Source organism: Pseudoscardovia radai (genome assembly GCF_002259605.1).
Classification (GTDB): Bacteria; Actinomycetota; Actinomycetes; order Actinomycetales; family Bifidobacteriaceae; genus Pseudoscardovia; species Pseudoscardovia radai.
The window spans coordinates 173,015-230,685 of the sequence record NZ_MWWR01000004.1 but is presented as its reverse complement, the minus strand read 5'-3'; the positions used below and the strand labels follow the sequence as shown (position 1 = coordinate 230,685).

At 65.1% G+C, this 57,671-nt stretch carries 44 protein-coding genes, 3 tRNA genes and 1 pseudogene (2 of these 48 running past the window's edge); 15 read left to right on the top strand and 33 right to left on the bottom strand.

The features are described 5' to 3' along the window. The 3 genes from PSRA_RS02980 to PSRA_RS02975 all read right to left on the bottom strand — a co-directional run. Positions 1-252: the beginning of a SpaA isopeptide-forming pilin-related protein gene (locus PSRA_RS02980; protein ID WP_158216302.1), read on the bottom strand. The gene continues 4,848 nt to the left of window position 1, outside the view; 252 of the gene's 5,100 nt are visible here — the first part of the coding sequence; it begins with the start codon at positions 250-252; its stop codon lies off the left edge, out of view. An 846-nt stretch (positions 253-1,098) separates the two neighbouring features. Further along, a complete protein-coding gene (locus PSRA_RS09330) occupies positions 1,099-1,260 on the bottom strand; it encodes a hypothetical protein (RefSeq protein WP_158216301.1) in 162 nt (53 codons plus the stop codon). Between the two features lie 4 nt (positions 1,261-1,264). Further along, positions 1,265-2,350 (bottom strand): zinc-dependent alcohol dehydrogenase family protein, encoded by a 1,086-nt coding sequence (locus PSRA_RS02975; protein ID WP_094660417.1) that lies wholly within the window; start codon positions 2,348-2,350, stop codon positions 1,265-1,267. A 270-nt stretch (positions 2,351-2,620) separates the two neighbouring features. Here PSRA_RS02975 and PSRA_RS02970 point away from each other — a divergent pair, with 270 nt between their 5' ends. Further along, positions 2,621-4,327 (top strand): alpha/beta hydrolase family protein, encoded by a 1,707-nt coding sequence (locus tag PSRA_RS02970; RefSeq protein WP_094660416.1) that lies wholly within the window; start codon positions 2,621-2,623, stop codon positions 4,325-4,327. Positions 4,328-5,160: 833 nt separating this feature from the next. On the opposite strand, the gene PSRA_RS02965 is transcribed toward PSRA_RS02970, so the two are convergent. Next, positions 5,161-5,243: transfer RNA gene (locus PSRA_RS02965), tRNA-Ser, on the bottom strand. 112 nt (positions 5,244-5,355) lie between these two features. After that, the gene (locus PSRA_RS02960; RefSeq protein ID WP_094660415.1) at positions 5,356-6,510 is read right to left on the bottom strand and encodes a diacylglycerol/lipid kinase family protein; all 1,155 of its coding nucleotides are present in this window, start codon (positions 6,508-6,510) and stop codon (positions 5,356-5,358) included. Between the two features lie 114 nt (positions 6,511-6,624). Between PSRA_RS02960 and serS the strand changes: the two genes are divergently transcribed. Then, on the top strand, positions 6,625-7,911 hold the full coding sequence (serS, locus tag PSRA_RS02955; RefSeq protein WP_094660414.1) for a serine--tRNA ligase: 1,287 nt from the start codon (positions 6,625-6,627) through the stop codon (positions 7,909-7,911). A 160-nt stretch (positions 7,912-8,071) separates the two neighbouring features. Here the strand turns inward: serS and ptsP are convergent, their stop codons facing one another. The 4 genes from ptsP to PSRA_RS02935 form a co-directional block, all read right to left on the bottom strand. Further along, the gene (gene ptsP, locus PSRA_RS02950) at positions 8,072-9,766 is read right to left on the bottom strand and encodes a phosphoenolpyruvate--protein phosphotransferase (RefSeq protein ID WP_094660413.1); all 1,695 of its coding nucleotides are present in this window, start codon (positions 9,764-9,766) and stop codon (positions 8,072-8,074) included. 14 nt (positions 9,767-9,780) lie between these two features. Next, positions 9,781-10,047 (bottom strand): HPr family phosphocarrier protein, encoded by a 267-nt coding sequence (locus PSRA_RS02945; protein ID WP_094660412.1) that lies wholly within the window; start codon positions 10,045-10,047, stop codon positions 9,781-9,783. A 195-nt stretch (positions 10,048-10,242) separates the two neighbouring features. Next, a complete protein-coding gene (locus tag PSRA_RS02940) occupies positions 10,243-11,091 on the bottom strand; it encodes a PRD domain-containing protein (protein ID WP_094660476.1) in 849 nt (282 codons plus the stop codon). 84 nt (positions 11,092-11,175) lie between these two features. Next, the gene (locus PSRA_RS02935; RefSeq protein WP_094660411.1) at positions 11,176-13,326 is read right to left on the bottom strand and encodes a glucose PTS transporter subunit IIA; all 2,151 of its coding nucleotides are present in this window, start codon (positions 13,324-13,326) and stop codon (positions 11,176-11,178) included. A 390-nt stretch (positions 13,327-13,716) separates the two neighbouring features. Here PSRA_RS02935 and pgm point away from each other — a divergent pair, with 390 nt between their 5' ends. After that, entirely contained in the window at positions 13,717-15,411 is a 1,695-nt protein-coding gene (gene pgm, locus PSRA_RS02930; RefSeq protein WP_094660410.1) for a phosphoglucomutase (alpha-D-glucose-1,6-bisphosphate-dependent), read from the top strand. A 598-nt stretch (positions 15,412-16,009) separates the two neighbouring features. On the opposite strand, the gene PSRA_RS02925 is transcribed toward pgm, so the two are convergent. Then, positions 16,010-18,043: an ABC-F family ATP-binding cassette domain-containing protein gene (locus PSRA_RS02925; protein ID WP_094660409.1), complete on the bottom strand. Its 2,034-nt coding sequence runs from the start codon at positions 18,041-18,043 to the stop codon at positions 16,010-16,012. A 177-nt stretch (positions 18,044-18,220) separates the two neighbouring features. Continuing rightward, positions 18,221-18,979 (bottom strand): type 1 glutamine amidotransferase, encoded by a 759-nt coding sequence (locus PSRA_RS02920; protein WP_094660408.1) that lies wholly within the window; start codon positions 18,977-18,979, stop codon positions 18,221-18,223. A gap of 246 nt (positions 18,980-19,225) precedes the next feature. Between PSRA_RS02920 and cysS the strand changes: the two genes are divergently transcribed. Continuing rightward, positions 19,226-20,890 (top strand): cysteine--tRNA ligase, encoded by a 1,665-nt coding sequence (gene cysS, locus PSRA_RS02915; RefSeq protein WP_094660407.1) that lies wholly within the window; start codon positions 19,226-19,228, stop codon positions 20,888-20,890. A gap of 146 nt (positions 20,891-21,036) precedes the next feature. Here the strand turns inward: cysS and PSRA_RS02910 are convergent, their stop codons facing one another. Next, positions 21,037-22,254, bottom strand: a complete 1,218-nt coding sequence (locus PSRA_RS02910; protein WP_143516309.1) for a hypothetical protein — start codon at positions 22,252-22,254, stop codon at positions 21,037-21,039. Positions 22,255-22,490: 236 nt separating this feature from the next. On the opposite strand from PSRA_RS02910, the gene ffh reads away from it, so the two are divergent. From ffh to rimM, 5 genes are all read left to right on the top strand, one after another. Continuing rightward, positions 22,491-24,107, top strand: a complete 1,617-nt coding sequence (ffh, locus tag PSRA_RS02905; RefSeq protein ID WP_094660405.1) for a signal recognition particle protein — start codon at positions 22,491-22,493, stop codon at positions 24,105-24,107. A 186-nt stretch (positions 24,108-24,293) separates the two neighbouring features. Further along, positions 24,294-25,865 (top strand): endonuclease/exonuclease/phosphatase family protein, encoded by a 1,572-nt coding sequence (locus PSRA_RS02900; RefSeq protein WP_094660404.1) that lies wholly within the window; start codon positions 24,294-24,296, stop codon positions 25,863-25,865. Positions 25,866-26,082: 217 nt separating this feature from the next. After that, positions 26,083-26,541: a 30S ribosomal protein S16 gene (rpsP, locus tag PSRA_RS02895; RefSeq protein ID WP_094660403.1), complete on the top strand. Its 459-nt coding sequence runs from the start codon at positions 26,083-26,085 to the stop codon at positions 26,539-26,541. 2 nt (positions 26,542-26,543) lie between these two features. Beyond that, a complete protein-coding gene (locus tag PSRA_RS02890) occupies positions 26,544-26,777 on the top strand; it encodes an RNA-binding protein (RefSeq protein WP_094660402.1) in 234 nt (77 codons plus the stop codon). A 430-nt stretch (positions 26,778-27,207) separates the two neighbouring features. Further along, positions 27,208-27,717 (top strand): ribosome maturation factor RimM, encoded by a 510-nt coding sequence (gene rimM / locus PSRA_RS02885; protein ID WP_094660475.1) that lies wholly within the window; start codon positions 27,208-27,210, stop codon positions 27,715-27,717. Positions 27,718-27,801: 84 nt separating this feature from the next. Here rimM and PSRA_RS02880 read toward each other — a convergent pair whose 3' ends face one another. Then, a complete protein-coding gene (locus PSRA_RS02880) occupies positions 27,802-28,638 on the bottom strand; it encodes a nitroreductase family protein (RefSeq protein ID WP_094660401.1) in 837 nt (278 codons plus the stop codon). 121 nt (positions 28,639-28,759) lie between these two features. Further along, a complete protein-coding gene (locus tag PSRA_RS02875) occupies positions 28,760-29,443 on the bottom strand; it encodes a VanZ family protein (RefSeq protein WP_158216300.1) in 684 nt (227 codons plus the stop codon). A gap of 133 nt (positions 29,444-29,576) precedes the next feature. On the opposite strand from PSRA_RS02875, the gene rsmD reads away from it, so the two are divergent. Beyond that, positions 29,577-30,236 carry a 16S rRNA (guanine(966)-N(2))-methyltransferase RsmD gene (gene rsmD / locus PSRA_RS02870; protein ID WP_275542330.1) on the top strand — a complete coding sequence of 220 codons (660 nt, stop codon included), beginning with the start codon at positions 29,577-29,579 and terminating at the stop codon, positions 30,234-30,236. Between the two features lie 5 nt (positions 30,237-30,241). Here rsmD and trmD read toward each other — a convergent pair whose 3' ends face one another. The 3 genes from trmD to PSRA_RS09110 all read right to left on the bottom strand — a co-directional run bounded on the left by trmD (position 30,242) and on the right by PSRA_RS09110 (position 34,998). Next, entirely contained in the window at positions 30,242-31,225 is a 984-nt protein-coding gene (gene trmD, locus PSRA_RS02865) for a tRNA (guanosine(37)-N1)-methyltransferase TrmD (protein WP_094660399.1), read from the bottom strand. 756 nt (positions 31,226-31,981) lie between these two features. Next, complete coding sequence (locus PSRA_RS02860) at positions 31,982-34,498, bottom strand: ATP-dependent DNA helicase RecG (protein WP_094660398.1); 2,517 nt, start codon at positions 34,496-34,498, stop codon at positions 31,982-31,984. Between the two features lie 290 nt (positions 34,499-34,788). Further along, positions 34,789-34,998: a hypothetical protein gene (locus PSRA_RS09110; protein WP_143516308.1), complete on the bottom strand. Its 210-nt coding sequence runs from the start codon at positions 34,996-34,998 to the stop codon at positions 34,789-34,791. Between the two features lie 78 nt (positions 34,999-35,076). On the opposite strand from PSRA_RS09110, the gene PSRA_RS02855 reads away from it, so the two are divergent. Together PSRA_RS02855 and PSRA_RS02850 are read left to right on the top strand one after the other, a co-directional pair. Next, entirely contained in the window at positions 35,077-35,553 is a 477-nt protein-coding gene (locus PSRA_RS02855) for a hypothetical protein (protein ID WP_094660397.1), read from the top strand. Between the two features lie 82 nt (positions 35,554-35,635). Next, positions 35,636-36,343 (top strand): VanZ family protein, encoded by a 708-nt coding sequence (locus tag PSRA_RS02850; protein WP_094660396.1) that lies wholly within the window; start codon positions 35,636-35,638, stop codon positions 36,341-36,343. Between the two features lie 499 nt (positions 36,344-36,842). Here the strand turns inward: PSRA_RS02850 and rpmB are convergent, their stop codons facing one another. Continuing rightward, positions 36,843-37,040, bottom strand: coding sequence for a 50S ribosomal protein L28 (gene rpmB / locus PSRA_RS02845; RefSeq protein WP_094660395.1), 198 nt, complete (start codon positions 37,038-37,040; stop codon positions 36,843-36,845). Between the two features lie 344 nt (positions 37,041-37,384). Between rpmB and PSRA_RS02840 the strand changes: the two genes are divergently transcribed. Next, positions 37,385-38,311: a mechanosensitive ion channel family protein gene (locus PSRA_RS02840; RefSeq protein WP_094660394.1), complete on the top strand. Its 927-nt coding sequence runs from the start codon at positions 37,385-37,387 to the stop codon at positions 38,309-38,311. Between the two features lie 530 nt (positions 38,312-38,841). Here the strand turns inward: PSRA_RS02840 and PSRA_RS02835 are convergent. From PSRA_RS02835 to PSRA_RS09325, 11 genes and pseudogenes are all read right to left on the bottom strand, one after another. Then, complete coding sequence (locus PSRA_RS02835; RefSeq protein ID WP_094660393.1) at positions 38,842-39,999, bottom strand: D-alanine--D-alanine ligase family protein; 1,158 nt, start codon at positions 39,997-39,999, stop codon at positions 38,842-38,844. 194 nt (positions 40,000-40,193) lie between these two features. After that, entirely contained in the window at positions 40,194-41,192 is a 999-nt protein-coding gene (locus PSRA_RS02830) for an NAD(P)H-dependent glycerol-3-phosphate dehydrogenase (RefSeq protein WP_094660392.1), read from the bottom strand. Between the two features lie 175 nt (positions 41,193-41,367). Further along, positions 41,368-42,243: pseudogene (locus PSRA_RS02825) on the bottom strand (lysophospholipid acyltransferase family protein); the annotation flags it as partial. A 225-nt stretch (positions 42,244-42,468) separates the two neighbouring features. Beyond that, positions 42,469-43,791 (bottom strand): UDP-N-acetylglucosamine 1-carboxyvinyltransferase, encoded by a 1,323-nt coding sequence (gene murA, locus PSRA_RS02820; protein WP_412155690.1) that lies wholly within the window; start codon positions 43,789-43,791, stop codon positions 42,469-42,471. A gap of 249 nt (positions 43,792-44,040) precedes the next feature. Beyond that, positions 44,041-45,192, bottom strand: a complete 1,152-nt coding sequence (locus PSRA_RS02815; RefSeq protein ID WP_094660389.1) for a tRNA-dihydrouridine synthase — start codon at positions 45,190-45,192, stop codon at positions 44,041-44,043. A gap of 113 nt (positions 45,193-45,305) precedes the next feature. Further along, positions 45,306-46,364, bottom strand: a complete 1,059-nt coding sequence (locus PSRA_RS02810; protein ID WP_094660388.1) for a MetQ/NlpA family ABC transporter substrate-binding protein — start codon at positions 46,362-46,364, stop codon at positions 45,306-45,308. 93 nt (positions 46,365-46,457) lie between these two features. After that, complete coding sequence (metK, locus tag PSRA_RS02805) at positions 46,458-47,741, bottom strand: methionine adenosyltransferase (protein WP_094660387.1); 1,284 nt, start codon at positions 47,739-47,741, stop codon at positions 46,458-46,460. A gap of 75 nt (positions 47,742-47,816) precedes the next feature. Then, the gene (locus PSRA_RS02800; protein ID WP_158216299.1) at positions 47,817-48,560 is read right to left on the bottom strand and encodes a class I SAM-dependent methyltransferase; all 744 of its coding nucleotides are present in this window, start codon (positions 48,558-48,560) and stop codon (positions 47,817-47,819) included. Between the two features lie 1,175 nt (positions 48,561-49,735). Continuing rightward, positions 49,736-50,419: a 3-isopropylmalate dehydratase small subunit gene (leuD, locus tag PSRA_RS02795; RefSeq protein WP_094660385.1), complete on the bottom strand. Its 684-nt coding sequence runs from the start codon at positions 50,417-50,419 to the stop codon at positions 49,736-49,738. A 71-nt stretch (positions 50,420-50,490) separates the two neighbouring features. Further along, positions 50,491-51,894 (bottom strand): 3-isopropylmalate dehydratase large subunit, encoded by a 1,404-nt coding sequence (gene leuC, locus PSRA_RS02790; protein WP_094660384.1) that lies wholly within the window; start codon positions 51,892-51,894, stop codon positions 50,491-50,493. A gap of 11 nt (positions 51,895-51,905) precedes the next feature. Then, complete coding sequence (locus PSRA_RS09325; protein ID WP_158216298.1) at positions 51,906-52,073, bottom strand: hypothetical protein; 168 nt, start codon at positions 52,071-52,073, stop codon at positions 51,906-51,908. Between the two features lie 47 nt (positions 52,074-52,120). Between PSRA_RS09325 and PSRA_RS02785 the strand changes: the two genes are divergently transcribed. After that, a complete protein-coding gene (locus PSRA_RS02785; RefSeq protein ID WP_094660383.1) occupies positions 52,121-52,891 on the top strand; it encodes an IclR family transcriptional regulator in 771 nt (256 codons plus the stop codon). A gap of 193 nt (positions 52,892-53,084) precedes the next feature. Here the strand turns inward: PSRA_RS02785 and PSRA_RS02780 are convergent, their stop codons facing one another. Next, positions 53,085-54,605 carry a metallophosphoesterase family protein gene (locus PSRA_RS02780; RefSeq protein ID WP_094660382.1) on the bottom strand — a complete coding sequence of 507 codons (1,521 nt, stop codon included), beginning with the start codon at positions 54,603-54,605 and terminating at the stop codon, positions 53,085-53,087. A gap of 230 nt (positions 54,606-54,835) precedes the next feature. Here PSRA_RS02780 and PSRA_RS02775 point away from each other — a divergent pair, with 230 nt between their 5' ends. Continuing rightward, on the top strand, positions 54,836-55,468 hold the full coding sequence (locus PSRA_RS02775) for a VanZ family protein (RefSeq protein WP_094660381.1): 633 nt from the start codon (positions 54,836-54,838) through the stop codon (positions 55,466-55,468). 1,005 nt (positions 55,469-56,473) lie between these two features. On the opposite strand, the gene PSRA_RS02770 is transcribed toward PSRA_RS02775, so the two are convergent. From PSRA_RS02770 to gltX, 3 genes are all read right to left on the bottom strand, one after another. Beyond that, positions 56,474-56,545: transfer RNA gene (locus tag PSRA_RS02770), tRNA-Gln, on the bottom strand. Between the two features lie 38 nt (positions 56,546-56,583). Continuing rightward, a tRNA-Glu gene (locus tag PSRA_RS02765) sits at positions 56,584-56,656 on the bottom strand. Between the two features lie 75 nt (positions 56,657-56,731). Beyond that, positions 56,732-57,671: the 3' portion of a glutamate--tRNA ligase gene (gene gltX, locus PSRA_RS02760; RefSeq protein ID WP_094660473.1), read on the bottom strand. 578 nt of this gene lie beyond the right edge of the window; 940 of the gene's 1,518 nt are visible here — the last part of the coding sequence; its start codon lies beyond the right edge, outside the window; the stop codon is at positions 56,732-56,734.

Here is a 57,671-nt window from a genome sequence, read left to right as displayed (position 1 = left end):
GTCGTCGGCGGTGATGTCGGCGCTACCGTCGCCATAGCTCACGTTCGTGGTGGGGTCGCACAGACCGGCGGTTCCGGTGTCGGCCGCGGTGGCGGTGCGATGGGAGTCGACGGCGCTGGTCAGCGGCAGGCACATGCAGATGGCGAGAAGAAAGCAGACGATGGTCCAAGCGTTGCGGCGGATCGTCGTCGCCGCGTGACGCGGGGCATCGGGCGTGGCAGGGCGTGCGGAATCGGCGCCATGATGCGTCACTCCGGACGGTCGGCCGGTTCCCGACCGAAGCTGGCCCTTCTGTGATGAACCTGGCCTGCGTATCCACGCCATGCCGTGCCCTCGCTCCCTCATGCCGCGGCGATTGCCACGGGTGTTCCTCCTGTGTAGCTGCGATTCATCGGAATGTCGAGGCAGCATGCCGCAGCGGCTTCCTGCGGCAAGTCCTTATGACAAGATGCGCACGACTGTCGCTGACAGACGCACCGACGCGGAACCCTCTTTCCTAGTTCCGAACATTTAAATGCGCATGCCTGCGGCAGCGCCTGTCATACAGCCACGGACATCGCGTCCCATATCCCGAATATCGTCACTTGTAGCAGCTATCTTAACAGTTTTCCTGAAAACGGCAAAGGAATCCGCCCCACCCGTTCCCCTACGCAACAATCGTCTTCACCATCGTGCCGAAACCCGCACCCCACGGAAGCTCGCACCTTTCGCACCACGACTCCCCGACCAATCTGCACCCCGCCCGCCCAACGGTGCCCCTCACTGGCACTGCAGCGACCAGCAAGACCCACCGTTGACGGGAGACAGAGTCACAAGCGCAGGCGCGGCGAGCTGACGCGGACGTCCTCTCTCAATAGGCGCCCCGCATCAAGAACAGTGGGATGGGTTTCGGATCAAAATCCACGATTCCGGGGCCAAAATCGTCGAAAAATGTCAGCAAACCGTACCACTGTTCGCGAATTCATACCACCGTTACGGGCGTTCATCGGGTCATGATCGAGCCTTGCCACGCAAAAGCCCCGGCGGCCTCCTTCGTCCGCCGGGGCATGTCCGTGACCGCGCAATGGCCGCGGACCGTTTCATTATGACAGATACCCGTCACCGGGCAGCGACGATGCCCATCGTGACCGTTCCCGCCGCCGCGGTCTCATGGTTCAGCCTGTGGCGGATCTCGCGCATCGTCGGGCTCAGCTGCGCATCGGTGAGGGCGTCGAGGTTCTCCTGGAGCTCGGCCATCTGCCCGATGGCGTACGTCGCCATGGCATCAGACCTCGGATACCGTGACGAGCGCCTTGACCACACGGCGCGCATCCATGTCGGCGTAGGCCTGCGGAACCTCGTCCAGCGTGTACGTCTTGGTGAAGACGCGGCCCGGATGGATGGCACCGGCGAGCACCTCGCGCAGCAGGCGCTGGCGCGCATAGGTGCGCACCGGCGCGGGGCCGCCCTTGATGCCGATGTTGCGGTAGAAGGTGCCTTCGGCCGGAATATCCACGCCATGCGGTAGGCCCACGCGGCCGATGACGGCACCCGGGCGTCCCACGCGCAGGGCGGTGCCGAAGGACTGGGCGGAGCCAACGCATTCGAGCACCGCGTCGGCGCCGGAGCCCGTGAGCTCCATGACGCGCTCGACGGCGGCGTCATCGCGTTCGGGCACGACGTCGGTGGCTCCGAAATCGCGGGCGATGGCCGCGCGGTCCTCATGACGGCTCATGGCGATGATGCGGGTGGCTCCCAGCAGCTTGGCGGACAGCACGCCGCACAGGCCCACCGCGCCATCGCCGAACACAACGGCGGTGCTACCGGGCTTGACCTCGGCGCTGACAGCCGCATGGTAGCCGGTGCCCATCACGTCGGAGAGGGTCAGCAGGTCGGCGAGCATCTCGTCGGTGAAATCCTTCGGGCTGGCCGGCGCACCGGGGATATCGCCCGCCGCGAGCGCCTCGGACACATTGACGATGGTTCCGTTGGCATGCGGAACGTGCAGGTATTCGCTCTGGCAGCCTTCGCCCTCGGCCGCGCCGAAGTAACCGCCGTTGAGGCAGCTGGATTCGAATCCGGCCTTGCACGCCGCGCATTCGCCGCAGCTGATGGGGAACGGGACGATGACGAAATCACCGGCCTTCGCCGCGGTCACGTCGGAGCCGACCTCGGTCACGACGCCGATGGACTCATGCCCGATGGGGGTTCCGGCGGTGTTCACGTCCTGGCCGCGGTAGGGCCACAAATCGGATCCGCACACGCAGGTGCGCACGACGCGGATGACGAGGTCGCCGGGATCCTTGACGGTGGGAACGGGGCGTTCCTCGACGCGGATGTCGCGCGGGCCGTAATAGATGGTGGATTTCATGGTGTCTCCTTTGCGTTGGATGTTTGCGTTGTCAGCTAGCGATTCCGCAGGCCTATGTTCTTGCCGGGAGCCGTCCCGATGCCTCAATCGTAAAAGTTCAAGCGCACTTGAAGTCAAGCCAGGACGCGCCGCGCGTTCACGCCTCTTGCATTGGAATCCGCGCCTTCTCCGGCGGCCTACACGTACGCCGCCTCTCCCCTACCACGCCGCCGCGAATAAGCGCGTAGCACAACCGCCGCCGTGTTCGGGCAGTGACGATACAGTAAGGGTATGCGCAAGAAGAAGGGCCTGCTGGCCACTGCCATCACGACCGTCATCCTGCTCGTGGCGTTCAGTCTGCTCGGATACGTCATCGCACCCCACTGGGTGCCGCAGGATTCCACGGCGACCATCGACCTGGGAAGCACCAGCACCGCCATCGCGTCGAACGACACCACGAACGACACCGTGGGCACCTATGACGTCACGGAGGCCACCGTCCCCATCAGCCTTGACGACGGCACCACCATCGACGCCATCGTGCGTATGCCCGTCGCCCGCGCCGGCGGACAGCGCCTCGCCGCCTCCGTTCCCGGCTGCATGCTCATCACCGGCGCCGGCCTGGGCAAGGCGACCGAGGTGTACGGCGACATCGCGTGGGGCATGGCCTCCGCCGGCGTGGCCACCATCGTGCCCGACAAGAACATGACCGATTACTCGTGGCAGCACCGCGATTACGTGAAGATGGCGCACGATTATGAGAAGACGCTCGACGTGCTCGAGGCCTGGCCCGGCGTCGATCCCGAGGGCGTGGGTCTGTACGCGGAATCCGAAGGCGCGTGGATCACGCCGATCATCGCCAGCGAGCGCAACGACGTGAGCTTCTCCATCATGACCTCGGCGCCCGTCTACACGCCGCGCCAGCAGATGACCTACGCCATCGACGACTACTTCCGCGTGCTCGACGTGCCGTTCCCGACGAACCAGATCACGAGCCGGATCACCACGCTCGAGATGTCGGGCATCGGGCCGAACTACGCCGATTTCGACGTCGCCCCGTACCTGGCCAGGCAGACGCAGCCCACGCTGTTCGTCTACGGCACGAACGACCTGTCGATGCCCACCATCCAGGCGCCCGAGCATGCGCGCCGGATCATGGCCGACAACGGCAACACGAATACGCTTGTGCGCTACTACCGCGGCGCCAACCACCAGATGCGAGTGGGCGACGCCAAGGCCAAGAAGGACCTGCCGCTGGCCGATAACTTCATCCAGGACATGGCCGATTTCGCGCAGGACGCGAAGATCTCGGAAACCCTCGGCTGGAGCACCCCCGACGTCGCCGGAAACGACACGCCGTGGCAGGCCACCGACGTCGACACCGACCAGCTCGTCTCCTCGGTCGGATCAGGCCTCGTCGGCTCTGTGCGCGGACTGCTTATTTTGCAGGGCGGCGCCATCGTGATGCAGCTGATCACGCTGCTCGGGCTCCCCGTGCTGCATTTCCTGCGCCGCCGCCGCATCCGCAAGGAGACCGCGCTCGCCCAGCTCGAGGCCAACTCCTCCCCCGACAGCGCCGCCACCGGCAATATCATCGTCAAGCACGAGATGCTCTCGCGCGAGGCGCGCCGCCGCCCCGGATTCGCCGAGGGAATGTCAGGCCGCCTGTGGGCGTGCGGCCTGGCGACGTTCCTCACCACACTTCTGTGGCTGGGTTACGTGGCGTACACCGCGTACAGCGTGTTCAAGCTGTCGACGAACCACACGCTGCTCGTGGTGTGGCAGGGCGCCGCGCGACTGCTCGTGGTGGTGTGCACCGCGGCCTTCGCCTCGCTGGTGGTGCATATGGTGCGCACGGAGATCGCGCATCGACGCAAGCCCCTCGACGAGCGCCCCTCCGTCAGCGGCGCGGGCCATATTGCGTGGACGGTGGTCTACTTCATCGGCGTCGTGTTCAGCTTCATCATGTTCATGTACTGGGGTCTGTTCCTCGTGTGACGCGGGGCGGCTCTCCACCCCCATCGTCTCCCCTCTCCCGCAACGGTGGCTCTTATTGGTCGTTATCGTGCCAGCGAGAGCCACCGTTGGCCAGCAGAACGAGCAATCGCAACGATTCCCCCGGCCACACTCCGTCTCGCTGGTCGATAACGTGCCAGTGAGAGGCACTGTCGGCCAAGCCATCGTTGAAAACAGGCCCCTCTCATCCCAACAGTCGGCCTCGCTGGTCGATCGTCTGCCAGCGAGAGGCACTGTTGGCCAAGCCATCGTTGGGAACACTCGCCCTTCCTCCCCAACAGTCGGCCTCGCCGGTCACCGCAGTGCCAGCGAGAGGCACTGTTGCCGAACGGAACAAGCAACCGCAACGATTCCCCCGGCCACACTCCGCCTCACTGGTCACTGACGTGCCAGCGAGAGGCACTGTTCACGATTCCATCGTTGAAAACACTGAGCCTTCTCCCCAACGGTCCGCCTCACTGGTCACCACAGTGCCAGCGAGAGACACTGTTGGGTGGTTTGTTGTTGGGAATGCTGGTCTTTTTCTATAAGGGTGGGTCTTGCTGGTACGTGACGTGCCAGCAAGGAGCACCGTTCCGGAATCCACAACACTGGTACGGCTTACGGACAGAAACACACGATTGGGAGGCCAAAATCGTCGAAAAATGTCCGAAAGCTATCACACTGTTACGGAAACGAGAACAATGTGATGGGTTACGGACACGATGACCGTGTCGCGCAACGACACCGACCGCGCCCCCAAACCACAACCGCGACAACACAGCGCTCGAACACAACACGAGGCCCCGGGAGGAATCCCGGGGCCTCGATCGCTGCGGACAGGGCGAGATTCGAACTCGCGGGGCTTACGCCCAACGGTTTTCAAGACCGTCTCCTTAGACCGCTCGGACACCTGTCCGTGCCGCAAGCACGCAGCACTCAACGATTATACACACGGCCCGCAGCGCACTCGCACCGTGCACACCGCACTCGCACCGTGCACGCCGCACCACGCACCGCGCACATGCACATCACCCCACGACCTCGGGCTTTTGCCCGGTCTCGCGAATCGGCTGGATCACGCCGGTCACGTCCCCCTCCGGCAGCTCGGGCACGCGCACAATCAGCGCCCGCGGATCGATGCCGAAGCGCAGATGCCGCGACTTGCCGATGATGTCGCCGTCCACCTGCACGGTCTGCGGCTTCTCGAGCTCAAGCGTGGCCTGGCGCCCCTCGAACTGCTCGATCGTGGAGTTGAAACTCAGCGGGCTCCCCTTTGCCTTCTTCACCACGGTCTGGTGCACCACATCGCCGAACAGGCTCATCCAGCCGATCACGCCGCCGCTGGTGTCGATCATCTCGAAATCGAGCAGGCCGTCGTCGAACCGAGCCTCCGGCATCAGTGAGAAACCGGGGATCTGCCCGCAGTTACCGGCCATGACGGTGCGGAACTCGAGGTCGGGCTGGCGGTGCGTCTCGCCCGTGTCGTCCACGAACTGCACGGTGCCCTTCGCCTTCTGCTGAAACAGATGCTTGACGGCGCCCACGAAATACGCCATCCAGCTGATGCTTTTCTTCAAGCGCGGGTCGGTGTCGTCGATCATGTCGGCGTCGAAGCCGGCGCCCGCCACAATGAGGAAACGATGCTTGTACTCGGGCGTGCGCGAATCGAGCATCTGCACGAAGCCCGCGTCCACCGTGCGCGATCCGCGCGACGTGGCCACGGCCATGGCGGCGTTCAGGTTGCCGACGGGAATGCCGATGTTGCGGGCGAACAGATTGCCGGTTCCGATTGGCACGATTCCCATGGCCAGGCCACTTCCCGCCATCGTGCGCGCCACCGTGCGCACCGTGCCGTCGCCGCCGCATGCGACGACCACCTGCGCGCCGCGGTCGAGCGCTTCGCGCGCGCAGACGCCGCCGTCCTTATCAAGCTGCGTGTCGAGGATGATGGGGTCCACGATGTGATGCTCGTCGCAGTATTCGCGGATGAAGGTGCGCGCCATCTCCGCGCCAGGCTTCGACGGGTTGATGACGAACGCGTATGTTCCGCGGGCGTCGTCCTCGCGGGCGGTGGCGACGCGCACCTCGCGGCGGCGGCGCAGATGGCGCACGAGCAGGACCAGCGCTGCCAGGGCTGCGAGGCAGAGCGCGACGATGACGATGACATTCCACGGACTGGGCATGGTTTCATTGTGTCACCCCGATGGCCACGATGCGACCATTTCGGAAAATTTCACGATAGGCGGTTCCGCGCAGGCGCCCCGCATATGTCGCGCAAAGCGGATAACTTTGGAAGCATGCTTGATATCAATTTCATCCGCGAGCATGCGGATATCGTCAAGGATTCCCAGCGCAAGCGCGGTGAATCCGTGGAACTCGTCGACGAGGTTCTCAAGTCCGACGAAGCCCGCCGCGAATCGCTGCGCCAGTACGAGGCCGCCCGCGCCGAGCAGAAGGCGAAGGGCAAGGAGGTCGCCTCCGCCCCCGCCGACCAGAAGGCCGCGATCATCGCCGAGACGAAGGCGCTCGCCGCCAAGGTCTCCGAGTACAAGGACGAGGCCGACAAGGCCTCCGAGGAATACACCACCGCGATGTGGAAGCTCTCCAACATCGTGGAGCCCGAGGCTCCGGAAGGCGGCGAAGACGATTACGTCGTCGTCAAGAAGGTCGGCACGATCCGCGACTTCGCGGCCGAGGGCTTCGAGCCGAAGAACCATCTCGAGCTCGGCGAGGGCGTTGCCGGAATCGACATGAAGCGCGGCGTCAAGGTGTCCGGCTCCCGCTTCTACTTCCTGCGCGGCGACGTGGCCCGCATGGAGATCGCCATGCTGACCATGGCCGTCGACCAGGCGCAGGAGCACGGCTTCATCCCGACCATCACCCCGACTCTGGTGCGCCCCGAGGCGATGGCGGGCACAGGCTTCCTCAACTCGCACGCCGACGAGATCTACCGTCTGCGCGAACCCGACGACCAGTACCTCGTCGGCACCTCCGAGGTGGCGCTCGCCGGCATGCACGCCGACGAGATCCTCGACCTGTCCCACGGCCCGCTGCGCTACTGCGGCTGGTCGAGCTGCTACCGCCGCGAGGCCGGTGCCGCAGGCAAGGACACGATGGGCATCATCCGCGTGCACCAGTTCGACAAGGTGGAGATGTTCGTGTACTGCAAGCAGGAGGATTCCCGCGACCAGCACCAGCAGCTGCTCGCCATGGAGCAGGAGATGCTCGGCAAGGTCGAGGTGCCGTACCGCATCATCGACACCGCCGCGGGCGACCTCGGCGCCTCCGCCGCGCGCAAGTTCGACTGCGAGGCCTGGGTGCCGACGCAGAACCGCTACCGCGAGCTGACGTCCACCTCGAACTGCACCGAGTACCAGGCGCGCCGCCTCAACATCCGCGAGCGCACCGAAGACGGCGGCACCCGCGCCGTCGCCACGCTGAACGGCACGCTCGCCACCACGCGCTGGCTCGTCGCGATTCTCGAGAACCATCAGAACGCCGACGGCTCCATCGAGGTGCCGAAGGCGATGCGCCCCTATATGGGCGGCCTCGAGGTTATCGAGCCGCATAAGTGGGAGGCGTAAGCTCCCGTTAGCGCGGCACGCCGCGGTGAATACCGTGCGCCGTGCGCCGCAACGCATCAGGCCGGCCCCCTTCCGGGAGCCGGCCTGATGTTTATTCTGGCGTGTTTCTAGCGGACCTTGTTCTGACAGACTTCCTAACAGACAAGGACCGCAGACCGTATCACAGCAGATCGAGCAGCATCGGATCGGCGATCGCGATCACGGCCTTGCGCGCGTCCTCGGCGGTGCGGGCGTCGAGAGCGTAGGCGGCCATCTGCTGGCAGGTGCTGAAATCGTGCATGCGCAGCGCGGCGCGCACGGCGTTGACCTTCGTCGGCGCCATCGACAGCGACTGCACGCCCAGGCCCGCGAGCACGAGCGCCATCAGCGGGTCGCCGCCGGCCTCGCCGCAGACGCCCACGTGCTTGCCGGTCGCGGCACCGCCGTCGCAGGCGGCCTTGATCATATGGAGCACGGCCGGCTGCCACGGGGTCAGGAGGTTCGCCAGCTCGCCGTTGAGGCGGTCGGCGGCCATCGTGTACTGCGAGAGGTCGTTCGTGCCGATGGAGCAGAAATCCACCACCGACAGAATCTGCGCGGAGCGGATGGCGGCGGCCGGAACCTCCACCATCACACCCACCTTGGGCAGACCGTAGGAGCGCGCCTTCTGCGCGAACCACTCGGCTTCGTCCACGGTGGAGACCATCGGCGCCATAACCCACAGGTCGCCGCCGGTGGCCTGGTACGCGTTGGCGAGCGCCTGCAGCTGCGTGTCGAGCAGGTCGACGCGGCGCATGCCGAGTCGCAGGCCGCGCACGCCGAGGGCCGGGTTGTCCTCGTGCTCCTGGTTGGCGAACTTCAGCGGCTTGTCGGCGCCCGCATCGAGCGTGCGCACCACCACGTGACGATCCTTGCCGAAGGCGTTGAGCACCTTGGTGTAGGTCTCGGTCTGTTCTTCGACGGTCGGCGCCTCGTCGCGACCGAGGAAGAGGAACTCGGAGCGGAAGAGGCCGGAGCCCTCAAGGTCGAACTTGGCGGCGTTCATCGCGTCGTCCACGGTGCCGATGTTGGCGAGCAGCGCCACGCGGTGCCCGTCGCGGGTGGCGCCTTCGCCGGAGGAGCCGGCGAGCGCCTTGGCGCGGCGTGCGGCGCGGTCCTTGAGCTGCGCCACCTCGTCGTCGGTCGGCGAGACGATGACCTCGCCCACGCCACCGTCGAGCGCCACGATGTCGTCGGCCGTGATGGCGTCGAGCGCGCCCTTGGTCTTGACGGCGCACGGGATGCCCAGCTGCGCCGCGAGGATGGCGGTGTGGCTGGTGGGGCCGCCTTCCTGCGTGATGATGCCGAGCACCTGGCCCGGGTGCAGGGTGGCGGTTTCGGCCGGCGCGAGGTCGCGCGCCACGATGATGACGGGCTCGGTGATGTCGGGCACGCCGGGGGCGGGCAGGCCGCGCAGCTCGGCGATGAGGCGGTCGCGCACGTCGTTGATGTCGGTGACGCGCTCGGCGAAGTAGCCGCCGAGCTTGGCGAGTTTGGCCGCGTATTCGCTGGCGGCGCCCGCGACGGCGTGCGTCATGCCCTCGCCGGCCTTGAGATGCTTGACGATGCTCTTGTACAGGCCCTTGTCGCCGGCCATCTGCGCAGTGGCCTTGAGGACGCCCTTGGACTTCTCGTCGGTGGCCTTGTCGGCGCGCTGGACGAGCGTGTCGATCACCTTGGCGCGCGCGTCGTCGAGACGTGCGGTGTCGGCCTCGAGATCGGTGCTCTTGGGCTCGTTCTCATCGACGCCGGGCGCCTGGGCCACGAAGGCGACGGGACCGGATGCGGTTCCCGCGCACACGCCGATGCCATGAAGGACTTTGTGTTCGCTAGCCATGGTGCGCCGTCCGTTTACTCGGCGTCGAGGTCGCGGGTGAGCATCTCGGCGAGCTCGTCCATCGCGGCGCCGGCGGAATCGTCGTCGGTGCTGATGGTGACGGTGTCGCCGCCCTTGACGCCGAGCGTCATGATCTCGAGGGCGCTGGAGGCATCGGCCTCCTCGTCGCCGAAGGTCATGGTGACGTCGATGCCCTTGTCATCGACGGCCTGCGCGAACAGGGCGGCCGGACGGGCGTGGAGACCGACGGAAGCGCCGACAACAGCAGTACGGGTGATCATAGTGGGTTCCTTTCTCCATCCCGGCGAATCCTCTCGCCGGGAGCGTGTTGGATCCGGCGGACGCCGGATCCGTCCCGGTTCGGGGCCGGGTGCCATATAAGCGACGACGCGCCGCGGCGGTTGTGCGCCGGCCGCGGAATCGTCACGGACATCGTGACCGACGGACGGAACCCCCACGCCACCGGCCGAGGCCGGCTACTCTTCCCTGGCGTCGGTGGATACACGCGCTATGTGGAGCGTCATGTACGACACCTCGTCGTCCGACAGGTCGGCGTCGAGCCTGAGCTCGATGACTGCAACGCATTCGAGCGCGCACTGCAAGGCGTCGGGGAACGATTCCCTGATGGCCTCGACGACCGGCGACGGTTCCTTCGTCAGCTGCTTGCCCTCGTAGATCCGCACGAACAGATAGCGCATATGCGTGATGAAACGCGCCACGTTCACGGACCGGCGGTCAAGCGTGATGTCAAATCTCTTTTCGATTATTCCCAGCACCTGCTCGATGACTCCGGTCATCTGATAGGTGTAGGTCAGGTCTCCGCTGGAGAATCCGGCGTTGACCACGTGGAGCGCGACGGCCACCGCCTCCGAATCGGGAAGCGGCCGGTCGAGGCGCTGGTTGACGGCCTGGACGAAGGCCTGCGCCTGCGCGTATTCGCCCGGGTAGAGGTTCGAGACCTCGCCCTGCAGCGGGTATTCCACCGAGATGCCCTTGTTCTCGCGCCGTATCGCGCCGTCGATGTGATCGGCGAGCGCCACGACGAGGGACGGCGAATCATCGGCGAGCGCCGCCAGTCCGGACGGCGCCAGCGATTCCGACACGATGCGGATCGTGTCGGCCGGGATCCCCGCCAGCATCTGCGCGATGTGGTCGGGATCCCGGCCGTCGGTGGGTGCGAACACCCGAACGACCTTGGCCGGGTCGATGGAGTCGCCGGGCCGGGCCTGGAACCCCAGGCCGCGGCCCGTCAGGATGACCTCGTCATCCTGCTTCCCGCCCTTGGCGAGAACGATGTTGTTATTGAATACGCGCAGGACCTTCATGCCGTCCAGGTCATCGTCGACCATGTCTCGCCGCGCCTTCCCGGACAGGTTCCGCGCGGCGGGCCATGGCCTTCGTCGGCCGGGTCAGCGCGCGATGTCGATTACCGCGTCGCCTGCCTTGACATCGATTCCGGTGCGCGGGGTGACGCCTCCGAGCTTCTTGGAGTTCGTCACGGTCATCACCGTCACGGTCGGATGGCCTGCGGCCCGGACCTTGTCGAAATCAACGGTGGCGAGAAGGTCACCGGCGTTGACGCGCTGTCCTTTCGCGACTGCGACGGTGAATCCCTCGCCATTCATCTTAACCGTGTCGATGCCGATGTGCACGAGCACCTCGACGCCGTCATCGGTTTTGATGCCGTAGGCGTGGCCGGTCTTGGCGACGGTCTTGAGAATGCCAGCCACCGGGGCGACGACCTTCGAATCCTTCGGGTCGGCAATGCCCAGGCCTTCGCCCAGTGCCTTCGACGAGAAGACCGCGTCACCGGTCTCCTCCAAGGTGACGGCATGGCCGGCGATCGGGGCGAGGACCTCGTTCGTCGCAACTGCAGCATCCTGAGCCGGAGCGGCCTTGGGGGCAGCCTTCACAGCAGTGGCAGTCGCAGCAGGAGCTGCGGCGGGAGCAGCGCCGGATGCCTTGGCCTGTTCGCGAGCGATGCGCGCATGGGCTTCGGCCTTCTGCTCCGGGGTGCGGTAGTCAAGCGTGGCGACGAGCACGGCGGACACCGCGAATGCGATGGCGATGGAGATGGCATACACCCACATCTGGTTGAACACCGGGATGGTGAGCAGCGAGGTGAAGGCGAAGGCCGTGGTGGTCACGCCGCGCACAACGGTGCCGTCGGCGAGCGTGGACGGGAAGAGCCAGCCGAGGATGGCAATGCTGAGGCCGCCTGCGAAGCAGCCGACGAGCATGCGCTTGTACACGTTCTTGTAGCGAAGGTGGATGCCGTAGAGCGACGGTTCGGAGACGCCGCCGAGCAGACCGGCTGCGAGAGCGCCACCGGCGGTTTCCTTCATCTGCGTGTCCTTCTCGCGGATGGCAATGATGAGCACGCCGAGGGTGGCACCGAAGCAGGCGAAGTTCCACGTGCCCATCGGGCCCTGGATGAAGTCATAGCCCAGCGTGTCGATATTCATGAGCATGAGGGCGTTGAGCGGCCAGTGCAGGCCGAGCGGCACGAGGAACGGGTACAGCATAGGAATGAGGATGGCGAACACGAACGGTGCGTTGGTGTTCATCCATGCGAGACCGATGCCCAGGCCATTGCCCAGCCACACGCCGATCGGGCCGATGATGAAAGCGGTGATCGGGATCATGACGAGCATGGAGAGGAACGGCACGAACACGAGCTGCACGGAGTTCGGGATGATCCTCTGCAGGCCCTTGTAGACGAGCGCCAGCACAGCGACCATGAGCAGCGGCACGAACACGTTGCCGGAGTAATCGTTGAGCTGCATCGTCAGGCCGAACACCTGCGTGGTGCATGAATCGGTGCCCAGGGTTGCGTTCGTCACGCAGGTGAGCGCGGACTGAGCGGCATTCTGACCGTCAGTCGTGGAGAATATGGACGCGTACTTGACCGGGTCAGCCAATGCCAGGAACTCGGGGGTCATGACAGCGCCCATGATGGCGGCGCCGACCCACGGGTCGACCTTGAGCTTCTTGGCGCCGTTGTAGGCGATCATGATCGGAAGGAAGTAGAACACGCCGCGGTACATGGCGCGGCAGAACAGCATCGTCGGCGACTGCGTCTCGTTGGAGACCACGTGGCAGGCGATGAGCACGTTGATGATGGCGATGATGAGGGACGCGCCCAGAAGCACGCCGATGATCGGGCGGAACGAATCGGAGAGGAACTCGAAGAACGAATCCACCCACTTGTTCTTGCCCTTGGTCTTGGCGCGTTCCTGCGCCTTGACCTGGTCGTTCGTCAGCTCGCTGTCAGCGTCGTCCTCGACTTCGCCGCCCTTGACATTGGCCATCTCCGGCAGAGCCATGATGTCGTTGTACATCTGCTCCACGCCGCCGCCGATAACGACCTGCAGGGCGGTGTCGGACTGCTTGACCACGGCAAGCACGCCCTTCGTTCCCTCCAGGGCCTCGGTGTCGGCCTTGCCGGTGTCCTTCAGCGTAAAGCGAAGTCGCGTGGCGCAGTGGGTCAGCATCGAGATGTTGCCGACACCACCCACGCCGGCGATAATCGCCTTCGCGGATTCCTGGTTCTTACCCATCTGAATCTCCCTTGACTTATATGGGATCCACGGCGTCATTGCCGTCTCTTACACCTTAAACGCAAAAAGACCTGGAACCCACGCACGAATGTGGAATTTCGATGAATATAGAAATTCCACGCGTGGATTCCAGGTCTTGCCTCGTTAATGCTCGAGTAGCAACCCTGCCAATAACAGGTGCCAAGATAAACCGTTTGCGTCAATTCGGCAAGCGCTCCGCAGGCATGATCCGGGAGGGCTTGCAATCGCTTGCGAATCATGAATCCATCGGCGTGTCGCATGCGCTCCGGGCGTGTCGTGCGCCACGATGTCCGTTCCGTCCCGCCACGATGCGAAACGACGCGGCCTCAAGCCCTCGAAACGTCTGGGAATCGTGGCAAACTAAGACGTATGGTTGCAAAGAACGCGGGACTGCCCGCCACCGAAAAAGATCTGATCAATGTCGACGAGGTCATCGGCAAGTACTATGACCTCGTTCCCGATGTGAACGTGCCCGAGCAGCGCGTGAGCTTCGGAACCTCGGGACACCGCGGTTCCTCGCTCAAGACCTCCTTCAACGAGGCCCACATCGTCACCATCGCCCAGGCCATCGCGGAGAACCGCAAGGCCGCCGGCATCACCGGTCCGCTGTACATCGGCCGCGACACCCACGCCCTGTCGCTGCCAGCATGGAAGACCGCCATCGAGGTTCTCGTCGCCAACGGCGTGCGCGTGCGCATCGACTCCCGCGACGACTTCACCCCGACGCCCGTCGTCTCCCAGGCCATCCTGACGCATAACCGCGCGGCCGACGGCACGCAGCGCTTCTCCGGCGAGGACATCGCCGACGGCATCGTCGTGACCCCGTCCCACAACCCGCCGACCGACGGCGGCTTCAAGTACGATCCGCCGACCGGCGGCCCTGCCCCGGCCGAGACCACCAACTGGATCGCAAACCGCGCCAACGAGCTGCTGCCGAACTGGAAGAACGTCAAGCGCGTGCCGTTCGAGCAGGCCATCAACTCCGAGCTCATCGAAAAGTTCGACTTCCGCGAGCACTACGTGGCCGACCTCGAGAACGTCATCGACTTCGACATCATCAAGTCCTCCGGCGTGCGCCTCGGCATCGACCCGCTGGGCGGCGCCTCGGTGAACTACTGGCCGCTGATCAACGAGAAGTACGGCACCACCATCGACGTGGTTCGCCCGCAGGTTGACCCGACCTGGCGCTTCATGACCATCGACCACGATGGCAAGATCCGCATGGATCCGTCCTCCCCGTACGCCATGAAGGGCCTTGTGGACTCCCTCAACAACGGCGCCTGGGAGAAGTACGACCTCGTGGGCGGCACCGATCCGGACGCCGACCGCCACGGCATCGTGTGCCCTGACTGGGGCGTCATGAACCCGAACCACTACATCGCCGTATGCGTGGAGTACCTGTTCGGCAAGGACAAGGACGGCAAGCCGAACCGTCCGGGCTGGCCGGAAGGCGCCGGCATCGGCAAGACGCTTGTGTCCTCCAGCCTCATCGACCGCGTGGCCGCCTCCATCGGCGCCAAGCTCGTCGAGGTCCCCGTGGGTTTCAAGTGGTTCGTCGACCCGCTGTTCACCGGCAAGGTGGCGTTCGGCGGCGAGGAGAGCTCCGGCATGAGCTTCCTGCGCAAGGACGGCCGCGTGTGGACCACCGACAAGGACGGTCTGATTCCGGACCTCCTGGCCGCTGAGATCACCGCGAAGACCGGAAAGAACCCGGCCGAGCTGCACAAGGACCAGGTGGCCCGCTTCGGCGAGAGCTGGTACAAGCGCATCGACACGCCGACCACGCTCGAGCAGAAGCAGAAGTTCGCCAAGCTCACCGGCGACGATGTGACCGCCACGAAGCTCGCCGGTGAGGACATCACCGCGAAGCTCACCAAGGCTCCGGGCAACGACGCGCCGATCGGCGGCATCAAGGTGACCACGAAGGACAACTGGTTCGCCGCCCGTCCTTCCGGCACCGAGAACATCTACAAGGTCTACGCCGAGTCCTTCGAGTCTCCCGAGGCTCTGGACAAGGTGCTCGAGGAGGCCACCGAGGTGGTCGACAAGGCCCTCGCGGAGTAGGTTTCGGTTTCGGCTCCGGGCGAGGCGGTTCCCCGTCCGGTGACGCGTGAATAAGGCTTCTGATGCGCAGTGCGCGTCAGAAGCCTTTTGCGTTGTGCGGGGGCGGGCAGGGCTGGACGGTGGGAAAATCGTGTTGATGGCGCACTGCCTTCGCCACGAGCACCCGAAATCTCCGCACGCGCCGGCGCAGTGCCCAAAACCGGCCCTGATGGCGAAGAATCCTCGCCATGAACCACGATTTCCCCGCGCATCCGCCTCTCCGCAGCAAAACCACCCCTCATGGCGAAGAATCCTCACCACCAGCCACGATTCCCCCACGTCATCAGCTCACAACCGACGTCAAACCCCATTCAGTGTGAGCGAACACTCACACTCAACACCACCCTGCCACACACCACACCACCCGAACCAACCGCCGCCCCACCGTAGCGGTAAAACACACGCCCACCGCCAGCCGCCCCACCGTCGATGGGATCAAACTCCACCGAACCCGTTGTGAAGCCAAACCCCGCAGTGCCCACGCCCGCCGAGGCATACGACAAGACGGTGTATGTCTTCGACGAACCGACAAGCGGCGTGGACTGGCCCGCGCCGCGCCCTACCCTTCGACGAGCTCGCTGAGCTCGAGCCACTCGGCCTCGAGCCCCTCCTTCTCATCAACCACGGCCCCGCGCTGCTGGTTGAGGTCGTTGAGGCCCTCGTAATCGGACGGATCATGCGCGGCCATGCGCTCGTCGATCTCGGCGATCTGCGCCTCGAGCTTGGTCAGCTTGCGTTCGATGGCGCTGATCCGCTTGCCGGCCTGGTACTTCTTCTGCCTCAGGGCCTTGGCCTCCTCGGGCGTCAGCTGGTCCGCGGCACCGGCCCCGGAATCGTGGGCCGTGCCATCGTTCGCACTTGCCGAACCGCCGCCCGCGCTCGTCGACGCATCCGCGCCGATCTGCGCCGACAGCGACTCCCCCACGCCCACGCCGGCCGCGCGCCGACGGTCCATGAGGTCGATGTAATCCTGCACGCCGCCGGGCAGATGGCGCACCTTGCCATCCACGAGCGCGAACTGCTCGTCGGTCACGCGCTCGAGCAGATAGCGGTCGTGCGACACCACGATCAGCGTGCCCGGCCAGGTGTCGAGCACATCCTCCATAACGGCGAGCATATCGGTATCGAGGTCGTTTCCGGGCTCGTCCATGATGAGCACATTCGGCTCGTCGAGCAGGATGAGCAGGAACTGCATGCGGCGCTTCTGCCCGCCCGACAGGTCGGCGATAGGCGTCATGAGCTGCGCGGAGGTGAAGCCGAGGCGCTCCATCATCTGGCCCGGCGTCGTTTCCTTGCCGTCCACGATGTAGCTGGGCTTGTAGCGGCTCAGCACCTCCTTGATCTTGTACTTGCCGAGTTTCTCGAGCTCGTCCAGCTGCTGCGAAAGCACAGCGAACTTTACGGTTTTGCCGATTTTCACATGGCCGAGCGTGGGCTCGATGGTGCCGTCGATAATGCCCAGGAGCGTGGATTTGCCCACGCCGTTGGCGCCGACGATGCCGAAGCGGTCGCCGGGGCCGATCAGCCAGGTCACATCGTCAAGCACGCGCTTGCCGGTGATCGTGCGCGTCTGCGCGGCGGCCGTGTCGGGGCCGACCGGGTTGCCGTCCGCGTCAAGCGGGCGCGCGGCCGGGTCGACGGAGACCTCGACGCTCACCGCACCGGGGCCGGGGTGCTCGGGGTCGGCGGCGGGCCAGATCTTCGTGACGTCCACGAGGTCGACCACGTCCTTGCCCAGGCGCGAGGTGGCCATGGCCTTGAGCTCGAGGGAGTTGCGCACGGGCGGCACGTCGGCGATGAGCTCGCGGGCCTGCTTGACGTGGAACTTCTGCTTGGTGGCGCGGGCGCGGGCGCCACGCGACAGCCACGCAAGCTCCTTGCGTGCGAGGTTGCGGCGCTTGGTCTCCATGACGTCGGCCTGGCGGTCGCGCTCGACGCGCTGCATGATGTAGGCGCTGTAGCCGCCTTCGAAGGGCTCGATCACGCCATCGTGGACCTCCCACATGCTTTCGCAGACCTCGTCGAGGAACCAGCGGTCGTGGGTGACGATGAGCAGCGCGCCCTGCCCGGCGGGCCAGCGGTTTTTCAAGTGCTCGGCCAGCCAGTGGATCGTGAGCATGTCGAGGTGATTGGTGGGCTCGTCGAGGGCGATGATGTCCCAGTCGTGTACGAGAAGGCGCGCGAGGTCGACACGGCGGCGCTGTCCGCCGGAGAGCTCTCCGACGCGTGCGTCGAGGCCGATGCCGGCGAGAAGGGTTTCGACGATGTCGCGTGACTTCGCGTCGGCGGCCCATTCGTAGTCGGCGCGGCCTTCGAGCGCCGCGTCGCGCACTGTGGCGGAATCATCGAGGCGGTCGCGTTGTTCGAGGATGCCGAGGGTCAGGCCGTTGCGGCGCGAGACGCGGCCCTCGTCGGGTTCCTGTTCGCCGCTGAAAAGCCTGAGAAGAGTGGATTTGCCGTCGCCGTTGCGGCCGACGATTCCGATGCGGTCGCCTTCGTTCACGCCCTGCGTGACGTCGATGAAAATGTCTTTGGTGGCGAAGGAGAGGGACACATGCTCGAGTCCCAGATCGAAAGTAGGAGTGCTAGGCATAGTACGACAAGGATACGTGGGCCGCGTGACCATGCGCGAGCGTGTGCGAGCGTGCGGTGCCCCTCCTCCCGCCAACAGTGCCTCTCACTGGCAATAAGGCGAGCGCCGCGCACAGCACCGCCGCACCGCCGACCCGCGCACAGCACCGCACCGCACACCGCGCACCGCGCACCGCACTTAGCTGATGACGATCTTCTTCTCTTTGGGCTTCGCTTCCTCCAGGGTTTTCGCGTGGGTGCTGCATCGCGCGGCGAATCCCTCGAACACAGCCGACGCGAAGGGCTTGATCAGCGCGTCCTTCTCAGGATATTCCTCGCGCAGACGAGCCACGTCGGATTTCTTGAGGTCCTTGACCATCTCTTTCTCGCTAAGCCACGCGTCGAACAGCGCGGGCGTCACCTCGAGATGGAACTGCATGCCGAGCGCCGAGCCGAAGCGGAAGGCCTGCACCTTCGTCAGGTCCGACTTCGCAAGGGGCGTCGCGCCGGCCGGGAGGGTCACGCAATCGTTGTGCCAATGCAGCACGGTGGCCTTCTTGCCCCACATGGGAAGGAACTCATGGCTGTTCTCAAGGCGCTGCACCGTTCCGAAACCGATTTCCGGCGCCTTGCCGGGGCGCAGCTTGCCGCCGAGCGCAGTGGCCATGATCTGATGTCCCAGGCAGACGCCGAGCACGGGCTTGCCGGCCACGATCGCAGCCTTCGCAAGCTTCGACTCGGTTTTCAGACCCGGGTATTCGTCGTAATCGAGGGCGCCCATCGGACCGCCCATAAGCACAAGGCCGGCGAGGTCCTTGAAATCGGGGAGGTCGGCCTTCGGCTTCTTCAAAATCGACGTAATCGTGTATTCGAGGCCGCATGTTTCCAAAGCATCGAGAATACGGCCGGGACGCTCCCACGGAGCATGCGTCAAGATAAGCACCTGTGGCTTGGACATGTGTCCATTGTGACACGAGTTGTTTACAACCGACAAATGGCGCGTGCCCACAAGGCTGACAGCGAACAACAAGCCACGATGGGAGCATCGTATTCCGGACGAACGATGCTCGCAACGCCACGGCACCGCAGGCGATAACCCGTCCTCCGGAAAACCGATAACGCCTTCCCGGAAAACACACGGAACAACGCACAAAACAACGGGAAAAGCGCCGCGCATGTCATGTAACGCAAGTACCCTCGAAATATGACCAACACCGAGAACACCACGCCGCAGGCCCTGTCGGCAGCCGCCGCCAGCCTGCGCCTGTATGACACAGCAACGCATTCCATCACGCCGTTCGAGCCGATCAAGCCCGGCGAGGTGAGCATGTATGTGTGTGGTGCCACGGTGGACAGCTCGCCGCATGTGGGCCATCTGCGCGCCGCGGTGTCTTTCGACGTCATCCGCCGCTGGTTCACGCGCCTGGGGTACAAGGTCACGCTGATCCGCAACGTCACCGACATCGATGACAAGATCCTCGACAAGGCGGCCGCTGCCGGGCAGCGCTGGTGGGCGCGCGCCTACCACTACGAGCGCGAGTTCAGCCACGCCTATGACACGCTCGGCGTCATCCCGCCCACCTACGAACCGCGCGCCACCGGCCATATGAACGACATGATCGCCCTTGTGCAGCGTCTTATCGACCGCGGCCACGCCTATGTGGTTCCGAATGCCGACGGCACGCCAAGCGGCAACGTGTACTTCGACGTGCCGAGCTGGCCGGCCTACGGCGAGCTGACGCACCAGGAGCAGGGCACGAAGGCGGCCGACGAGGACGCCGAGGTGGCCGACCGCATGGGTCCGTCCGTCGACGCGACCGGCCCCGACAAGTACAATCCGGTCAACGACGCCGATGCATCGCCCGACAAGCACGATCCGCGCGATTTCGCGCTGTGGAAGGCGCCGAAGGCTTCCGACCCGGCCGACGCACGCTGGGATGCGCCGTTCGGCGCGGGCCGTCCGGGTTGGCATCTGGAATGCTCCACGATGGCGCATCGCTACCTGGGCGACGAGTTCGACATCCACGGCGGCGGCCTGGACCTGCGCTTCCCGCATCATGAGAACGAGATGGCGCAGTCACGCGCCGCGGGCTGGGGCTTCGCGCACCGCTGGATGCACCTGGCATGGGTGACGGCGAAGGGCGAGAAGATGAGCAAGTCGCTCGGAACCGGCCTATCGATCCAGTCCGTCATGGCGAACCACTCCGCGTGGGTGGTGCGTTACGCGCTGGCTGCGGCGCATTACCGTTCGATGCTCGAGTGGAGCGAGCAGTCGCTTGTCGAGGCGGAGGCGGCGCATGACCGCATCGTGAATTTCGTGACGCGCGCGGGTGCCGCGCTCGGACAGCAGCCGACGCGCGAGGCCGTGCAGGCGCTGGGTGCGGACGAGCTGCCGGCGGAGTTCGCCGACGCCATGAACAACGACATCACGGTGCCGACGGCGCTGGGCGTTGTTTTCAGCACGATTCGCTCGGGCAACTCCAAGCTCGCGGCCTTCGAGGCGGGCGACGAGTCGCTGCGCGGCGAGGTGGCGAACGATGTGCTGACGGTGCGCGCGATGCTCGATGTGTTCGGGCTCGATCCACTGGCCGAGCCGTGGCTGACGCAGAGCGCGGCGGCGGCCGGTGCGTTCGCGCAGGGCACGACGGGCGCGCTGGCCGGTGCCGCCGGCGGCGCCTCGGGCGCGAAGAACGGCGTGACGCCGATGACGGTTCTGGAATCGTTGATCCAAGACAAGCTCATCGAGCGCGAGCAGGCGCGCCGCGAGCGCAACTTCTCCGTGGCCGACGCGATCCGCGACCACCTCAGGGAGCTCGGCGTCACGATCGAGGACAAGCCGCAGGGCCCCTCCACCTGGAAGCTCGAGTAGAGCGGTTCGGCCGGGAAACCAGCCCCCCCCCCGGGAAACCGGGGTCCCATAACGCATAACAGTGGTACGGGTTCCGGACCAAAATCCACGATTTTTCAAGCCAAAATCGTCGAAAATGTCCGCGAACCGTGCCACTGTTATCGAATTCATTCATGCCGGTCCGATTCAATGTCGGCGCCGGAGGGAGCGAAGGCGGAATCAGGGGTCGGGGCGCACCAAACGGCGTATTCATCGTCGCATATCGCATCACGGCGCGCGAGTTCGAGCTTATTGCGCCGCTCGGCCTGCGCGGCGTCACTGACGGTCAGCGGCGCGCAGCCCATCCATCGCGAAATCTCTTCGACGGGCATGCCGGTGTTCTCCGTGGCGCGGAAACGCTCGTCCCACTGCACGGCTTCCTTCTCGCACCGCTTTTTGAAAAGGCCCACGATTCCCAGCTCCGCAAGAAGCACGACGATGTTCCCACCGCCGGCGCTCAGCGCGACGGGAATGTTGACGCCGCTTTTCCTGAATCCGAACCAGCTGCCCGAGCCAGATCCGCCGTGTCCGCCGTGGTACCCGTGGTATCCGTGACCGCCATGGCTGCTGTGACCTCCATGGCCGCCGCCATGTCCGCCACCGTGACCGCCGCGCGCCGGGATGGCGCGGAAGGATCCGTCGGCGCCGATTCCGTCGGTGCTGACATTCGCAGCGGCCACCGAATACACACCGTCCACGGCCGCATCGGGCGCGGACATCGTCGCGGTCGAGCTCCACACGCCGCCCGCAGCAGTCAACAGGAACCCAAACACCAGCATGGAGCCGATCACCGTGCCTATCTGCGACTTCACGGTTTTCTGCATGATGCCCCACAGCTCGGCGCGGTATTCGGGCGCGGTCATCTCCAGAACGCCGTCCTCGCGCCGCTTGTATCCGATGCCCTGCTGCCACTGATGGCCCGGATCGAGCCCGCGCCATTGCGCCATGTGCTTGTCCAGCTTCTCGCGCGGGAACCTCTTGCCGATCATCGAGACATCGCGCAGGTCCGACAGACTCTCGCGCGCATCCTGCTCCATGCCGTGCGTATAGCCCTTCTCCTCATACATACTCGCGCTCGACCGCGCCAGGCTGCGGTCGGGCCTGACGAACAGACCACGGCGGAACCTCACCATCAGGTACACCACAAGCGTGACGAAGAAAAACCATGTCGCGACGGTCACGGGAACGCCGAGACAACGCCCCGCCACCGCAACGGCCGCGATGCCGATCACGGACGCGCACAGCGCGATGGCGTTGGCCCGCCCCACGCAGATATCCTCGTTGCAATCCCTTTCCTCCGGCGTGACCTCGACCATGCCGTTCTCCACGTGGTAAAACACAGACATGCCGCCCAATCTACTCAGATGAAAGGAAGATGGGAGGAAGTCAGGCGGAGGCTGAAAGGAAGCCGAATGAGAAGGAAGCCGAATGAGAAGCCGGGCAGAGGTCCGGCAAGAAGCCGATTGGCAAACCGGCCCCGCACGCCCGACCGCACGCCCACCCTCCGCCCCTGCGCAAAAACGGGCCCGGAACCCCCGCGTTTTCGCCGCAGATTCCACGGTGTGCAATAGACTAGTGGGCTATGGCAGCTTTTAGTTCACTTACCGATCGCCTGACCGGCGCATTCAAGAATCTGCGCTCCAAGGGCAAGCTCTCGGAATCGGATATCGACGGCACGATTCGCGAGATCCGCCGCGCCCTGCTCGACGCCGACGTCTCGCTGGACGTCGTGCGCTCGTTCACGGCGCGCGTACGCGAACGCGCCCTTGGCGCCGAGGTCTCCGAGGCCCTGAACCCCGCGCAGCAAGTCGTCAAAATCGTCAACGAGGAGCTCACCAACATCCTCGGCGCGGGCGTCGACCGTCCGCTGAACTTCGCCAAGCGCCCGCCGACCATCATCATGCTCGCCGGCCTCCAGGGCGCGGGCAAAACCACCCTCGCCGGCAAGCTCGGCTACTGGCTCAAGGACACCGGCCACACGCCGCTTCTCGTGGCCTGCGACCTGCAGCGCCCCAACGCAGTGACGCAGCTGCAGGTGGTCGGCGAACGCGCGGGCGTACCCGTATACGCACCGGAACCCGGCGTGCAGACCGGCAGCTCCGACGTGGTCTCGCCCGGCCAGGCCACCGGCGACCCGGTGAAGGTGGCGCGCGATTCCATCGAATACGCCAAGAGCAAGCTCTACGATGTGGTGATCATCGATACCGCCGGCCGCCTCGGCGTGGACGAGGAGCTCATGAAGCAGGCGCGCGACATCCGCGACGCCGTGCACCCGAACGAGGTGCTGTTCGTCATCGACGCCATGATCGGCCAGGACGCCGTGAACACGGCGAAGGCCTTCGACGAAGGCGTCGACTTCACGGGCGTGGTGCTCTCGAAGCTCGACGGCGACACCCGCGGCGGCGCGGCGCTGTCCGTGGCGAGCGTGACGGGCAAGCCGATTCTCTTCGCTTCGACGGGCGAGGGTCTCAAGGACTTCGAGGTGTTCCACCCGGACCGCATGGCCTCCCGCATCCTCGACATGGGCGACGTGCTCACGCTGATCGAGCAGGCCGAGCGCCAGTTCGATGAGAAGCAGGCGCGCGAGACGATGAACAAGATGTCGGAGGGCGAGTTCGGCTTCGACGACTTCATCCAGCAGCTCGAGCAGCTGCGCAAGCTCGGCTCGATGAAGAAGCTCCTCGGCATGATCCCGGGCATGGCGCAGTACCGCCAGCAGATCGACCAGCTCGACGAGCACGAAATCGACCGCACCGAGGCCATCATCTACTCGATGACGCCCGAGGAGCGCCGCAACCCGTCGATTATCAACGGCTCCCGCCGCGCCCGCATCGCCTACGGCTGCGGCCGCACGGTCAGCGACGTGAACAATCTTCTCGACCGCTTCAATCAGGCCGCGAAGATGATGAAGCGCATGAGCTCCGGCATGAGCGGCATCCCGGGCGTGCCCGGCTACGGCAGCTCGAAGAAGGCCAAGGGCAAGGCCGCGAAGAAGGGCAGGAAGGGCAAGAGCAAGTCCGGGAACCCGATGAAGCGCGAGGCCGAGGAAAAGGCGCTGCGCCAGAGGCTGTCGGGCGGCGCGGGCGCCTCCGGCGGCTCGGCGTTCATGAAGCCGGCGGGCCAGCAGACGCCGGACCTGCAGCAGCTGCAGTCCCAGCTCGGCGACCTGGGTGGCCTCAACGGTATGTTCGGGCGCTGACGCAGGCGCTTCGTGTGCGCGGCGGCGTTTCGCGGCGCGCGCAGGCGCATAACGGCGGCATAGACCTCGCAGGAGGCGCATGCCGCCGTTTTTCTATACGATGGCACCGCTCCGATAGCACCGGCACCACGATTGGCTTGCCGAAGGCACCGGTACCACAGGCCACGGCAGGAAGGAGGCACGGCGATGGCGACGCACCACGATAACCGCAAGGGTTCCGCGAACAACGGCTCGCCCCGCGGCAGCTCCTCCCGCAGCGACTCCTCCCGAGGCGGCTCGCCCCGCAGCGGTTCCTCCCGCGGCAACTCGGCGCATGATGCGAAGCTTCGTGCCGAGGCCACCGAAGACGCGCACAATGTGCTGCTCGCACGCGCCCTGGCGCCGGATGACGACACCGCCCTGACGCACCACACGAAGAACTACGCCAAGAATCACACCGCGGACCGCGCCAAGAACCACAGCGGACAGGACTCATCACACAGTGGCCGGACCATACGCGCCGGCACGTCGCGGAGCCGAGGCGCAAGCCGCGCGTCCGCAAGCCGCGCATCGGCCAAACGCACGTCCGCAGGCCGCACGGCCCCGTCATCGCGCAAGCGCACGGCCTCATCGCGCAAGCGCACGGCACGCGGAAAATCGTCCGCATCATCGTCCGGTACACCAAGGAGGAGTTCCATGCCGCCACTGACCATCATTCTGTGGATTCTTCTCGCGCTTCTGGCGCTGTGGATGGCGATGCGCGCGCTGCCGGCGGGCGCCGACCACGCCTCGCCGACGCAGATCCAGCTCACGGCGCTGACGCCGCTGCTGTGGCTTCCGCTCGCCGTCATCGGCGTCTGGGCCCTGGCACGGCATACGCCCGCGCAGGCCATCGTGGCCATCGTGCTTCTGCTCGTCAACCTGCTGTTCTCGGCCGGCTACGCGGTCAGGCTTCCCGGCGGGCTCAACACGGCGCTCGGGAACCCGGCGCAATCCACAATGTCCACGGCCGACAGATCGGCGGCCCTCGCATTGTGTTCCGGCGCCGATTCCGCAAGCGCCGATTCCGCGGCGCGGTGCGTCACGGTTATGACCGTCAACGCACGCTATGGCAAGGCGGACGCCAGCGCCATCGTGCACGCGGCGAAGCAATACGATGTCGACGTGCTGGCCATCCAGGAGGTGTACGGAGACCTGAAGTCGCGCCTCGACGAGGAGGGCCTCGGCGAGGTGTTCCCCCACTGTGTGCTCGGCGCACAGTCCGATGCCGACAACGGCGGTGTGAATGCCATCTGCAGCCGGGCCGAGCCCGTCGCGACGACGGACGATGCCGTCGATGCGAAGGCCGCGCATGTGCCGGCCGTGACGCTTGCCATCGACGGCGTGAACGTGACCTTCGTCAGCGCGCACGTGGCCTCGCCGCACCGGGGCGCCGACCGATGGGGCGACGGCCTCGCCGCGCTCACCCGCCTCGGCACGCCCTCGGGCGCGGGCGCGCCGGACCCGGTGGTGCTGATGGGCGACCTCAACGCGAATCTCAGCCATGCGTCGTACCGCGCCATGCTGCGAAACGGCGGGTTCAGCGATGTCTCGTACGAGATGCACGGCGGGGCGCATCTGTCGTTCCCGGCATCGTGGTCCTTCGTGCCGTCGCTGCTCGAGCTCGACCATGTGGTGCATACGCAGGGCGTGACCGGGCTCGATATGCGCACGCTGTCGATTCCGCGCACCGACCACAAGGCCCAGATCGCCACGCTGCGCATCGACGGCGCGGCGTGAGCGGAGCGACGCGGCGAATCGTAATCGGGACGACACAGGAACAGCTCGCACCGTCGGAGCGTCGGGTGGCGAAAATCCACCGCAACCCCTATAATTCCATCTGTTATCCGTGCGTCCGGAGCCCTCTATACCGAGCGCATGGGAGCAACGCGACCAGACGTCGCCGTGCCCCACACAGCGGTGTCTGCGAGCAAATCCACATTAAAGGAGAGCCATTTTGGCAACCAAGATTCGTCTGCAGCGTTTCGGCAAGAAGTTCTACGCGTTCTACCGCGTTGTGGTGATTGATTCCCGCAAGCAGCGCGACGGCCGTGCCATCGAGACCATCGGTACCTACGACCCGAACACGCAGCCTTCCACGATCAAGATCGACTCCGAGCGCGCGCAGTACTGGCTTGGCGTCGGCGCACAGCCGTCCGACCCCGTGTTCAAGCTCCTCAACATCACCGGTGACTGGCAGAAGTACAAGGGCCTGCCCGGTGCCGAGGGCACGCTGAAGACCGTTGAGGAAGGTCCGGATGCTGCCGCTCGTGTTCAGGCCGAGGAGAACAAGGCCCAGAAGCTGAAGGCCGCCAAGGCCGAGGCGAAGGCCAAGGCTGATGCCGAGGCCGCCGCTGCCGCTGAGGCCGCCGAGACCGAGGCTTCCGAGGAAGCCACCGAAGAGAAGGCTGAGTAATCATGCTTGCTGAAGCTGTCGAACATCTGATTCGCAACATCGTCGACTTTCCGGATGATGTGTCCGTGAAGTCTCACGAGAACGCGCGCGGCGAACTTCTGCGCGTGCGCGTGAATCCCGAGGATATCGGCCGCGTGATCGGCCGCGGCGGGCGCACCGCGAATTCCATTCGCACCGTCGCCCAGGCGCTGTCCGATCACAAGATCCGCGTCGATATCATGGATGTTCGCCGCTAAGGCACTTCGCTTCAACCCCGGCCCCGCGCCGGGGTTTTCTTTTATTCGTTGGGCGGGTGCCACCACACCCGCCGAAGCCCATCTCGACGGGAAAATCGTCGAAAACCAACCCAAAACCGCCTTAAGCGGGTGCCGCCACACCCGCCGAACGTCAAACCGACCTGGCAACGCCTCCGGACCGGTTCAAGCCACGCGGGGTGGGGAGGCTCCTGTATTCTGTAGGGCGAAACGTTCCGCCGAGTGGAACGATCGGTTTTGCCAGCGTAAGGAGACGGGTATGGCGGGCAAGCGCAGGAATTCACATGATTCGCGGGACGCACAATCGCAGGCCGCGCCGGCATCCAGGGCCGCATCCACCAACGCCGCCGCCAACTCAAGCGCCGCCGCCAACTCAAACACCCCCACTCCCGACTCCACCCCCGCCCCGGAGATGTTCCGCGTGTGCCGCATCGGACGAGCACAGGGACTGAAGGGCGAGGTGAACGTCACCGTGTTCACCGACGAGCCGGAGCGCCGCTTCGCGCCGGGCTCGGTGCTCTACGACGCCGCAGGGAACGAATTCACGGTCGAGCGGTCGCGCACGTTCCGCGAGCGCTGGATCGTGCTGTTCAGGAACGTCACCGACCGCAACGCCTCGGAGGCCCTCAACGGCACCGAGCTGTTCTGCCCGGCCGATTCCGAGGAGGAGATGGAGGCCGAGGACGCCTGGTATCCCGACGATCTCATCGGCCTCGACGTGTATGTGGGAGACAGCATGGAGACCGCGCGAAAAATCGGCACGGTCGACGATGTTCTCGACTCTCCCGCCCAGTTCCTGCTCGAGGTACTCGAGGACGCCGACGGCAAGCGCGCGCTCGTGCCCTTCGTCGAGCAAATCGTGCCCGAGATCGACCTCGAGAACAATATCGTGCGCCTGACGCCGCCCGACGGCCTCCTATAAGCCGCCGGCCGCGTGCGGGCGTGCGCAACCCGCGCACGCCCGCACCTCACGTAACCCGCGCAACCCGCGCCGCGCGCACCATCCTCAGTCCGCGAAGCCCTGCTTCACCTCGTGGCTGTGCAGCGCCTTCTTCAGCGGCGCGTCACTCGTCGCGCCCTGGGCGATCTGGTCGGTGAAACCCGCCACCGGCTTCGAGGCATCGCGCAGATCGTAGTACTCGTGCACGGTCGCGTCGAAGTCCTTGAACTGCGCCAGCACATCCGGCGTCTCGTCATCCGCGGGGTATGCGTTGTCGAAGAACTGCAGCTCGCGCGGCATACGCGGCTTGAGCTGCGGCTGCTGTGCGGGGTGTCCCAGCGCGAGGCCCAGCACGGGGAAGGTGTGCTCGGGCAGGTGCAGCAGGTCGATGAGCTCGTCGATGTTATTGAGCAGCGAACCGAGGATCACACCGCCGAGCCCCAGGGATTCCGCGGCGGTTTCCATGGCATGCAGCGCCAGAACCGCGTCGTTCTGCGCCTGTGCGAGCATGAAGCTCGTGCCGTAGGTGATGTCGCTCTCCGCCACGCCCTTGGCCTCGGCGATGCGGTAGTTGCGATGCTGGTCTGCGATGAACACGTACAGCAGCGGCGCCGTGGCGACATACGGCTGGCGCGCCACCTCGGCGAGCTTCTGCTTAAGGTCTTCGTCGGTGATGCGGATGGCGGACCACGCGTTGTAGAACTGCGACGTGGCGGCGCGCTGGGCGGCGGCCTCGATGGCGTCGACGTCCTGTGCGCTCACGGGTTCGTCGGTGAACGCGCGGATGCTGCGGCGGTTGAGCAGCACGTCCAGCGTGCCGTTGCGGGATGCGATCTCGTCATGTGTGCCGTATGCCGAATCGGGGGCGGCTTCATTGGGCGCGGTGTTATTCACAGTGTTCATGAATCATTCGTATCAAATGAATTTGCGCTTCCACCACTGAATTTCGCACAGGGCTGATTCCACGCATCTGCCAAGCGTCCCGCACAAATCGGGCGGATTCCACGATCTATGCCCGCCCGCGTCAATCAGCGGGAGTGCCGCCGATTACATACCATGCGCCTTCGCGCGTCACGCGGTGCTTGCGGCGCCAGAACGACATGGCGAGATAGCCCATCGTGAATCCTATGGCGTTCGCCATCATGTCATCGATATCGCACACACCCAGATGGAACGCATACTGGCCGGCTTCCATCGCAACGATTGCCGCTGCCGCCGTTGCATATGCAATGCCGACACGGTGAAGGGAATATGCCATGATTCCGACGGGAACGAACACCAGGATGTTGAAGAGCACGACGGCAGGCGAAACCTGCAACTGAGCGATGATATTACCTGGGTTGAAGTTGACTCCCTGCACTCCTCGGCTCTTGAGCATGATTGCGGCAACGGCGGCAATCACATAGAGCCAGCTCAACGCCGTGATGAAGGCAACGTTCACACGCCGGTTTGTGCATTGGAATACCACGAGCGCGCACGTCAACGCACAGACGCTGATGATGGCAAGCATCACAAAGGGATTGCTCACAATCATGGTAAGCCGGTATCCCAGCATCAAGGGAAGATAGCGGTCGCCGACAGGAACCAGCAGGAACCAGAAAAACCACCAAGCGACCACGAACGCCACAACGCCAGCCGCCCATGGCTTCCATCGAGGAAGGGCCTTGTAATCATGGCCATCAGAATTGTCGGATACGATTTTCCCCATGAGATTTCTCTTTTCTCTTCTCTTATACTGTAGCAATTGTCTCCCCGATACCCCGTTTCCAACATGAAGGATCGCTGAACGATGCACGGATTCGCAGACATCGGCCCCACGCCTTCCGCGCCTTTCCACAACCCTGCGGCATAATGGAGGCATGCGCATCATCTCAGGTCGATTCAAAGGGCAGGAAATCGCCGCGCCGCACACCGGCACGCGCCCCACCACGGACCGCACGAAGGAAGCCATCTTCTCGCATCTGGAATCGTGGGGCCTTCTCGACGGCACCCGCGTGCTCGACCTCTTCGCCGGCACCGGCGCCCTGGGGCTGGAGGCGCTGAGCCGCGGCGCCCGCGCGCTGGTCAGCATCGAGGCCGCCGGGCCGGCCGCCTCCTCCATCGGCAAGACGCTGCAGGGTCTGAAGCGCTCGAAGGCCTGGGACGGCTCGTGCACCGCGCGCGTGGTGCGCGGCAAGGCGGAGAAATTCGTCGAGACCTTCCCCGAAGGCGGCGAGGCGTTCGATGTGGTGTTCATCGACCCGCCCTACGCCTACGAGACCGCCGATTGCGAGGCGCTGCTCGCGGGGCTGGTGCGCCGCGGCATGGTGGCGCCGGACGGCGAGATCGTGCTCGAGCGCTCCGGCCGCTCGCAGCCGGCCGCCGCGCCCGCCGGCTGGCATGTGTCGGCCAGCAAGAAATACGGCGAGACGACGGTTTTCTATATCGATCGCGATGCCGATGACGGCGATGAAACCAGCACCGCTACCGATACTGCCGAACAGAGCACCGCAGAATTCTGACGCCTCTACAGCCTGCGCGGATTGCGGCCGCTGACCTCCCAGCCGAGCGCGATGAGGGTTTTGCGGTCGGCCTTGCTCAGCGCCGTGCAGTCGAGCTTCTCGATGAGGTCGGGGCGGATATCCGCCGTGCGGGCGAGCGCCTGGTCGCGGCGGTAGCGGTCCACCTTGCCGTGGTCGCCGCTGGTGAGCACCTCGGGTACCGAGATGCCGCGCCATGTGGTGGGACGCGTGTACTGCAGGTGTTCGAGAAGCGCGTTGCTTCCCGTATACGATTCCTCCACGATGGAGTCGGGGTTGCCCATGAAGCCGGGCAGCAGGCGGGTGATGGCCTCAAGCATGACGGATACCGCCACTTCCCCGCCGTTGAGCACATAGTCGCCGATCGAGTATTCGCGCACGTCCACGCCGCGCGCTTTGTAATAGCGCGGCACTCGGGCATCGTAGCCCTCGTACCGGCCGCAGCCGAACACAAGATGGCCGGCGTGGCTCAGCTGCGTCGCGTCGCGCTGGGTGAACAACGGCGCGGACGGATTGGGGAAGATGAGCACGGTGTCGGAGTCGGCGGCGGGCGCAGCGGATTCGGCGGCGGGCGCGGGCTCGGAAACGGATTCGGAGACGACGGCATCGTCGGGCCTTGCCGCGTCATCCGCACCTTTTGCGGTGCCCTCGTCAATCGTGGCCTCGTCAATCGCACCATCGCTCACCACGGGCTCGTCCCACAGCTCCGCGGTCGGATCGACCTGCGGCATATCCACGGGCTCCAGGCCCAGCAGCTCGTCCAGGCATTCCGCCCAGACCGCCGGCTTCATCACCATGCCCGCGCCACCGCCGACCGGAGTATCGTCCACCGAATGGTGCACGTCGTGGGTCCAATCGCGCAGGTTATGGGCGCGCACCTCCACGAGCCCCTTGCTCTGGGCCTTACCCAGCAGGCTCAGGTCAAGCACGGAAAAATACTCGGGGAACACGGAGACGATATCGATAAGCACGCTACAACTCTACGGAATCCCCTCGAACAGCGGCTCCGCCACCTCCCCAACCACCACAACCACCCACCTTTGCGGCCATCCGACCGCAAAAGTCGACAGATACAACGCACAACCACCTCCCCAACCACCACAACCGCCCACTATTGCGGCCAAAACACCGCAAAACTCAGCCGATAGCAACAACCGCCACCGACACCCTCTCCCCCAACCACCGCAATCGTAGACTTTTGCTACCAAACCACCGCAAAACTCAGCCGATACAACACACAGCCACCGACAACCTTCCCCCAACCACCACAACCGCCCACTATTGCGGCCATCCGACCGCAAAACTCACCCGATACAACAACCGCCACCGACACCCTCTCCCCCAACCACCGCAATCGTAGACTTTTGCTACCAAACCACCGCAAAAGTCACCCAATACGGACCACAGCCATCGGCACCCTCTCCCCAACCACCGTATCCACCGACCTTTGCGGCCATCCGACCGCAAAAGTCGACAGATACAACGCACAACCACCTCCCCAACCACCACAACCGCCCACTATTGCGGCCAAATCACCGCAAAAGTCAGCAGATAGCGTCGACGGAGGCGGGGCGGGAGGCGCTGCGCAGCGTGGCGGAGAGGCGGAGAGGAGAAGGAGCGAGAAGCGCAGCGGGGCGGGGCCGGGGCGGGAGGCGCTGCGCAGCGCGACGGCGCAGCGCGCAACGCAACGCGGCGGCGGCCTGCGCGCGCGACGGAAATCGTCGATCTCAGGCGGCATCCGCCTCCGTCGAGCGCATGAAGTCGAGCACGGCCCCCGCCAACTGCACATTGCCGCGCAGCGTCGGATCCTTTTCAATCACCGCCTGGGCATCGGCGCGCGCCTGCTCGATCACATCCGCGTCCGCCACCACGCGCAGCAGCTTAAGCGAGCTGCGCTTGCCGGACTGCACGTCGCCCAGCACGTCGCCGGCTCCACGCAGCTCCAGATCGGCGCGCGCGATTTCGGCGCCGTCGGTGGAGGAACGGATCACCTCAAGCCGTTCCGCACCCAGCGACCCCTCGGCCGCCCGCGTCACGAAGAACGCCCAGCTTTTCATCCCGCCGCGGCCGACGCGCCCACGCAGCTGGTGCAGCTGGCTCAGTCCGTAATGCTCGGCGTCGAAAATCACGATATTCGTGGCCTGCGGCACGTCCACGCCCACCTCGATCACGGTGGTCGCCACCAGCACCTGCACCTGGCCCGACGAGAAGCGTTCCATCACATCGTGTTTCGTCTCATCGTCATCACGGCCGGTCAGCGTGACGAAAGCCACGCCGCGGAACTGCGGCAGCGCGGCGAGCCGCTGGCTCATCTGCTCAACCGAATGCAGCGGCGGCGCTGGCTGCGCGTCGTCCGGCACGCCGTCGCCGTCGAGATCGGCCTCGGGCGCCACGGGGGCGGCGTCGTAGCCCTCGTCGAAGGAATCCGCGTCGTCCTCGTCGATGCGCGCGCAGACCACATACGCGCGCTCGTCCTCGTCGAGACGCTTGCGGATATGCACGAACATCTGGCCCATCGTGGAGCTGTCGGCCTCGTTAACCACCACCGACGTGATGGGCTTGCGGCCGCCCGGCAGCTCGGTGAGCCACGAGATATCGAGGTTGCCGAACCACGTCATGGCCGCGGTGCGCGGAATCGGCGTGGCCGTCATGACGAGCATATGCGGCACGGGGCCGTCGCCCTCGAACAGCGCCTGGCGCTGGTCCACGCCGAAGCGGTGCTGCTCGTCGATCACCACGAGCGCGAGGTTCGGCGCCTGGAAGGATTTGGAGAACGCGGCATGCGTGGCGACGACGATGCACGATTCCCCGCTCGCAGCCGTCGCCAGAACCTTGCGGCGCTGCGCGAGTTTGAGCCCGCCCGTCAGCAGCATGATGGGCAGCCCCTCCGCCTCGGGCAGTCCTCCCACCTGACGACGGATGCTCTCGTAATGCTGCTCGGCCAGCACCTGGGTGGGCGCGATGAGCACGGCCTGGTGGCCGCATTCCACGGCGCGCAGCATCGCGGCTATCGCCACCACCGTCTTGCCCGAGCCGACCTCGCCCTGCACAAGGCGCTGCATCGGCCAGTCGTGGGACATATCGTCGGTGATCTGCGCGATGACGTCCTTCTGTCCCTGTGTGAGTTCGAAGGGCAGCGAGCCGATGTAGGCGTGCAGAAGGCCGGCGGGTGCGGTGGGCGTGGAGGCTCCGGCGGGCGAAGAGGGTGTGGTGTGCGCGGCACCACCCTCAACCTCCGGCGAAGCGCAAGGGTAAGCGCGGTGCGTGTGGGAGTCAGCGCGTTCGCGCAGCATGGCGGTTTGCGAGACGAAGGCCTCCTCGTAGCGCAGCGTGGCGATGCCTTGCGCGAATTCCTCGGGGGTGGAGGGGTTGTGGATGGCGCAGAAGGCTTCGGCGCGGTGCATGAGGCCGCGCTCCTGGCGAAGGTCGTCGGGTACGATGTCGGGAATCTGCGCGGCGATGCGCGCCGGATCGACGATGGTCGGCTCGGGCGGGGCGATGGATTCCGCCGCGTCGCGGGCGGAGGCGGATTGCGTGGCAGATTGCGCAGCGACGGAGGCGGTGGCATCGTGGACCGCCCCGTCCTGCGCGCCCTGCATATTCAGCATCTGCAGAATCGCGAGGATCGCATCGTGGATATGCTGCGACGATATGCGCGAACTGGCATGGTAGACGGGCTGCGGGCGCGACACGCGCGCGAGCGCCGCCTCGACGCTCGGCGCGTCCGCATGCGGCGCGGAAGCCGACGACCGGGACGATGGGGAGACCGGCATGTCGGGGATGAGGGCGGAGGAATCGTGGTGTTCGACAACCATGACCTGCGGATGCGTGAACTGCACGGCGCCGTTGTATTCGCTGGCGTCGCCGCTGACCACGATAAGCGCGCCTTCCTGGAGACGGCCGTGGAGCCAGTCGATGTAATGGCGCTTGTAGGAGAAGAAGACGAGCGTCGCCGTGCCGCCGCGGCGCACGCCGGGCAGAGCGGAATCCGCGACCGTCACGAGGGCGCGCGAGCCGCCGCGCGACATGGGGTACACCGCGAAGCGCTGGACGATGGCGGGGAACGCCACCTTCTCGCCCACGCGGATATCCGCGATGCTGCCCACGCGCACCGCGGGCGTGACGCGGAACGGGAAATACTCCAGCGCGTCGCGCACGGTGACGACGCCCAACGATTTCAACGCGCTGGCGCGGCGCTTGTTGCTCATCAGCGACGAGACCTCGGTGTCCAGTGTGACGCGCATACGATCCTCCTTGCATTCGGTGGTTCCACCTTAGCCGCCCGGCGCGAACGGGGCGGGGCGACGCGACCTCGTTCAGTGCACACGAACGCTTACACCGAACGGCTACCGGGGCACTCGAAGATGGCCGGCGAGGAAAAATCGTGGCTCATGGCGAAGAATCCTCACCACCAGCCACCATTCCCGGCCCCAAACCACCCGACACCGGGAAAATCGTGACTCATGGCGAAGAAACCTCACCACGAACACCCCACGGACACCCCAAACCACCAACCCGGCCACGAAAACAACCCTCATGGCGAAGAATCCTCACCATGGAACATGGTTACGCCTGAATCATTGCCATCCGAAATCGGCAAGAGCGAATTTTCACAAGGTCTTTCCCATGAAACAACCTCTCGATTCCTTGTGAGAATCGAAAATCCGCTTATAATTTCAAGTGAGATTTCTGAATTTCCCTCTTCTTCCCATCGTCTCGCAACGCGGCGATACATACCATCCATCAACTTTTCTTGGAATCTCTATACCTATGATTCCACTTCATATGAATTGGGAGAATCAGAAAAGAAAGAGAGAACAACATGAAGCGCACAAGAGAAGTGCTGTCAGCGTTGACAACCATCATTCTCATGATGACAGTAGCTTTCTGCATGCCGGACACAGCACGGGCAAGTGAAATTACGGACAGCGGTGGGAATGTCGGTGTCAGCACACAGTGTCCCGAGCAACCAGAAACTCGCGGCACAACACGTCCATCAAACATTTGGGAGATAGACAAGAGTGGCGCGTACAATTTCTCCGGTACCACTTACGGTTTCCAGGATCTTTACACCAATTGGCGATTCAAGGGGGTCAACAAATACCGCGTTTGGGTTAACAACCTGAGCAATAACACGATTACTGTTCAAGCTCGTTCTTTCTTCATTCTCTATAAGAAATTCGATGTACCCGCCGGTACTAATACCATGACCACTTTTGACATGAATCCGAGCACTCATTTCTATCTGCAATTCAGCGGAATGTACATCACATTCAGCGGAACTATCAGCCAGGCATAGCCCTTCGCTTTAATTCATAGGCGCTCGGAATTGTCCCCCGAGCGCCTACCTTTGTAACCACCCAACCACCAATCGAGGAAACATGAACACACAAACCGAACCGGGCATGACCCCGCGCCGCATCGTCGCCAGCATCGCCGCCTTCATCGCAAGCATGGGCGCGGCACTCGCGCTGTCTGGCACAACCGCCGCCGCGAGCCTGACCTGGTTCTTCGGCACCCGCATCGACGGCACCATCGCCTACCTCGCGCTCGCCGCAATCGCGTCGGCGATTATCGCCTTCGACGCGGCGCATATCGGCGTAGGACTGAGCCGCCGCGCCGCCCGCGGCCAGGTCGCTGCGTATTGCGCGGCGCTCGCAATCATCCTCGTGGGCATGAACCGCTCCATCCCCGCAATCACCCTTGGCTTCAGCGAGCTCACAACCGATTTCGCAACGTCCTCGGCGGTGTGGGCGTGGAATCTCGCGGCCTTCGTGCCGCTGGGCTTCTTCTTCCGCCGCCGCCTCGCCTCCTCGCCCGCCGCGCACGGCGTGGTCCTCGCCGCAATCGCGGGTATCGAGGTGCTGCAGTTCGCGCTGGGACTGGGCGCCGCGAATCTGGTCGACGTGATCGTGCGCTACGTCGGTGTGCTCATCGGCCTGGGACTCGCAACGATCGCCACACGTGCGGGATGGCGCATGGATGCCGGCGCAGGCAGGTATTCCATCGTGCGGCGCCGCGCGACGACGGTTGCGGCTCCGGCCGTGACCGTCGTCCGCGCCTCGATGCCCGCCGTCGCGAGCGCCTGAGTTCGGTAGCTCCGGGCGCTGAGCGGCCGGTTCGGGGCTGTCGGCGTCGGGCCGCTGTGTCACCTCCGTCGCGTTGTGCGCGGCGGAGGTTTTCTTTTCCACGATTTTCCCGACGTTCTCATCCCCCGACCCGGCCAGGACCCGGCCCGACCGGGGTCGAGGTCCTTCACCGTACACAAACACTCACACTGAACCGCCCCGACCCCTCTAAACCCCACCCAGACCAGGGTCAACGGCCTTCACCGCACACGAACACTCACACCGAACGGCCGCGGAGTAGCCGAAGATGGCCGGCGAGGGAAAATCGTGGCTCATGGCGAACAATCCTCGTCACCAACCACCATTCCCGACCCCAAACGACCTGACACCGGGAAAATCGTGGCTCATGGCGAACAATCCTCGCCATGAACCAACCTTCCCCCACCCCAGCCCCTCCCTCGCGCAAAAACAAAAAAGCCCCGGACGAACCGGGGCGAAAGCGTTAAGCCTTATGGGCGTTTCACGCCTTGGCGCGCTGGATCTTGCCAGCCTTCAGGCAAGACGTGCACACGCGAACCTTGACGGTGGTGCCATCAGCGGCGTCGGTGCGAACGGTCTGAAGGTTCGGCAGGAAGCGGCGCTTATTACGGATGTGCGAGTGGGAAACGCTGAAACCGGTCTGCGGACCCTTGCCACACACTGCGCAACGAGCTGCCATGATGGACTCCTCTTGTTAACCTAAGCCTATTGTGCCAGGGACCCCAAGGGGTCTTCCCGAACACACAACGTCACAAAAATACCGCGCCAATCGCAAAAACGCAAATCGACACGCCCCTGCCGAACGTCCATGCATCGCTCAGCCGGCGAATCTATTATGGTCACATCCAACGACCACGGATGGGTTCGGGGAATATCCACGATTGCGCGGTCCTGCCAGCGCCACGAATCCCCATGCCCACCGGCCACCGCGCGCCGCGCCCGCGCGCACCCCGGCCCGTGCCCGCGCGCCCACCCCGCCGACATACAACACCGCCGACACACAACACCGACACAGGAAGCCTCATGATTCCGATCCCAACTGCCGCCCTCTCGACCGCCACCCTCTCCGAGAGCTTCTCCGACTTCGCCACCAGCAACATCGTGGTGCAGTGGTTCCTCGCGAACCTCAACCGCATCATCTTCCTCGTTGTGGCGCTCATCGTCACATGGCTGATCGAGCGCACGGCGAAAACCGCGTTGCGCAGGGCCCTCGACCGCTCGAATATCCCCAGCGCCTCGATTTTCGTGAACTGCGCGCGCATCCTCATCTGGTTCACGTTCCTGCTGGTGGTGCTCAAGCCGGTGTTCGGCATCGAACCGACCACGCTGGTCACCGCTCTGGGCGTCAGCGGCATCGCGCTGTCCTTCGGCCTGAAAGACACCATCGCGAATATCATCGGCGGATTCGGGCTGATGGTCGGCAAGGTGGTGCAGCCGGGCGACATGATCAGCGTGAGCGGCTACACAGGGCGCGTCAAGGACCTCACGTGGCGCAACACGATCGTGGTCTCGCGCGACGGCAACGAGTTCTGGATCCCGAACTCCGTGCTCAACACCGCGGGCCTGACGAAGATGACGAAGGTGAACGAATCGGTCGCCACCGTGGAGTTCACGGTGCGCGGCGACCGCGACCTCGAGGTGGAGGGCCGTCGCCTCGCCGACGCGATCGAGCGCGCGACGGCCGACATGCGCATCGACGGGCATCCGTGCGTGGTGCGGTTTTCCGGATTCTCGCCGTATGGCGCGGAGGGCAAGGCGCTGATTTTCGCCAGGCGCGAGTTCCTGCCGTCGGTTGTGCAGGACCGCGCGGCGCGGGCGATCGCCGGAATGGACTGCCTCGTGGTTGACGGCGCCGCTTCCGTCGGCGGCGATGCGGGCGAAAGCAACGAGGGTGGCGAGAGCGGCGAGAGCGCGAGCGAGGCCAGCGAAAGCGCCGGCGCCCGTTCCTAACAACGATGGCGCCGGCGCCTCATAACAATGTGATGGCTTGCGGACATAATCCACGATTTTTCCGCCCGATTTCCCCCGATTCGGTCCGAAACCCATCACATTGTTCAGGAGGAGGCGCACCACCCCCAAAGTGGGTGCCCGGACACCCGCCCAAGCCCATTTCAACCACCAAACGGGCCCCAAACCCCGCCAAACCGCCCAAAGTGGGTGCCACCACACCCGCCCAACGCCATCCCGACCAAGAAATCGTCTGCCCAAGCCCCCAAACCGCCCAAAGTGGGTGCCCGGACACCCGCCCAAGCCCATTTCGACCACCAAACGGACCCCAAACCCCGCCAAACCACCCAAAGCGGGTGCCGTCGCACCCGCCGAACGCCGATCGGGGCCTGGTTCGCAACAGGGGTACGGCTTGCGGACATTATTGAGGAATTTCGGCCCCTTTTCGAGGCCGATACTGCCCGGAAACCGTACCCCCGTTATGGAGAAGGGGTCGCCAGCCGCCAGCCGCCGGCGCCCCCTCAAACTCCGCGCTAATCGAGGACGCCGTCGATGAGCTGCTCGATCAGGGCCGGGTAGGAGATGCCGCTGGCCTCCCAGGCCTTGGGATACATGGAAATCGGCGTGAACCCGGGCATCGTGTTGATCTCGTTGACCATCACCTCGCCGTCGGGCCTGACGAACGTATCCACGCGGCTCAGGCCCGCGCCGTCCACCGCCGTGAACGCACGCACGGCCACGTCGCGCACCTTCTGCAGCACGTCCTCGGGCAGCTTGGCCGGCACCTCCACGTGCGAGGCCGTGGAATCGGTGTACTTGCTGTCGAAATCGTAGAACTGGTCCTCTTCGGCGGCATGGTCGAGCACGATCTCGCCGGGCCATGCGGGACGCGGCGCCTCGCCCGAACGCGGCGCGAACACGGCGCACTCGATCTCGCGCGCCACGATTCCGGTCTCGATAAGCACGCGCCAATCGTGGTGGCTCGCCTCGAACACCGCGTCGGCGAGCGCCTCGGCGGACTCCTCCTCCACCTTGGTCACGCCGAAGCTGCTGCCGGCACGCGACGGCTTGACGAACAGCGGGTACTCGAGCCCGCCCTCGCGCACGGCCTCGAGCAGCGCCTCTCCGTCGGCGCGGAAACCGCTGGCGGCGTCATAGCGGCGCGTGTCGAACGTGATGCCGGGCGCCACGGGGATGCCCGCCGCCTGCAGCAGGATCTTGGTGTAATGCTTGTCCATGCACCCGGCGGACGCGAACACGCCGCAGCCCACATACGGAACGCCCATCATCTCGAGAAGGCCCTGCACGGTGCCGTCCTCGCCGTATGGTCCGTGGAGCACGGGGAACACCGCGTCGATATGCCCGAGTGACTCGAGGTTCTCGCTCGCGCCGGGAGTGAAGAAGCCCTCGTGCTCGCCAATGAGAAAGCCGTCGCGTCCCTGGCCGATGTTGAGCACGACGGGGCGCGATTCAGGCGTGATCTCGACGGTCGGCATATGCGCGCCGTCCAGTTTGAACGTGCGCGGGTCGGTGCCGCCGTAGACCCAGTGGCCGTCCTTGGTGATGCCGACCGGGATGGCCTCGAACCTCTCGCTGTTCCACGCGTTAAGCACTCCCGCCACGGACACGCAGGAGATGGAGTGCTCGTCGGCACGGCCGCCGTACAGCACCATGATTCGCTTCTTTGCCATGTGTTTCCTCCGATTCGCCGGCTGCCGCCCGCTTCGATAGATGGCCGTATTGTTATCAGGTTTTGTTGCCGCTTCCGATTATCGTCCGCGCCATGACGAAACGCGCCGCGCGGTGCGGCGTGCGGCGGCGTGCGCGTGGCGCGTCATGCGGCGTGCGGCGGAAACACGATATCCCCGCCGCGCGCCCGCACCGTTTACTCCGCCGTCACCCCGCCGGGAAACAGCTCCGAGAGCATCTCCTCGCAGGAGATGCCCTCGCTCAGCACGCGGCTCATGGCACTGGCGAGCGGCGTGGCGACGCCGTAGCGACGCCCGAGCTCCACCACCGCCCCGACGGTGGGCACGCCCTCGGCCACGCCGTTGCTGACGGCCGTGGCCTCATCCACGGTGAGACCCTTGCCGAGGTTCGCGCCAAAGGTGAAGTTACGGCTCAGGGTGCTGCCGCAGGTGGCGATAAGGTCGCCCACGCCCGCGAGCCCGGAGAAGGTGGCGTCGGCGGCGCCGGCGGCGCGGCCGAGCGCACGCAGCTCCGCCAGCCCGCGCGTCTGCACCATGGCGGCGGTGTTCTCGCCGTATCCGGCGCCGCGCACCATGCCGACCGCGAGCGCGGTGACGTTCTTCAGCGATCCGCACATCTCCACGCCGATCACGTCGGCGGAAACGAACAGGTGGAAATACGGCGTGGTGCCGGCTTCGGCCACGAAGCGCGCGGCATCCGGGTTTTCGCTGGCCACGACGGCCGCGGCGGGCTCGCGCGCGGCGACCTGCTTCGAGAGGTTCGGCCCGGACAGGCAGGCGAAGCGGTCGGCGGGCAGCTCGAGCGCCTCGCGCACCACCTCGTCCATGCGCTTGTTGGTGCCGCGCTCTATGCCCTTCATCAAAGACACCACGATGGCGTCGTCGGGCACGAGGCCGCGGAACTGCTCGAGCGCGGTGCGCGCGTACTGCGCGGCGATGGTGACGACGATGATCTTCGCGTGCGCCACGGCCTGCGCGCGGTCGCCGGTGGCGGTCATGGCGTCGGGAAGCCTGTCGACGCTGGGGAGACGCACTTCGTTGCGGTGGTCGCGGTTGATGCCCTCCACGATTTCCGGTTCGATGGCCCACATCGTCACATCGTTGCCCGCATCGGCCATCACCTGGCCGAACGCGGTTCCCCACGCTCCGGCACCCAGCACGGTCACATTCGTCATCTCATCGCTCCTTCGTCTTGTCGCGCGTCTTGTCGCGGCCATCGTGCGTCCTGTCACCCGCAGGTGCCGCCGCACGGCCGGCATCGCGGCCATCGTCTTCCGTCGACCTTAGTCGCGCCTCGAGCTCGTCGCGTCGTGCCACGCCCTCGAGCGTCGTGGGGAAATACTCTCGCGGCACGCGCTGCATGAGGCGGTAGTCCCACACGCCCTCCGCAGGCGGCTCCTCGCCGCGAATCTCGGCCTCGTCGCGCTCCAGCACGGCGCGAATGCGGTTGGTGAGCACCTCCACGTTCACGGACGGCGGCTCCTCGCCCCAGTTTTCGCTGCCTTCGAGCAAATCGGCGTAGTCCAGCCGGTCGCCGTAATGCATCACCACGTTCTTGCGCGGCCACGGCAACAGGTGGTTGATGCTCGCCGCGCCCCACGTGACGCACGGGAACAGCGGCACCTGGTAGCCCAGGCGGCGGCTGGATTCGAGCGCTATGTACGCGGCGCCGTTCTTGCACGTCATGGGCCATTTCTTCGGGTCGCGCGTCAGCGTGCCCTCGGGCCACACGGTGAGCGGCCGGCCGGACGTGATGATGGAGATGGATTCCTCCTCGATGGCCCTGGCCTGCCCCGAATGACGCTTGACCGGCTGCATTCCCACGGTTTTGAGGCCCCAGCCCACGATGGGCCAGTGCGCCATCTCGGCCTTGGCCATGAAGCGCGGACGACGGCCCTGGTCGAACAGGCCGATCATGGGGATGAACACGTCATACAGCGTGATATGCGTGCATGCGGTGATGAAGGGGCCGGTTTCCGGCACGTTCTCGAGGCCCCACGAATAGTTGCGCGAATGCGAGCGCAGGTCGCATTTGACGAGGTCGCGCAGCATGGCGGTCTGGCGCGGGTTCTGCGCCTGGATCTCCGCATCGTTGTCTTTCCTGGGCCCGCACGGGTGCTTCGTGCACGGATTGACCAGATGGTGCTCGCGCCCCAGGCGCTCGACCTGCTCGCGGCTCAGCGGCGTCACGCTGGAGCGCGGCGACGGTTTTCCTTTGGATGCCATGCCCCCTATTGTGCCATGCGGCCGGGAATGCGGTTTTGTGCACGATTCCAAAACACGATGTGCGCCACAATCCGCAGGATGCCCCGAACAGCAGGGCATCCCAGGCATGATATTCCAAGCAATCGCAAACACGAGGGCGGCGGACCGAAGTCCGCCGCCCTCTTCTCGTATCGTTTTATATCGTCTCGAAAACCGATGCCCGAGGCCCGATGCCCGCCGCAGACGCTACTCGATCTCCGCGCCGAGGGCACGGAGCTTGCCGCGGAAGTCGGCGTAGCCACGGTCGATGAGGGAGATGCCGTGCACCGTGGAGGGGCCGGACGCCGCGAGCGCCGCGATGAGGTGGCTGAAGCCGCCGCGCAGGTCGGGCACGTCGATGTCCTGGCCCGTGAGTGGCGTGGGTCCGAAGATCACCGCGGAATGTTCGAAGTTGCGCTGTTGGAAGCGGCAGGGCAGGGAGCCGAGGCATTCGCGGTACAGCTGGATGGTGGCGCCCATCTGCACGAGGGGCTTGGTGAAGCCGAAGCGGTTCTCGTACACGGTTTCGTGCACGATGCTCAGGCCGTTGGCCTGCGTCAGCGCCACGACGAGCGGCTGCTGCCAGTCCGTCATGAAGCCGGGATGCACGTCGGTTTCGATGGCCACGGGCTTAAGGTCCCCGCCCGGGTGCCAGAAGCGGATGCCGTCGTCACGCACCTCGAATTCGCCGCCGATCTTGCGGAAGACGTTGAGGAAGGTCATCATCTCCGGCTGCGTGGCGCCCTTGACGAAGATGTCGCCGCGCGTGGCAAGGGCGGCGGACGCCCAGCTCGCGGCCTCGATGCGGTCGGTCAGGGCCGTGTGCTCGTAACCCTTGAGCTTCTCCACGCCCTCGATGCGGATGGTGCGGTCGACGTCTACGGAGATGATGGCGCCCATCTTCTGCAGCACGCAGATGAGGTCCATGATCTCGGGCTCGATGGCGGCGCCGGAAAGCTCGGTTTTGCCATCGGCGAGCACCGCGGCGAGCAGGGTCTGCTCGGTGGCGCCGACCGAGGGGTACGGCAGGTGGATCTTTGCACCGTGCAGGCCGTCGGGGGCGGTGATGTGGATGCCGTCGGCATGCTCCTTGTTGACGGTGGCGCCGAGGCGACGCAGAGTCTCCAGGTGGAAGTCGATGGGCCGGTCGCCGATGCGGCAGCCGCCGAGCGACGGAATGAACGCCTCGCCCAGACGGTGCAGCAGCGGGCCGGAGAACAGAATCGGAATGCGCGAGGAGCCGGCGAGGGTGTCGACGTCGGCCACGTCGGCCAGGTCGACGTGCGAGGCATCGATGGTGACGATGCCGCGATCGCCATCGAAGGTGACGTTCACGCCGTGCAGGCGAAGCAAGTCGGAGACCACGCGCACGTCGCGGATCTCCGGCACATTCTTGAGCACGGACGTGCCGGGCGCCAGCAATGCCGCGACCATTGCCTTGCTCACGAAGTTCTTGGCGCCGCGGACCTTGATCTGTCCGCTCAGCGGCTTGCCGCCGACCACTCGAAGCACATCGTCTTCAGGCTTGATGTCACTCACTCTTCGTCCAATCACTCTTGCTTGTCTGGGAACTTGCGTCTCAGGGGACTTGCGTCTCAGAACCCTTCTCGGGTCCGCTCCGCGCACCGGCACGCACGACGCGCACCGTATACGTTATCGCTCACACTAGTTTGCCATGCGCCATGCGTCGGTTCGGTGAAAACCGCACGAATTGCTGTGAGCTTAATAACACGATGAAAGCGCGAGGCCAGGGTGGTTCCGCGCCCCGCCGCGTGGCGGTCAGGCCCGTGCGGCTTTAATGTGCCGGGCGAGACGCGGGTTCCACATCGCTCCGGTAGCGCTCATGACGGCGGCGGCACCGGCCTCGCGATAGGCCGCGTAATCGGCGGGCGTCGTCACGCCACCCACGCCCACGATGTCGAAAGACGCCCCCAGACGCTCCCGCACCCCGGCCACGCGCCGCACCATCGTGAGCCCGGCCTCACGGATCGCCGCACCGCACACGCCGGAACGGTCGCGCCCGGCCCCCGGAAGCGCCTGGTTGCCCTGCGCATCCACAAGCCGGCAGGAAATCGTGTTGATCGTGCACAACGCCTGCACCGTGCCATGCGCGGCGGTGCTCCGCACCATCTGCTCGACCTGCTCCTCCTGCGGCAGGTACGCGAGCTTGATCATGAACGGGGTGTCGCCGATCTCGTTCTTCACGGCGTCGCAGATGCGCCCCACGAGCGCCGGATCGTGGCACAGCAGGCGGTTATGCCCCTCGTTCGGGCAGCTTGTGTTCATTTCGATCACCTTTGCGCCGGTCTCCTGCACCAGTCGCGCGGTGGTCACGCAATCGGCGATATACGCCTCGTCGCTCATGCCGGGCGTGCGCGAGCCCTGGAAGCTGCCGACAAGCACCTGACCGGCGCCGGCGTGAGCCACGGCGGCGGCCATGTCGGGCTGCCACACATCCGGGTCCTGCGAAGGCACGCCGAAGGAGTTGGAGATCGAAATGCGCCCCGGATCGGTGCCATAATCCGAATCCGCCAGCACGCCTTCGTCCTTCTCGCTGCCCTCGGGGTCGATGGACGCGCCGCGCGGATGCACCGAGAGCACGTTGGGGAACTGGTTGCACGGCCACGGACGCGAGCGCACGGTTTTGTAGACGGCGATGTCGAAACCCATGAGGAAGGCGGCGTCGGTAAAGCGCGAATTGAGCAAGGGGCCCGCGGGAATGCCGAAGGGCAGGTTGATGGGAAGGCCGAGGAAGGTTTCCGACGATGCTTCCGCGGTTGCGGCGGTTTCGGCGGTTTCGGCGGCCGAAGTCGCAGCGCCCGCGCCGGCCCGGCCTTCAAGTGCCGCGGCGAACGCACCGAACGGCCCCTTCGCGTAATTGTCTTCGTAGCTCAGGTTCACGTCATAGAACGGTGCGTCCATTGCTGCCATCTTCGCTCCTAGCTCCTCGCTTGTGCTTGCCGCCCGCGGCATGGAAATGCCCTGCGCCTCATTATACGAAGCGCAGGGCCTTCCGCCGCGAGCTCAGTACTCGTCAGCACGCATCAGTACTCGAACGCCGGCTCGACCGCGTTCTGGTAGGTGTCAAGGATCGCCTGCGCCACGCGCTGCGAATGGTACGCCTTCACCACCTGCTGGTACGTGGGGTTGTCTTTGTCGGCGGTGCGCGTCGAGATGAGGTTGATATACGGCTTGTACTTGGCGTCGTCGATATCGACCGGCTCGTGGTAGATGGCGTCGTCCACGCTCCAGCCCGCGTCCTGCACATGGTTCGTGTTCGTGATTCCGCCCGCATAATCGGGCAGGAGGCCGATGATGGTCGGCGCATCATTCGGCACGATTTCGATGCCGCTGGGGTTCGAGGCGATGTCGAGCAGGGTCGGGCTCGCCTTGGTGTTGTCGTCGAGCACGATGAGCCCGGCGCTGTCGAGCACCTTAAGCGCGCGGCCGGAGTTCGTCAGGTCGCTCGGGATGGCCACCTTGTCCCCGGCCTTGAACTGGTCGGGGCTCGTGTACTTCTCCGAATACAGGTTGAGCGGCATGATGTAGGTGTCGCCGATCGCGGTGAGGTCCAGGTTGTTCTGGGCGATGTTGTCTTCGAAATACGCGTAATGCTGGAAGGCGTTGATGTCGAGCTCGCCCGACGCGGTCAGCGAGTTCATGGTGGTGCCGTCCTCGAACGACTTGGTCTCGATGGTGATGCCCGCGTTCTCGCTGTTGAGTTCCTCCTGCACCGCCTGCCAGATGGGTTCGTCGGCGCTGCCTGTGATGCCGACGGTCACGACGACGGTGCCTTCCGCGGCGGCTTTGCTGACGGAGCGCTGGTGCAGGTCCGCCGCCACCACGATGGCGACGACCACGAGGGCCGCCACAAGCGCCGCGATAAGGCGGCGGCGCGTATGCGCGGTTCTGGCCGAGACGCGGCGGCCTGCCGTTGCGCCGGCGTCCGATGCATCGTCGGCGGTGGTGTCGAAGATACTCGCCGCGTCGATGATGTGGCCGGCGTCGTCGGCCGGAGTCTGCGGGGTTGCCGTGGTGTCAGTGTTCTCGGTGTGTTCGGTGCTTCCGAGGTTCTGCGAATCGTTGTCTGTTTTCCGTGCCATTCTCTGCTTCTCCGTGTCCTGTCTGGTGCTGAAGCGTCATCATCGTGCGCCATCTCGCCGCGCGCATCCCCGTCGCGCGGCGGGCGCATCGTGTCAGGCCGTGGCGCCCACGCGCTGCGCCTCGGCCACCGGGGCGCCCGCGGCCTTCGCGGCGGGCAGCGTCACCTCGGCGCCTTCCTCGCGCGCGGCCTCGAGAACCGCGTCGCGCAGCGCCTGCACCTTGTCGAGACGCTCCCACGTGAAGTCCGGGTCGTTGCGGCCGAAGTGGCCGTAGGCCGCGGTCTTGTAGTAGATCGGACGCTCAAGGTCGAGCTGTTCGATAATCGACAGCAGGCGGAAGTCGAAGACGCTTTCGACGGCCTTCTGGATCAGCGGGCGCGGCACGGATTCGGTGCCGTAGGTCTCCACGTCGATGGACGCCGGCGCGCCCTGGCCGAGGATGAAGCCGAGCGTCACCTGCACGCGGCGGGCGAGGCCGGCGGCCACGATGTTCTTCGCGGCCCAGCGCGCCGCGTAGGCCTCGGAGCGGTCGGCCTTGTGCGGGTCCTTGCCGGAGAAGGCGCCGCCGCCGTGCGAGCCGATGCTGCCGTAGGTGTCGACCACGATCTTGCGACCGGTCAGGCCGGCGTCGGAATGCGGGCCGCCATGGACGAACGGCGTCTTGTTGATCACGATGGTGGCGTTCGAGTAATCGAGGCCGAACTGGTCGAGCACGGGCACGAGCACCTCGTCATGGACGCGCTGGCGCACCTCTTCGACGGTGATCTCCGGGCTGTGCTGCGTGGAGATGAGCACGGCCTTGAAGCTCAGCGGCTTCGAAAGATCCTCGGTGTACTCCACGATGGTCTCGGTTTTGCCGTCCGGGCGCAGCTCGGGGATGATGCCGTGCTTACGCACGTAGGCGAGGCGCTCGGCGAGCTTGGTTGCCGCCACGTACGGCAGCGGGAGGTACTCGGACGTCTCGTCGGTGGCGTAGCCGACCACGAGGCCCTGGTCGCCAACGAAGGTGTCGAAGAGCTGCTGCTTCTCCTCTTCGCTGTCGGCGTTCTCCTGGCCCCAGCTGCCGACGTTGGAGTCGAAGTCGCGCGGCCACACGTTGTTGATGATGCCGGCGCCGTTCGGGTCGATGCCGGATTCGGCGTCGGTGTAGCCGATTTCCGCGATGGCGTTGCGCGCGATCTCGCTGTGGTTCAGCGTGACGGGCGCGGAGATCTCGCCCTCGAGGGCGACGAGGCCCTCCTTGACCACGGTTTCGACGGCGACGCGGGAGTCGGGGTCCTTGGCGAGGTAGGCGTCGACGATGGCGTCGGAGATCTTGTCGGCGACCTTGTCGGGATGGCCTTCGGTGACGGATTCGGACACGAGATAGCGGGACATGGTGGTTCCTTCTTTCGATGGGTGGTGTGTGGTTTGGTTTGTGTGGTTGCGCTATGGGTCGGATGCTTGGGCGGATCAGGCCTTCTTCGTGGCGATGATGGCCACGTAGTTGCCCTTGTCGTAGCCGGGCACCGGGTCCTCGGGCCTGTCATCCTGGTACGTGGTGTTCGCCAGCACGGTCTGCTTGAACTCGAGATCCGTGAAACCGACCTTCCTGAGGATGTCGATGTAGTACGGGATCACGTGCCAGTTCGGCTTGTACGTGGGCTCGCCGCCCTCCACGAGGTCGAAGAACGCCGTGCCTTCGAGCAGGTCCCGGTACGGTTCGCGGTCGATGCCCGGATTGTTGAGAATCGTCAGCAGCGCGATGCCCAGGGAGCTTTCCTTCGGCACGTCCGACAGAATGAGACGCCCGCCGGGGCGCAGGGCCTCGTAGTTCTTCGTGAACGTCGGCACGAGGTTCTCGTCGTCGATGAATCCGAAGCTGGAGCCGTTGTAGTAAATCGTGTCGAACGACTCGGGCTCGTACGGATATGCCTCGGCGATGCCGGCCCAGGTTTCGAAGCCCTTCTCGCGCAAAGCGGGGAGCAGGGCCTCGGACGGCTCGATGATGAGGTCGACCGAGAAGCCGAACCTGTCGCGCAGCTGCGCCTCCACGTCGCCGGTGCCGGCGCCGATCGACAGCGTGCGGCCGGGAAGCTTGGTGGTCAGGGCCGCCCAGATCAGGCGCAGCCGGGATTCGGTCACGTTCGGGCGCTCGGTGTAGTGACGTTCGAAACGGCCGCGTTCGAAGCCGTCGTTGGTGCCATCGGTGGTCAATGTTCGTCCTTTGGGTATGGGGTTCCACGGCCGGGCCGCGGGCATGCGACGCCGGTCGGAGGGAACGGGATGGGTTGTGGGTTTGCTTGTGGCTGACGATTCCCCCCCCGGCGGGCATTCCCGTCGGGAACAAGCGATGGAAAGAGAAAGCTGCGGGAATCGTCTGGAAAATCGCGGGAAGCGGTGCGGGAAGGAATCCCGCCCGTCTGTTCCCTGGCCGCGCCGTCCTGGCGGCGCATCGGGTGCGGTGCTGCGCAGATAGATGGAAAGAGAGTTTCTTCGCACGATTCGCGAGTCGTGAATCGTATTCGTGCGGCTCGTGCAGCGGCATCCGACGCGGGCTGGATCTTGGTGCGGCGTTCTTGTGCAGGATTTACGATTTACAGTGCCTGCGGCGCCATCATCATGGAGCCGCGCATACACATGTGCATTCGTTGCCCGCCTTTCGCGGAGAGGTCAACGGCGTCGATCATCGACATGCCCATTGAGCGTGACATATGCTGGCTCCTTTCTGTCATATCCGCCGCGCGACGGATCAGGGGTGCGTCGGGTGCGGGCGTTCGGCCCGTGCCGTCGGCATCCGCCTGCGTGCGAAGTGATGTTGTTCGGACCGGGCGCGTGGCGCGCAACGGTGCGGCGTTCGGGCTCCTTGGGGTTTGGCTCCCCCTCTGTTCCTGGGCCTCGAGGCGTCGGGCGGCTCGGGCTGCCGGCATACGGGATGCCGGTCGGCTCGAATGCCGGCTTTCGGCGTTTCGGCTTGTGGCTTGTGCTTTCGAAACGGAATCCGATGCGACCGCTGGCGTGCGACCGTGTGGTCCGGTGTTTTTTGATTTATCCCCTGATGACTTCGAGTATATCCGGTCGGATTCATCTTCGAGGGCCTTCGTCCTAGCCGTTGCTTATACCCCTTCATAACCCCGGGTCGGGCGGAGTCGCAGCCACCGCCAAATCGTCTAAAGTGGGTGCCCAGACACCCGCCCAACGCCATCCGGGGTTCGATTCATAACAATGTGATGGCTTGCGGACAAAAAATGCCATTTGAAGGCCGAAAAACAGCCGAAAATGTCCGCAGCCCATCACATTGTTCGGGGAACGAATGTGATGGGCTGCGAATCGTCAGATCACACGCACGCGCCGCTCACACGCACGCACGCGCGCTAAACCGCCTACTTCGCCTACTTCCGGTCGGACAGCGGACCGGCCCAAGGGGTCTCGGGCACGGGGCGGGCGGACTCGACCGGCACCTCGGGCAGGTGCTTGGCAGGGATCGTCTTGGGCTTGAACGGGAACTTCTCGGCGCGCATCTTCTCGTACGCCACGATGTCGTCCTCGTGCTGCAGCGTCAGATCGATGTCGTCATAACCGTTCATCAGGCGCCAGCGCACGTAATCGTCGACCTCGAACGGCAGCGTCACGTCGCCGCAGGTCACCGTGCGGTCCTCGAGGCTCACGGTCATCTGGCGGCCGGGCTCCTCTTCGAGCAGCTTCCACAGCAGCTCCACGGACTCCTGCGGCATGATGGCCGCGAGTACGCCGTTCTTGGCGGTGTTGCCGTAGAAGATGTCGGCGAAGCGCGACGAGATCACCACGCGGAAGCCGTAGTCATGCAGCGCCCACACGGCGTGCTCGCGCGAGGAGCCGATGCCGAAGTCCGGCCCGGCCACGAGAATCTTGCCGTCCTTGTACGGGTCCTGGTTGAGCACGAAGTTCGGGTCGCGGCGCCACGCGTAGAACAGCGCGTCCTCGAAGCCGGACTTCTTCACGCGCTTGAGGAACACGGCCGGGATGATCTGGTCGGTGTCGACGTTCGAGCGGCGGAGCGGCACTCCCGTGCCTGTTACGACGGTCAGCTTTTCCATAGGTTTTCCTTCACATTCTCACGATTCACGATTTTCGATTCGCTCTTCACGATTGCCGCACGCACCGCGCGTCACAGATCGGCGGGCTCGCTGATCGTTCCGCGAATGGCGGTCGCGGCGGCGACGGCGGGCGACGCGAGATGCGTGCGCGACCCCTTGCCCTGGCGGCCTTCGAAGTTGCGGTTCGACGTGGAGATGGAGCGCTCGTCGGCCACGAGCTTGTCGGGGTTCATGCCCAGGCACATGGAGCAGCCGGCGTTGCGCCATTCGGCGCCGAAGTCCTTGAAGATCCTGTCGAGGCCCTCCTTCTCCGCCTGGATGCGCACGCGGGAGCTGGCGGGCACCACGAGCACGCGGTGGATGGAATCGGCCTTGTGATGGCCCTTCATCACGGCCGCGGCCGCGCGAAGGTCCTCGATGCGGCCGTTCGTGCAGGAGCCGATGAACACGGTGTCGACCGGAATCGACTTGATCGGCTGGCCGGCCTTGAGGTCCATGTACTGCAGGGCTCGCTTGGCGGCGGCACGCTGCGTCTCGTCGGTGAAGGACTCGGGATCGGGCACCACGGAGTCGATCGGCACGCCCTGGCCGGGGTTGGTGCCCCAGGTGACGAAGGGCTTGAGGTCCTCCGCCTCGAGCGTGACCTCCTTGTCGAACACCGCGTCATCGTCGCTCTTCAGCGTCTTCCAGTACTCCACGGCCTTGTCCCACATCTCGCCTTCCGGAGCGTGCGGACGGCCCTTGAGGTACTCGAAGGTCACCTCGTCGGGCGCGATCATGCCAGCGCGGGCACCCGCCTCGATCGACATATTGCAGATCGTCATGCGGGCTTCCATGCTGAGCTTGCGGATGGCGGAGCCGCGGTATTCGATGACGTGGCCCTGGCCGCCGCCCGTTCCGATCTTGGCGATGATGGCGAGGATGATGTCCTTCGCGGTCACGTCCGGCGGCAGCTCGCCGTCGACATTCACGGCCATCGTCTTGAACGGCTTGAGCGACAGCGTCTGCGTGGCGAGCACATGCTCCACCTCGGACGTGCCGATGCCGAAGGCGAGCGCGCCGAACGCGCCGTGCGTGGAGGTGTGGGAGTCGCCGCACACGATGGTCATGCCCGGCTGGCTGAGGCCGAGCTGCGGGCCCACCTGGTGCACGATGCCCTGGTCGGGATCGCCGAGCGCGTGGAGACGCACGCCGAATTCCTTGCAGTTCTGCGCAAGCGTGCTCAGCTGAAGGGCCGACGTGGGGTCGGGGTTCGGCTTGTCGATGTCGACGGTCGGGGTGTTGTGGTCGGTCGTTGCCAGCGTCAGCTCCACGTGACGCGGCTTGCGCCCGGCAAGTCGCAGGCCTTCGAAGGCCTGCGGGCTCGTGACTTCGTGCATGAGCTGCAGGTCAATGAAGATAAGGTCAGGCGCGCCGTTCTCACCCTTGCGGACGAGATGGTCGTTCCATACTTTCTCGGCCAGCGTTGTTCCCATCGGGGACCTCCTCAGTTCCGGGCATGCCGCGCCGCTTCGTTTCCGGAGCCTTCCGGATCGACGATTTTCCGGATGTTTCCGGGCTTTTCCCGCCCATCCGGGCCGGCCGTCAGGTACAGTCGGCGATGGCCGCGACGCATGCCCATGTTGTTCCACACCGATTGTGCTGCCGCTTTCACATGTCAAACTTTTGCATTTCACATAATGAGATGGCATACTGTTCCGTATGGCTTCCCAAACCTCCACTATGTCAACACAACCAAAAGAAGTTCATTCCGGCGTCGGCGTGCTCGATAAGACGACTCTTATCCTAGATGCACTCGAACGCGGACCGGCCACGCTTGCCCAACTGGTGAACGAGACGGGACTGGCGCGCCCCACGGCGCATCGTCTGGCGATGGCGCTCGAATGCCATCGTTTCATCGTGCGCGACCAGCACGGACGCTTCACCCTCGGCTCTCGTTTCGCCGAGCTTGCCGCGGCCGCCGGCGAGGATCGCCTTCTGACCGCCAGCGAGCCGATTCTGCAGACGCTGCTCGACCGCACGGGCGAATCCGCGCAGATCTACCGCCGCCAGGGCGACATGCGCGTATGCATCGCCTCCGTCGAGCGCGCCTCCGGCCTGCGCGATTCCATCCCCGTCGGCGCCATGCTGTCGATGGAGGCCGGCTCGGCCGCGCATATCCTGCTCGCGTGGGAGGACCCCGAGCAGATGCACCAGGGCCTGCGCCACTCGCGCTTCACCGCCGCGACGCTCAACGCCGTGCGCAAGCGCGGATGGGCGGAGTCGGTGAACGAACGCGAGCATGGCGTGTCGTCCGTGTCGGCGCCGATCCGCAACGCCGCCGGGCAGGTGATCGCCGCCATCTCAATCTCCGGGCCGACCGACCGCATGGGCATGACGCCGGGCCGCCACTTCGCGCCGCTCGTCATGAGCGCCGGCAAATACCTCAGCGACGCCCTCGCCAAGGCCCAGGGCGGTTACCAGTTCCACTGAGGTCCACCGGGGTCCACGATTCACGATGTGCGCATCGTCGACCCCGGCGCATCGTCGATCCCGGCATCCGCCACAACAAAATTCCACAACAATGTGATGGCTTGCGGACATTTCTCCACGATTTTGACCCCAGAATCGTGCATTTCGGTCCGAAAGCCATCACATTGTTTTAGAAGAGAAGAGAGCGCTACTTCTACTTCTCCTTGCCGCCGCCGAACAGCTTGCCGGCCACCAGACCGACCGCCACCGCCAGCACGCTGCCGAACACCTTCGGACGGCGCAGCAGATTCCACGTGTCGCCGGCGTTCGTCGGCACGTGGCTCATCGCGAATGTGTAGGCCTTGCGCGAGCTGGGCTTGCCCACGAGGTCGCCGAACTGCAGCAGCTGCGTGCGCGGGGCGTACGGATGGCGGATGTCGAATTCGAACAGCCTCGCCGAGCGCATCTTCGGATCGGGCCCGTACGCGCCGAATCCGCAGGTCGGCGTCGCACCGAGCATGATGCCGTCGTCCACGCCCACGAAGCCGTTGCGGTGGTCGTGGCCGGCGAACAGCGCGAAGTAGCCGTCGGAATCCTTCATCACCTGAAACTCGCCGCTGTCGGCGTCCGGGCAGCTGATGCCCTCGCCGAGGAAGCTGCCGGGCAGCGTCTTGGTTTCGTCAAGCAGATACGTCTGCGAATCGTACGTGCGGTAGCCCTGCACCGCGTAGGCCGTGGTCGAGGGCACCACGCGCAGCAAATCGTAGAACTGCGGCAGCGGGATGTGCTGGAACACGATGGACTTGGCGCCGTCCATAAGCCGCGGAACGGTGCGCAGGAAGTCGAGCCCCGTGGCGGACGGCGAGCCGTAGCCGCCGCCGCGCGCGTAATCGCCGGAGTCGAGGAGCACGATGCCGAACACCGTGCGCGTGTGGCCGACGTCGCTCACCGGCAGCGCGAACGTGCCCGGCTCGGCCGCGTATGCCACCTGGCCGGGCATGCCGCTGCCGGGCATATGCATGGCGCGCTGCGGCTCGGCCCCCGTCGTCTCGGGATTGAGGCAGCCGGGCAGCTCGCGGAAGATCGCGTCGAACTCGCAGTTGTCGATGCCGCATTGGAAATCGTGGTTGCCGTAGGTCACGGCGAAGGGAATGCCGCGCTCGACGATCGGCTGCATGAATTGGCGAATCGACTGGCGCACGAGGTCGCGCGTGCCTGCGAGCGCGCGTTCGTGCGCGAGACGCTGCGCGTCGTCGGGGTCGGAAGCGGAGTTGGCGCGTTCGTCGAGCTCCTCCTGGCGGCGTTGCGACGATTCCGAAATCTGAGGAGTCTGCGGAAAGCCCTGCATGGCGTCGCCGAGGAAGTTCGCGGCCTGGCGGCCCACGCCGATGATGCTGTCGAGCGCCGTGTTCCAGCGGCGCTTGCGATAGGTGGCGTGGTAGGCGGAATGGTAGCCGGCGATCTGGTCGCCCGTAAGCACGACGAGGTCGGGGCGCGCCGCGTCGCAGGCGGCGGCGATGAGCCTGATGGTGTCGGAGCTGACCGTGGGGCCGTCCTGGATATCCGACAGCTGCAGTATGCGGAACTTGCCGGAGTTGTGGAACTGCAGGCGGCCCAGGCGCGCGGAAACGGAGAGCGGGCGGGCGGCGTTCGAAGCGGTTGCCTTCGAAACGGCGGCGTTCGAAGCTGCGGCTGCGGCGGTTGCCACGATATGCGAATCGTCAAGAGAACCCATGCCTCCAAGCATACGACGCGCGCCCCGCCCCGCCTGGATTCGCGGGCGGGCGCATCGTATTCCCCTCCCCCTCCTTCCCCACCCTTCCGCCGCACGATGGGCGCATCGTGGACCTTGCGGCGCTTGGCGCATACCGCAAGTATCATCAACATAGAGCTGCCGCGCCGACGCGTGGCGGCACAAGAGGCCGGCGCCGGGCGCGTCGGCGGGCACGAGACGAAAGGCCTTCGATGGAGAAGCGGACGATTGCGAGCATTTCAGCGACCTGCGGCATCCTGTGGATCTTCCTGTTCCAGAACATGATCAACACGGTGACGGGGCTGTGGGCGTCGATTGTCGCAACGTTCAGCGGCGTCTACGCAGCGCTCGGCGAGACGATTTTCGCCGGCACGCTTCTCGTGGTCACGGGCGTGATGGTCGGGGTCGCCGTGTTCCAGCTGCTCACCAAGCGTTTCGAAATCGTGTTCACCGCGATTCTCGCGCTGCTGTACCTGTGGCTGCTGTTCCACACGCTGTTCCGCGCCGATGCGGGCACGCGCGGCATCAACTTCAACCTCGGCACCTTCGGCGAGCGATTCACCGGCGACCCGCTCGGCATGATGTGGACGATCGTTCTGTGCCTGCCGCTGGGCGTCATGGTGCAGCTCGTCACGAAGAAGATCTGGCAGACCGCGCTTGGGGCCGCGGTGGCGATCCTCATGGTGGAGGGCGCGCAGTACATCTTCAGCACCGGCGTGTGCGACATCGTCGATATGCTGCTCGGACTCGTCGGCGTCATGCTCGGCGCCCTGATCGTGTCGTCCGCGCTGCTCGACGGCTGGAGCTTCGGCGTCGACCGCCACTTCCTCGCCTTCACGAAGTAAGCGCGCGGGCGCGGGCGGGCACGGGCGGCGCCCGCTTCATAACAATGTGATGGCTTTCGGACCAAAATCCACGATTCCGCCCCCAAAATCGTCGAAAAATGTCCGCGACCCATCACATTGTTGCGGGAAAGAGAACGATGTGATGGCCTACGGACACGATTCCTGGCCTTTAGCGATGTAGGTCTTTACTCGGACTCCTCTTCCGCGAGATCGTTCCCCGATTCTTGTCCCGGCATCCCCGTTTCGCAACGGTCGGTCTCACTGGTCGCCGCAGTGACAGTGAGAGGCACCGTTGAAGGACAGCGCACGCATTCCCAACGATTCCCCCGCCAACGGTCCGTCTCGCTGGACGCCGCAGTGACAGTGAGAGGCACCGTTGGGAGGGAAGGGGCCTGTTTCCAACGATTCCCCCGCCAACGGTCGGTCTCACTGGACGCCACAGTGACACTGAGAGGCACCGTTGAAGGACAGCGCACGCATTCCCAACGATTCCCCCGCCAACGGTCCGTCTCACTGGTCGCCGCAGTGCCAGTAAGAGGCACTGTTGAAGGACAGCGCACGCATTCCCAACGATTCCCCCGCCAACGGTCCGTCTCACTGGACGCCGCAGTGCCAGTAAGAGGCACCGTTAGGAGAAGCCGCGTTGGGAATACTAGGCTCCGGTCCCAACGGTCGGTCTCGCTGATCGCCGCAGTGACAGTGAGAGGCACTGTTGGGAGGGAAGGGTCCTGTTTTCAACGATTCCCCCGCCAACGGTCCATCTCACTGGACGCCGCAGTGACAGTGAGAGGCACTGTTTGGGTTGAGTGGAGTGAACGGTCATGGAAGCGGCCCGGGGTCCGTCACGCTGTTCTTGGGGACATTGTTTCTGGGGAGACTCCGCACTCCGCACCCCCGCACTCCGCACCGCGTCACTTCACACCACACGCCACACTGCGCACGCGGATAGCAAAAACGGCGGATAACAAAAAACGGAAGCCGCTTCGCGCGGTTTCCGTCAACTTGCTGGGGTACCTGGACTCGAACCAAGAATGGATGAACCAGAATCACCTGTGTTGCCAATTACACCATACCCCAATTGCCTTAGCGGCAAGGGTCTGAATAATCAGACTGAGTACCCCCGACCGGATTTGAACCGGTGTTAACGCCGTGAGAGGGCGCTGGCCTAGACCGCTAGCCGACGGGGGCATATTCACTTTTTGTTCGCCTGAAGTTCAGCTCTTCGCTGTGCTCCGTGGCGCAACAAAAAGAGAATATACACGCTTACAGATTCTTTCGCAACTCGGCGAGTCGCGCGAGTGTCGTGGGCTTTCCGATGATCTCCGCAGACTCGAAAAGTGGCGGAGATACGCGCTTTCCGGACAGTGCGACGCGCACCGGACCGAACGCCAGACGCGGCTTGTACCCACCCTCGTCCACAAGCGCATTTGTGAGCGTTTCGTGAATATGCTCGGCCTTCCACTCATCCTCGGGAATCGCCTCGAGAGCGGTCACCGCGGCGGTCAGCACATCGGCCGCGGAATCCTTGAGCTGCTTGCGCGCATCGGCATCCGGCTCGATGTAGGTGGCGTCGCTGAGCAGCGGGCCGACCATACCGGCCACCTCGCCCAGCAGGCGCACACGCGGCTGCACAAGCGGCGCGGCCTCGGTGAGCACCTCGCGCTCATGATCGGTCAGCGCGTCCCAGGAATCCGCCGACACCACGCCGTCGCGGTGCAGATACGGCACGGAGCGGTTGAGGAAGTCCTGCTGGTCGAGCATGCGGATGTGCTCGGCGTTGATGGCGATGGCCTTGTTGATGTCGAAATGCGCAGGGTTCGCCTTGACGTCGCGCACATCGAACTTCTCCACCATCTCGTCCATGGAGAACACGTCGCGGTCCGGCGCGATGGACCAGCCGAGCAGGGCGAGGTAGTTGAGCAGGCCCTCGCGGATGAAGCCGTTCTCGCGGTGCAGGAACAGGTTCGACTCCGGGTCGCGCTTGGACAGCTTCTTGTTGCCCTGGCCCATGACGTACGGCATGTGGCCGAACAGCGGCATCTCCTTGGCGATGCCGAGCTCCATAAGGTAGCGGTAGAGCACGATCTGGCGCGGAGTGGAGCTCAGAAGGTCCTCGCCGCGCAGCACCACGTTGATCTCCATCATGGCGTCGTCGACGGGGTTGGTGAGCGTGTACAGCGGGTCGCCGTTCGGACGCACGATC

What these genes read in the sequence shown, in the direction of transcription:
- rpmB (WP_094660395.1), bottom strand. Translation starts at nt 37,040, where the DNA reads ATGGCAGCTCGTTGCGCAGTGTGTGGCAAGGGTCCGCAGACCGGTTTC.
- PSRA_RS02890 (WP_094660402.1), top strand. Translation starts at nt 26,544, where the DNA reads ATGCTTGCTGAAGCTGTCGAACATCTGATTCGCAACATCGTCGACTTT.
- PSRA_RS02925 (WP_094660409.1), bottom strand. Translation starts at nt 18,043, where the DNA reads ATGCCTAGCACTCCTACTTTCGATCTGGGACTCGAGCATGTGTCCCTC.
- PSRA_RS02970 (WP_094660416.1), top strand. Translation starts at nt 2,621, where the DNA reads ATGCGCAAGAAGAAGGGCCTGCTGGCCACTGCCATCACGACCGTCATC.
- leuD (WP_094660385.1), bottom strand. Translation starts at nt 50,419, where the DNA reads ATGGAAAAGCTGACCGTCGTAACAGGCACGGGAGTGCCGCTCCGCCGC.
- PSRA_RS02875 (WP_158216300.1), bottom strand. Translation starts at nt 29,443, where the DNA reads ATGGGGAAAATCGTATCCGACAATTCTGATGGCCATGATTACAAGGCC.
- PSRA_RS02920 (WP_094660408.1), bottom strand. Translation starts at nt 18,979, where the DNA reads ATGTCCAAGCCACAGGTGCTTATCTTGACGCATGCTCCGTGGGAGCGT.
- PSRA_RS02840 (WP_094660394.1), top strand. Translation starts at nt 37,385, where the DNA reads ATGATTCCGATCCCAACTGCCGCCCTCTCGACCGCCACCCTCTCCGAG.
- PSRA_RS02780 (WP_094660382.1), bottom strand. Translation starts at nt 54,605, where the DNA reads ATGGGTTCTCTTGACGATTCGCATATCGTGGCAACCGCCGCAGCCGCA.
- PSRA_RS02910 (WP_143516309.1), bottom strand. Translation starts at nt 22,254, where the DNA reads ATGTCTGTGTTTTACCACGTGGAGAACGGCATGGTCGAGGTCACGCCG.
- PSRA_RS02785 (WP_094660383.1), top strand. Translation starts at nt 52,121, where the DNA reads ATGGCTTCCCAAACCTCCACTATGTCAACACAACCAAAAGAAGTTCAT.
- rimM (WP_094660475.1), top strand. Translation starts at nt 27,208, where the DNA reads ATGTTCCGCGTGTGCCGCATCGGACGAGCACAGGGACTGAAGGGCGAG.
- PSRA_RS02855 (WP_094660397.1), top strand. Translation starts at nt 35,077, where the DNA reads ATGAAGCGCACAAGAGAAGTGCTGTCAGCGTTGACAACCATCATTCTC.
- PSRA_RS02880 (WP_094660401.1), bottom strand. Translation starts at nt 28,638, where the DNA reads ATGAACACTGTGAATAACACCGCGCCCAATGAAGCCGCCCCCGATTCG.
- leuC (WP_094660384.1), bottom strand. Translation starts at nt 51,894, where the DNA reads ATGGGAACAACGCTGGCCGAGAAAGTATGGAACGACCATCTCGTCCGC.
- PSRA_RS02835 (WP_094660393.1), bottom strand. Translation starts at nt 39,999, where the DNA reads ATGGCAAAGAAGCGAATCATGGTGCTGTACGGCGGCCGTGCCGACGAG.
- ptsP (WP_094660413.1), bottom strand. Translation starts at nt 9,766, where the DNA reads ATGGCTAGCGAACACAAAGTCCTTCATGGCATCGGCGTGTGCGCGGGA.
- PSRA_RS02830 (WP_094660392.1), bottom strand. Translation starts at nt 41,192, where the DNA reads ATGACGAATGTGACCGTGCTGGGTGCCGGAGCGTGGGGAACCGCGTTC.
- PSRA_RS02815 (WP_094660389.1), bottom strand. Translation starts at nt 45,192, where the DNA reads ATGGCAGCAATGGACGCACCGTTCTATGACGTGAACCTGAGCTACGAA.
- PSRA_RS09330 (WP_158216301.1), bottom strand. Translation starts at nt 1,260, where the DNA reads ATGGCGACGTACGCCATCGGGCAGATGGCCGAGCTCCAGGAGAACCTC.
- PSRA_RS02850 (WP_094660396.1), top strand. Translation starts at nt 35,636, where the DNA reads ATGAACACACAAACCGAACCGGGCATGACCCCGCGCCGCATCGTCGCC.
- PSRA_RS02860 (WP_094660398.1), bottom strand. Translation starts at nt 34,498, where the DNA reads ATGCGCGTCACACTGGACACCGAGGTCTCGTCGCTGATGAGCAACAAG.
- metK (WP_094660387.1), bottom strand. Translation starts at nt 47,741, where the DNA reads ATGTCCCGCTATCTCGTGTCCGAATCCGTCACCGAAGGCCATCCCGAC.
- PSRA_RS02960 (WP_094660415.1), bottom strand. Translation starts at nt 6,510, where the DNA reads ATGCCCAGTCCGTGGAATGTCATCGTCATCGTCGCGCTCTGCCTCGCA.
- serS (WP_094660414.1), top strand. Translation starts at nt 6,625, where the DNA reads ATGCTTGATATCAATTTCATCCGCGAGCATGCGGATATCGTCAAGGAT.
- pgm (WP_094660410.1), top strand. Translation starts at nt 13,717, where the DNA reads ATGGTTGCAAAGAACGCGGGACTGCCCGCCACCGAAAAAGATCTGATC.
- PSRA_RS09110 (WP_143516308.1), bottom strand. Translation starts at nt 34,998, where the DNA reads ATGGATGGTATGTATCGCCGCGTTGCGAGACGATGGGAAGAAGAGGGA.
- PSRA_RS02940 (WP_094660476.1), bottom strand. Translation starts at nt 11,091, where the DNA reads ATGAAGGTCCTGCGCGTATTCAATAACAACATCGTTCTCGCCAAGGGC.
- PSRA_RS02945 (WP_094660412.1), bottom strand. Translation starts at nt 10,047, where the DNA reads ATGATCACCCGTACTGCTGTTGTCGGCGCTTCCGTCGGTCTCCACGCC.
- PSRA_RS02975 (WP_094660417.1), bottom strand. Translation starts at nt 2,350, where the DNA reads ATGAAATCCACCATCTATTACGGCCCGCGCGACATCCGCGTCGAGGAA.
- cysS (WP_094660407.1), top strand. Translation starts at nt 19,226, where the DNA reads ATGACCAACACCGAGAACACCACGCCGCAGGCCCTGTCGGCAGCCGCC.
- PSRA_RS02810 (WP_094660388.1), bottom strand. Translation starts at nt 46,364, where the DNA reads ATGGCACGGAAAACAGACAACGATTCGCAGAACCTCGGAAGCACCGAA.
- PSRA_RS02775 (WP_094660381.1), top strand. Translation starts at nt 54,836, where the DNA reads ATGGAGAAGCGGACGATTGCGAGCATTTCAGCGACCTGCGGCATCCTG.
- PSRA_RS02935 (WP_094660411.1), bottom strand. Translation starts at nt 13,326, where the DNA reads ATGGGTAAGAACCAGGAATCCGCGAAGGCGATTATCGCCGGCGTGGGT.
- ffh (WP_094660405.1), top strand. Translation starts at nt 22,491, where the DNA reads ATGGCAGCTTTTAGTTCACTTACCGATCGCCTGACCGGCGCATTCAAG.
- PSRA_RS02900 (WP_094660404.1), top strand. Translation starts at nt 24,294, where the DNA reads ATGGCGACGCACCACGATAACCGCAAGGGTTCCGCGAACAACGGCTCG.